This window comes from Klebsiella oxytoca NBRC 105695 (genome assembly GCF_001598695.1).
Taxonomy (GTDB): domain Bacteria; phylum Pseudomonadota; class Gammaproteobacteria; order Enterobacterales; family Enterobacteriaceae; genus Klebsiella; species Klebsiella oxytoca.
Genome location: NZ_BCZK01000015.1, coordinates 1 through 56,709, shown reverse-complemented (window position 1 = coordinate 56,709; position 56,709 = coordinate 1). Strand labels below are relative to the sequence as shown.

Annotated in this window: 57 protein-coding genes (1 of these 57 only partly in view); 15 read left to right on the top strand and 42 right to left on the bottom strand. The window is 55.5% G+C overall.

The genetic code is table 11. From position 1 onward, the window contains the following. On the top strand, positions 1–815 hold the 3' portion of the coding sequence (gene sitD, locus KO1_RS21955) for an iron/manganese ABC transporter permease subunit SitD (protein WP_024274613.1). 40 nt of this gene lie to the left of the window's left edge; the window shows 815 of its 855 coding nt (coding positions 41–855); the start codon falls outside the window, past its left edge; the stop codon is at positions 813–815. A gap of 177 nt (positions 816–992) precedes the next feature. Here the strand turns inward: sitD and KO1_RS21950 are convergent, their stop codons facing one another. After that, a complete protein-coding gene (locus KO1_RS21950; RefSeq protein WP_004104880.1) occupies positions 993–1,343 on the bottom strand; it encodes a nitrous oxide-stimulated promoter family protein in 351 nt (116 codons plus the stop codon). Positions 1,344–1,419: 76 nt separating this feature from the next. Continuing rightward, on the bottom strand, positions 1,420–1,704 hold the full coding sequence (locus KO1_RS21945; RefSeq protein ID WP_004104881.1) for an Rdx family protein: 285 nt from the start codon (positions 1,702–1,704) through the stop codon (positions 1,420–1,422). Positions 1,705–1,919: 215 nt separating this feature from the next. On the opposite strand from KO1_RS21945, the gene KO1_RS21940 reads away from it, so the two are divergent. From KO1_RS21940 to KO1_RS21920, 5 genes are all read left to right on the top strand, one after another. Further along, positions 1,920–4,289: a TonB-dependent receptor domain-containing protein gene (locus tag KO1_RS21940; RefSeq protein WP_017145501.1), complete on the top strand. Its 2,370-nt coding sequence runs from the start codon at positions 1,920–1,922 to the stop codon at positions 4,287–4,289. A gap of 71 nt (positions 4,290–4,360) precedes the next feature. Next, positions 4,361–5,401 (top strand): hemin-degrading factor, encoded by a 1,041-nt coding sequence (locus KO1_RS21935; RefSeq protein ID WP_024274615.1) that lies wholly within the window; start codon positions 4,361–4,363, stop codon positions 5,399–5,401. Then, positions 5,398–6,216: a heme/hemin ABC transporter substrate-binding protein gene (locus KO1_RS21930; RefSeq protein ID WP_004114781.1), complete on the top strand. Its 819-nt coding sequence runs from the start codon at positions 5,398–5,400 to the stop codon at positions 6,214–6,216. The genes KO1_RS21935 and KO1_RS21930 overlap by 4 nt, the downstream gene beginning before the upstream one ends. Beyond that, entirely contained in the window at positions 6,216–7,211 is a 996-nt protein-coding gene (locus KO1_RS21925; RefSeq protein ID WP_004104885.1) for a FecCD family ABC transporter permease, read from the top strand. The genes KO1_RS21930 and KO1_RS21925 overlap by 1 nt, the downstream gene beginning before the upstream one ends. Next, positions 7,204–7,983 carry a heme ABC transporter ATP-binding protein gene (locus KO1_RS21920; protein WP_023329979.1) on the top strand — a complete coding sequence of 260 codons (780 nt, stop codon included), beginning with the start codon at positions 7,204–7,206 and terminating at the stop codon, positions 7,981–7,983. The genes KO1_RS21925 and KO1_RS21920 overlap by 8 nt, the downstream gene beginning before the upstream one ends. Before the next feature lie 112 nt (positions 7,984–8,095). Here KO1_RS21920 and fucO read toward each other — a convergent pair whose 3' ends face one another. Together fucO and KO1_RS21905 are read right to left on the bottom strand one after the other, a co-directional pair. After that, complete coding sequence (fucO, locus tag KO1_RS21915) at positions 8,096–9,247, bottom strand: lactaldehyde reductase (protein WP_024274616.1); 1,152 nt, start codon at positions 9,245–9,247, stop codon at positions 8,096–8,098. A gap of 765 nt (positions 9,248–10,012) precedes the next feature. Continuing rightward, positions 10,013–10,333, bottom strand: a complete 321-nt coding sequence (locus KO1_RS21905; RefSeq protein WP_004104889.1) for a FaeA/PapI family transcriptional regulator — start codon at positions 10,331–10,333, stop codon at positions 10,013–10,015. Between the two features lie 171 nt (positions 10,334–10,504). Here KO1_RS21905 and KO1_RS21900 point away from each other — a divergent pair, with 171 nt between their 5' ends. Genes KO1_RS21900 through KO1_RS21890 form a run of 3 tightly spaced genes read left to right on the top strand, consistent with a single transcriptional unit; the run spans position 10,505 to position 12,957 of the window. Continuing rightward, positions 10,505–11,245, top strand: a complete 741-nt coding sequence (locus KO1_RS21900; RefSeq protein ID WP_004104891.1) for a winged helix-turn-helix domain-containing protein — start codon at positions 10,505–10,507, stop codon at positions 11,243–11,245. Next, positions 11,238–11,726 (top strand): FidL-like protein, encoded by a 489-nt coding sequence (locus KO1_RS21895; protein WP_024274617.1) that lies wholly within the window; start codon positions 11,238–11,240, stop codon positions 11,724–11,726. Before KO1_RS21900 ends, KO1_RS21895 begins: the two co-directional genes overlap by 8 nt. A 34-nt stretch (positions 11,727–11,760) precedes the next feature. Further along, the gene (locus tag KO1_RS21890) at positions 11,761–12,957 is read left to right on the top strand and encodes an HD domain-containing protein (RefSeq protein ID WP_024274618.1); all 1,197 of its coding nucleotides are present in this window, start codon (positions 11,761–11,763) and stop codon (positions 12,955–12,957) included. A 23-nt stretch (positions 12,958–12,980) separates the two neighbouring features. On the opposite strand, the gene KO1_RS21885 is transcribed toward KO1_RS21890, so the two are convergent. From KO1_RS21885 to KO1_RS21795, 19 genes are all read right to left on the bottom strand, one after another. Continuing rightward, on the bottom strand, positions 12,981–13,712 hold the full coding sequence (locus KO1_RS21885) for an SDR family NAD(P)-dependent oxidoreductase (protein ID WP_004114789.1): 732 nt from the start codon (positions 13,710–13,712) through the stop codon (positions 12,981–12,983). Position 13,713: 1 nt separating this feature from the next. After that, positions 13,714–13,965 (bottom strand): acyl carrier protein, encoded by a 252-nt coding sequence (locus KO1_RS21880; RefSeq protein ID WP_004104899.1) that lies wholly within the window; start codon positions 13,963–13,965, stop codon positions 13,714–13,716. 16 nt (positions 13,966–13,981) lie between these two features. Next, positions 13,982–14,776: a hotdog family protein gene (locus tag KO1_RS21875; RefSeq protein ID WP_024274619.1), complete on the bottom strand. Its 795-nt coding sequence runs from the start codon at positions 14,774–14,776 to the stop codon at positions 13,982–13,984. Then, positions 14,773–16,026, bottom strand: coding sequence for a beta-ketoacyl-[acyl-carrier-protein] synthase family protein (locus KO1_RS21870; RefSeq protein WP_024274620.1), 1,254 nt, complete (start codon positions 16,024–16,026; stop codon positions 14,773–14,775). The genes KO1_RS21875 and KO1_RS21870 overlap by 4 nt, the downstream gene beginning before the upstream one ends. Next, complete coding sequence (locus tag KO1_RS21865; RefSeq protein ID WP_064407107.1) at positions 16,013–17,410, bottom strand: TolC family protein; 1,398 nt, start codon at positions 17,408–17,410, stop codon at positions 16,013–16,015. Before KO1_RS21865 ends, KO1_RS21870 begins: the two co-directional genes overlap by 14 nt. Continuing rightward, positions 17,407–19,350, bottom strand: coding sequence for an ABC transporter permease (locus tag KO1_RS21860; protein WP_004104905.1), 1,944 nt, complete (start codon positions 19,348–19,350; stop codon positions 17,407–17,409). The genes KO1_RS21865 and KO1_RS21860 overlap by 4 nt, the downstream gene beginning before the upstream one ends. After that, positions 19,350–20,510: an efflux RND transporter periplasmic adaptor subunit gene (locus tag KO1_RS21855; RefSeq protein WP_017145493.1), complete on the bottom strand. Its 1,161-nt coding sequence runs from the start codon at positions 20,508–20,510 to the stop codon at positions 19,350–19,352. Before KO1_RS21855 ends, KO1_RS21860 begins: the two co-directional genes overlap by 1 nt. Beyond that, positions 20,507–22,618, bottom strand: coding sequence for a peptidase domain-containing ABC transporter (locus KO1_RS21850; RefSeq protein WP_024274621.1), 2,112 nt, complete (start codon positions 22,616–22,618; stop codon positions 20,507–20,509). Before KO1_RS21850 ends, KO1_RS21855 begins: the two co-directional genes overlap by 4 nt. A gap of 9 nt (positions 22,619–22,627) precedes the next feature. Next, a complete protein-coding gene (locus KO1_RS21845; RefSeq protein WP_004104910.1) occupies positions 22,628–23,578 on the bottom strand; it encodes a lysophospholipid acyltransferase family protein in 951 nt (316 codons plus the stop codon). 2 nt (positions 23,579–23,580) lie between these two features. Continuing rightward, positions 23,581–24,249: a DsbA family protein gene (locus KO1_RS21840; RefSeq protein WP_004104920.1), complete on the bottom strand. Its 669-nt coding sequence runs from the start codon at positions 24,247–24,249 to the stop codon at positions 23,581–23,583. 70 nt (positions 24,250–24,319) lie between these two features. Next, positions 24,320–24,529: a DUF4762 family protein gene (locus KO1_RS21835; protein WP_004104922.1), complete on the bottom strand. Its 210-nt coding sequence runs from the start codon at positions 24,527–24,529 to the stop codon at positions 24,320–24,322. A gap of 103 nt (positions 24,530–24,632) precedes the next feature. Next, on the bottom strand, positions 24,633–25,304 hold the full coding sequence (locus KO1_RS21830) for a helix-turn-helix domain-containing protein (protein ID WP_004104924.1): 672 nt from the start codon (positions 25,302–25,304) through the stop codon (positions 24,633–24,635). Between the two features lie 22 nt (positions 25,305–25,326). Continuing rightward, positions 25,327–25,875 (bottom strand): fimbrial protein, encoded by a 549-nt coding sequence (locus KO1_RS21825; RefSeq protein WP_023321514.1) that lies wholly within the window; start codon positions 25,873–25,875, stop codon positions 25,327–25,329. Positions 25,876–25,884: 9 nt separating this feature from the next. Beyond that, positions 25,885–26,937: a fimbrial protein gene (locus tag KO1_RS21820; protein ID WP_024274622.1), complete on the bottom strand. Its 1,053-nt coding sequence runs from the start codon at positions 26,935–26,937 to the stop codon at positions 25,885–25,887. Further along, complete coding sequence (locus tag KO1_RS21815; protein ID WP_004104936.1) at positions 26,937–27,566, bottom strand: fimbrial protein; 630 nt, start codon at positions 27,564–27,566, stop codon at positions 26,937–26,939. Before KO1_RS21815 ends, KO1_RS21820 begins: the two co-directional genes overlap by 1 nt. An 18-nt stretch (positions 27,567–27,584) precedes the next feature. Further along, entirely contained in the window at positions 27,585–28,328 is a 744-nt protein-coding gene (locus KO1_RS21810; protein ID WP_004104938.1) for a fimbrial biogenesis chaperone, read from the bottom strand. Positions 28,329–28,353: 25 nt separating this feature from the next. Further along, positions 28,354–30,822: a fimbria/pilus outer membrane usher protein gene (locus KO1_RS21805; protein ID WP_004104940.1), complete on the bottom strand. Its 2,469-nt coding sequence runs from the start codon at positions 30,820–30,822 to the stop codon at positions 28,354–28,356. 75 nt (positions 30,823–30,897) lie between these two features. Then, the gene (locus KO1_RS21800) at positions 30,898–31,452 is read right to left on the bottom strand and encodes a fimbrial protein (RefSeq protein WP_024274623.1); all 555 of its coding nucleotides are present in this window, start codon (positions 31,450–31,452) and stop codon (positions 30,898–30,900) included. Between the two features lie 79 nt (positions 31,453–31,531). Then, positions 31,532–32,074 (bottom strand): fimbrial protein, encoded by a 543-nt coding sequence (locus KO1_RS21795; RefSeq protein ID WP_004104944.1) that lies wholly within the window; start codon positions 32,072–32,074, stop codon positions 31,532–31,534. A gap of 620 nt (positions 32,075–32,694) precedes the next feature. Between KO1_RS21795 and mutS the strand changes: the two genes are divergently transcribed. Further along, positions 32,695–35,256: a DNA mismatch repair protein MutS gene (gene mutS, locus KO1_RS21790; protein ID WP_017145489.1), complete on the top strand. Its 2,562-nt coding sequence runs from the start codon at positions 32,695–32,697 to the stop codon at positions 35,254–35,256. Between the two features lie 118 nt (positions 35,257–35,374). On the opposite strand, the gene KO1_RS21785 is transcribed toward mutS, so the two are convergent. From KO1_RS21785 to KO1_RS21770, 4 genes are all read right to left on the bottom strand, one after another. Then, the gene (locus tag KO1_RS21785; protein WP_009651623.1) at positions 35,375–35,527 is read right to left on the bottom strand and encodes a Hok/Gef family protein; all 153 of its coding nucleotides are present in this window, start codon (positions 35,525–35,527) and stop codon (positions 35,375–35,377) included. A 339-nt stretch (positions 35,528–35,866) separates the two neighbouring features. Then, on the bottom strand, positions 35,867–36,103 hold the full coding sequence (locus KO1_RS21780) for a non-oxidative hydroxyarylic acid decarboxylases subunit D (protein WP_004104951.1): 237 nt from the start codon (positions 36,101–36,103) through the stop codon (positions 35,867–35,869). A gap of 10 nt (positions 36,104–36,113) precedes the next feature. Beyond that, positions 36,114–37,541: a non-oxidative hydroxyarylic acid decarboxylases subunit C gene (locus tag KO1_RS21775; protein ID WP_004114871.1), complete on the bottom strand. Its 1,428-nt coding sequence runs from the start codon at positions 37,539–37,541 to the stop codon at positions 36,114–36,116. Further along, positions 37,541–38,134, bottom strand: coding sequence for a non-oxidative hydroxyarylic acid decarboxylases subunit B (locus KO1_RS21770; RefSeq protein WP_004104955.1), 594 nt, complete (start codon positions 38,132–38,134; stop codon positions 37,541–37,543). The genes KO1_RS21775 and KO1_RS21770 overlap by 1 nt, the downstream gene beginning before the upstream one ends. A gap of 170 nt (positions 38,135–38,304) precedes the next feature. Here KO1_RS21770 and KO1_RS21765 point away from each other — a divergent pair, with 170 nt between their 5' ends. Next, entirely contained in the window at positions 38,305–38,718 is a 414-nt protein-coding gene (locus KO1_RS21765) for a MarR family winged helix-turn-helix transcriptional regulator (RefSeq protein ID WP_004104957.1), read from the top strand. Here the strand turns inward: KO1_RS21765 and KO1_RS21760 are convergent. Beyond that, positions 38,715–39,602 carry a LysR family transcriptional regulator gene (locus tag KO1_RS21760; RefSeq protein ID WP_024274624.1) on the bottom strand — a complete coding sequence of 296 codons (888 nt, stop codon included), beginning with the start codon at positions 39,600–39,602 and terminating at the stop codon, positions 38,715–38,717. The two genes, KO1_RS21765 and KO1_RS21760, sit on opposite strands and share 4 nt — an antisense overlap. 107 nt (positions 39,603–39,709) lie before the next feature. Between KO1_RS21760 and KO1_RS21755 the strand changes: the two genes are divergently transcribed. After that, complete coding sequence (locus tag KO1_RS21755; protein ID WP_017145487.1) at positions 39,710–40,924, top strand: MFS transporter; 1,215 nt, start codon at positions 39,710–39,712, stop codon at positions 40,922–40,924. Further along, positions 40,921–41,298, top strand: a complete 378-nt coding sequence (locus tag KO1_RS21750; RefSeq protein WP_004114875.1) for a DUF4440 domain-containing protein — start codon at positions 40,921–40,923, stop codon at positions 41,296–41,298. Before KO1_RS21755 ends, KO1_RS21750 begins: the two co-directional genes overlap by 4 nt. A gap of 67 nt (positions 41,299–41,365) precedes the next feature. Here KO1_RS21750 and rpoS read toward each other — a convergent pair whose 3' ends face one another. Both rpoS and nlpD read right to left on the bottom strand, forming a co-directional pair. After that, entirely contained in the window at positions 41,366–42,358 is a 993-nt protein-coding gene (rpoS, locus tag KO1_RS21745) for an RNA polymerase sigma factor RpoS (RefSeq protein ID WP_004104962.1), read from the bottom strand. Between the two features lie 156 nt (positions 42,359–42,514). Next, positions 42,515–43,579: a murein hydrolase activator NlpD gene (gene nlpD, locus KO1_RS21740; RefSeq protein ID WP_230133338.1), complete on the bottom strand. Its 1,065-nt coding sequence runs from the start codon at positions 43,577–43,579 to the stop codon at positions 42,515–42,517. Here nlpD and KO1_RS28815 point away from each other — a divergent pair. Continuing rightward, a complete protein-coding gene (locus tag KO1_RS28815; RefSeq protein WP_224226457.1) occupies positions 43,521–43,655 on the top strand; it encodes a peptidase in 135 nt (44 codons plus the stop codon). The two genes, nlpD and KO1_RS28815, sit on opposite strands and share 59 nt — an antisense overlap. A gap of 99 nt (positions 43,656–43,754) precedes the next feature. Here KO1_RS28815 and KO1_RS21735 read toward each other — a convergent pair whose 3' ends face one another. The 11 genes from KO1_RS21735 to cysG form a co-directional block, all read right to left on the bottom strand. After that, on the bottom strand, positions 43,755–44,381 hold the full coding sequence (locus KO1_RS21735; RefSeq protein WP_004104966.1) for a protein-L-isoaspartate(D-aspartate) O-methyltransferase: 627 nt from the start codon (positions 44,379–44,381) through the stop codon (positions 43,755–43,757). Continuing rightward, positions 44,375–45,136, bottom strand: a complete 762-nt coding sequence (gene surE / locus KO1_RS21730) for a 5'/3'-nucleotidase SurE (RefSeq protein ID WP_004114878.1) — start codon at positions 45,134–45,136, stop codon at positions 44,375–44,377. Before surE ends, KO1_RS21735 begins: the two co-directional genes overlap by 7 nt. Next, entirely contained in the window at positions 45,117–46,166 is a 1,050-nt protein-coding gene (gene truD, locus KO1_RS21725) for a tRNA pseudouridine(13) synthase TruD (protein ID WP_047720723.1), read from the bottom strand. The genes surE and truD overlap by 20 nt, the downstream gene beginning before the upstream one ends. Next, positions 46,163–46,642, bottom strand: coding sequence for a 2-C-methyl-D-erythritol 2,4-cyclodiphosphate synthase (ispF, locus tag KO1_RS21720; protein ID WP_004104972.1), 480 nt, complete (start codon positions 46,640–46,642; stop codon positions 46,163–46,165). The genes truD and ispF overlap by 4 nt, the downstream gene beginning before the upstream one ends. Beyond that, complete coding sequence (ispD, locus tag KO1_RS21715) at positions 46,642–47,352, bottom strand: 2-C-methyl-D-erythritol 4-phosphate cytidylyltransferase (RefSeq protein WP_032728994.1); 711 nt, start codon at positions 47,350–47,352, stop codon at positions 46,642–46,644. The genes ispF and ispD overlap by 1 nt, the downstream gene beginning before the upstream one ends. 19 nt (positions 47,353–47,371) lie before the next feature. Further along, positions 47,372–47,689, bottom strand: a complete 318-nt coding sequence (gene ftsB, locus KO1_RS21710; protein WP_004104977.1) for a cell division protein FtsB — start codon at positions 47,687–47,689, stop codon at positions 47,372–47,374. A 139-nt stretch (positions 47,690–47,828) separates the two neighbouring features. Further along, positions 47,829–48,155 (bottom strand): DUF3561 family protein, encoded by a 327-nt coding sequence (locus KO1_RS21705; RefSeq protein WP_004104978.1) that lies wholly within the window; start codon positions 48,153–48,155, stop codon positions 47,829–47,831. A gap of 53 nt (positions 48,156–48,208) precedes the next feature. Next, positions 48,209–48,814: an adenylyl-sulfate kinase gene (gene cysC / locus KO1_RS21700; RefSeq protein ID WP_004104979.1), complete on the bottom strand. Its 606-nt coding sequence runs from the start codon at positions 48,812–48,814 to the stop codon at positions 48,209–48,211. Continuing rightward, positions 48,814–50,241: a sulfate adenylyltransferase subunit CysN gene (gene cysN, locus KO1_RS21695; protein ID WP_047720722.1), complete on the bottom strand. Its 1,428-nt coding sequence runs from the start codon at positions 50,239–50,241 to the stop codon at positions 48,814–48,816. The genes cysC and cysN overlap by 1 nt, the downstream gene beginning before the upstream one ends. Before the next feature lie 9 nt (positions 50,242–50,250). After that, positions 50,251–51,159, bottom strand: a complete 909-nt coding sequence (gene cysD / locus KO1_RS21690) for a sulfate adenylyltransferase subunit CysD (RefSeq protein ID WP_004104981.1) — start codon at positions 51,157–51,159, stop codon at positions 50,251–50,253. A 9-nt stretch (positions 51,160–51,168) separates the two neighbouring features. Continuing rightward, positions 51,169–52,575, bottom strand: a complete 1,407-nt coding sequence (cysG, locus tag KO1_RS21685; protein ID WP_163525304.1) for a siroheme synthase CysG — start codon at positions 52,573–52,575, stop codon at positions 51,169–51,171. A 247-nt stretch (positions 52,576–52,822) separates the two neighbouring features. Here cysG and KO1_RS21680 point away from each other — a divergent pair, with 247 nt between their 5' ends. Then, positions 52,823–53,878, top strand: coding sequence for an aminopeptidase (locus KO1_RS21680; protein WP_032745843.1), 1,056 nt, complete (start codon positions 52,823–52,825; stop codon positions 53,876–53,878). Positions 53,879–54,064: 186 nt separating this feature from the next. On the opposite strand, the gene KO1_RS21675 is transcribed toward KO1_RS21680, so the two are convergent. Then, complete coding sequence (locus tag KO1_RS21675) at positions 54,065–56,659, bottom strand: T6SS phospholipase effector Tle1-like catalytic domain-containing protein (protein ID WP_004104986.1); 2,595 nt, start codon at positions 56,657–56,659, stop codon at positions 54,065–54,067. Positions 56,660–56,709 lie beyond the last annotated feature (50 nt).

Here is a 56,709-nt window from a genome sequence, read left to right as displayed (position 1 = left end):
TGGTCAACGCCATGCTGGTGTCGACGATCGTTGCCGTTCCCTGCGCGCTGCTGTCGGTCTTTTTGGTGCTCAAAGGCTGGGCGCTGATGGGCGATGCCATGAGCCACGCGATTTTTCCGGGGGTAGTGGTAGCGTATATCCTCGGTATCCCCTTCGCCATCGGCGCGTTTATCGCCGGGTTATTCTGCGCCATCGCCACCGGCTATCTCGACGATAACAGCCGCATTAAACGCGATACGATCATGGGCATCGTGTTTTCCGGGATGTTTGGCGCGGGCCTGGTGCTGTACGTGTCGATTCAGTCGGAGGTGCATCTCGATCATATTCTGTTTGGCGATATGCTGGGAATTTGCGCCGGCGATATTGCGCAAACGTCGCTGATCGCACTGGGAATAGCACTGATTATCGGGTTTAAGTGGCGTGATTTTCTGCTGCACGCCTTTGACCCGCAGCAAGCGAAGGCCAGCGGATTGCACTGCGGGCTGCTGCATTATGGGCTACTGTGCATGATTGCGCTGACCATCGTGGCGACGCTGAAAGCGGTGGGGATCATTTTGTCGATTTCGCTGCTGATAGCGCCGGGGGCGATCGCTCTGCTGCTGACGCGACGTTTTGTCAGCGCCCTGCTGCTGGCGGTGGCGATAGCGTTAAGCTGTTCGCTGGGCGGCGTGTGGCTGTCGTTTTATCTCGACAGCGCCCCGGCGCCGACCATTGTGGTGCTGTTTACCGTCCTGTTCGTTATCGCGTTTGTCTGGACGTCGGTTCGCGATAGTCAGACCACAGCCCGTTCCGGCGAGGCCCCGGATCGCGGCTGACGCCTTATCCGGCCTACCTCTCCCGTAGGACGTAGCCCGGACAGATGCGCAGCATCGCCTCCGGGGAAAATTCGCCATTTTTTAGGCCAGCGAGGCCCCGGATCGCGGCTGACGCCTTATCCGGGCTACAGACCGCACGAATTGTAGCCCGGCTAAGCGCAGCGCAAGCCGGGGAGTTTATTGCGGCTTTTTGGGTCGATACTTTTCCGGTAACTCCGGCACCGGGCGTTTATCATCGATCAGGTGGCGAATCGTCAGGATCGGATGCCGCCAGAGCATCCTCGGCCCCGCCCAGCGCATAATCTGCTTCATCTCTTCGCGTTTCGCGGGCTGATAGCAGTGCACCGGGCACTGCTTGCAGGCCGGCTTTTCTTCGCCAAATACGCACCTATCCAGCCGCTTGTCGGCATAGGCGTTGAGCGCCTGATAGTGTTCGGTATCGTCACGGGCCTCCGGGCAGCGGCGCTGGTAGAGCGCGATCATGCTGCTAATGGTCTTTTTTTCCCGCGCAATACGTTTGCCCGCCATCGCCTGTTCCTCCCGAAAAAGATGTATTCATAATACACATTCAGAGAGGGCGATGCAGCCCCATACTCCCTGAGGATTATGCCGGCTTGTCCAGGTGCCCCAGCGGTTTTTCCGGGAAGCATACATCGCGTACCCGGCGCTTGAGCTCCGCCGCATCGGGGAAACCTCCGTCCTGCTTGCGCTCCCAGATTTGCACATCATCAACGGCGACCACGAAGATCCCGCCGGTCCCCGGCACCAGCGTGACCGAAGCGATGTCGGTGCTAAAGCTGTGCAGCAGCTCCTGGGCCATCCAGCTGGCGCGCAGCATCCAGTTGCACTGCGAACAGTAGGTAATGGTAATCGCGGCTTTGTGGCTCATCGGCTTCTCGCTGTCAGTAAAAGGGCAAATTGTAAACAACTTGCAGATTAATTGAAGAATACATGATTATTTTGTTGCAAACGATAATACCTATCATTACCATTCGCAATCAACAAGCATGGAGAAAAAACGTCCAGTAACGGAATAACGGGACACACCTGCACTCTGGAAGTAACGCGTGAGCCAATACTAATAATGATTAAGGCGTGGCTACTATGTATAACTCCACTCAATCAACAGCATGGTTCAAGAAAAGCCTGCTGGTGACTTCTTTGCTTACAGCAATTTATCAGACTTCCGCCGGGGCGGCTGATACCACCGCGAAAACCACCAGCAGCGCATCGACTGATGACAGCTCGGAACGGATGACCGTTACCGCGCCGGCGCCGTTGCTGAAAGCGGGCAGCGAACATTCGATCAGCGCTCAGGAGCTGCAGGATAAAGGGGCCAACGACTTTGGCTCGATCATGCGCTACGAGCCGCTGATTAGCGCCACCGGCGCCAGCGGCGGTTCCGGCAACGGCAAAAGCGGCTTCGACCGCGGCGGCTATACCGGCTACAATATTCGCGGCATGGAGAGCAACCGCGTCGGGATCGACGTCGACGGCATTGCCCAGCCGAACGCCACCGGACGCAGCTACGCCAGCCGCGCGGGCCTCAATACCTTCGGTATGGGTCGCGACTATATTGACCCCTATATGTACGGCAGCATTGATATTCAGTCCGGGGCGACATCAACAGAAACCGCCAACAGCGCCATCGGCGGCAACGTCTCTTTCCGTCCGAAATCTGCGGATGACTATCTGCATCCGGGCAAAACCAGCGCCTTCGGCTACCGCAGCGGCTACGACTCATCCGATCGCAGCTGGCACAACGGCGTCACCGTTGCCGGCGGCGACGAGACCCTGCGCGGGATCTTCGTCTACAGCCGTCGCGACGGTCAGGAGACGGAAAATAACAGCGGGACCGTTGATTCCTATCCGGCAAACTGGCACTCGGACGCCTTTATGGCCTCCGGGATCTGGCAGCCCAATGACGAGCATAAGTTCACCAGCACCTTCGATTATTACCATAAAACGAACCACACCCATTACGACGCCTGGGACTCCAGCGGCAACAGCGTTATCGGCACGTCAAACCAGACCAGTCAGACCCGTCGCTGGGGCCTGAGCCTGAAAGATGACTGGACGCCGATGAATGATTATATCGACAGCGTATCGACTAAAGTCTACTACCAGCATACCGAGGCCCACGACTGGACCTATATGCCGGACAGCATCACCCGTGCGATGCAAACGGTGAGCTCCGACTATGACACCGACACCTGGGGTATTCAGAGCGCGCTGGCAAAATCAATTGGCCGCCACGATCTGAGCGCCGGTTTTAACGCCAGCACGACGAAAACCCAGCGGCCGTTAACCCAGTCGCCAACCCCAAGCGCTTATAGCCAGATTATGCAGCCGGACGCCGATAGCCGCGGCTATATCGTTGCGGGCTTCCTGCAGGACAAAATTAACTTCGATCTCGACGGCCATAACTTCGCGGTGATCCCGGGCATTCGTGTGATGCATCAGTCGACCAAACCGGAAAACGTCTCCGATTTGGCCAACAACAGCAGCGTACTGACCGGTTCCGACGTGTCAAATCTGTACGGTAAGAACGCTGATACTCAGGCGCTGCCGTCGCTGGTCTTGCAGTACGATATCACTCCGCGCCTGATGACTTATCTGCAGTATCAGCGCGGCGCGCAGTTCCCTAACGCCAGCCAGCTGTACGGTTCCTGGAACCTCGGCTCCAGCTACGCCGGACGCGCCCAGTATGCGCTGATCGGCAACACCGATTTGAAAACCGAAACCAGCGATAACGTTGAGTGGGGGATGAAAGGCGAAGTGACGGAAGGCATCACCATGCGCACCGCGCTGTTCTATAACACCTATAAGAACTTTATCGCCTATACCCGCTACACCCGCGCCAATAACCCGCTGCAGTTCGCCAGCGTTCCGTCGAACATCTACACCATTTACCAGGCGGAAAACCGCGATAAAGCCTATATCTACGGCGGCGAAATCAGCGCTAAATTCAACTTTGGCACCTGGTTTGAAGAGGTTAACGGCCTGAGCGCCACTCTCGCTTACGGCTATAGCGAGGGGCAATCGAAATCCAGCTACAGCGGCGACAAGTACGTTGACCTCGATAGCGTCGCGCCAATGAAGGCTATCGTCGGCGTGGCGTGGGACGATCCGGCAAAAGTGTACGGCACCGCGCTGACCGCCACCTTTGTTAAGGGCAAGCGCGCCACCGCCACCAACCGTGAAAGCTATACCAACACCGGTTCCGCCATTACCGATTCGACCAACGAATATATGCGCGTTCCGGGCTACGGCATGCTGGACTGGACCGCGTACTGGCAGGTCGCGAAGAACGTGCGCCTGAACGGCGGCGTTTACAACATTACCGATCGTAAATACTGGGATTATCTGAGCAGCCGCAATATCGAAACGGCGACGAATCAGGACGCCAACGACAGAGCGCTGGCGGTGATGCCTGGCCGTACCTGGCAGTTGGGCGTGAACGTCGATTTCTGACCGGCCAATAATAAGAAACCTGCTCCCCGGCCGCGCGCCGGGGAAACTCATCGTAGAGAAGGATGTGAATTATGCAAAACACCCAACCGCAACATGCCCCGCTGTGGCAACGCTACCTGACCACGAAAGCGCAATCTTCCGCGAAATACGCCCGCGATATCGCTGCCGAAATGGGGATTAGCGAAGCGGAGCTGACCGAAGCCCGCCTGGGCTACGACGCCGTACGTCTGCAGAACGACGCCCGCGCCATCCTGACGGCACTGGAAGCCGTGGGGGAAACCAAATGCATCTGTCGCAACGAATACGCGGTGCATGAACAGGTCGGCGAATTTACCCATCAGCATTTAAGCGGCCACGCCGGACTGGTGCTCAATCCGCGCGCCCTCGACCTGCGCCTGTTTCTGAGCCAGTGGGCCAGCGCTTTTCGCCTGAACGACAACGGCCGCCAGAGCATCCAGTTCTTTGATCCGCACGGCGACGCGCTGCTCAAGGTTTACACCACTGAAAATACCGACATGGCGGCCTGGGATGCGCTGATTGTCGCGCAGACGCAGCAATCGCCTGACCCGCTGGCGATTCGCCAGGCCGATCCGCTGAAATTTGCCGACTCCGCCGACGGCGAGGCGCTGGAAAACGAATGGCGCGCCATGACCGACGTCCACCAGTTCTTCGGCCTGCTGAGAAAATATAACCTGTCGCGCCAGCAGGCTTTCCGCCTGGTCAGCGACGACCTCGCCTGCCGCATTGACAACCAGACGCTGCCGGGCCTGCTGGAAACCATCCGCCAGGACGGCAACGAGATCATGATTTTTGTCGGCAACCGCGGCTGCGTGCAGATCTTCACCGGCGCGCTGGAAAAAGTCGCTCCGATGCGCGGCTGGCTGAATATCTTCAACACCGCTTTTACCCTGCATCTGCGCGAGGAGAGCGTGGATGAAATCTGGGTGACCCGCAAACCGACCTCTGACGGCCACGTCACCAGCGTCGAGCTGTTCGCCAAAGACGGCACGCAGATCGCACAGCTGTTCGGTCAACGCAGCGAAGGCCATCCGGAGCAGACGCAGTGGCGTGCGCAGGTCGATCGTTTGACTACCGAAGGACTCATCGCATGAAGCGCTGGCTGATATTGCTTGCGGCGCTCCCGCTGTTGGCCAGCGCCGCCGCCGAGCGCATTGTGTCACTCGGCGGCGACGTCACGGAGGTGGTTTACGCCCTCAACGCCCAGCGGCAGCTGGTGGCGAAAGACAGCACCAGCACCTGGCCTGCCGCCGCGCAGAGCCTGCCGGATGTGGGTTATATCCGCCAGCTGAATGCCGAGGGCATCCTCTCCCTGCGCCCGACGCTGGTGCTGGCCAGCGCCCAGGCGCAGCCCTCGCTGGTGCTGAAAAAGGTGGCAGAGAATAAGGTTAAGGTCGTCAACGTGCCGGGCGGCTACGACCTTCCGGCAATCGAAGCAAAAATTGACGTGATTGCCGACGCCCTCGGTAAGCAGAGCGAAGGAAAAGCTCTGCGCCACAAGCTTCTTCAGCAGATCGCGCAAATTCCTTCCCAGCCTGTAAACAAGCGGGTGCTGTTTATCCTCAGCCACGGCGGCATGAATACCATGGTGGCCGGGAAACAAACCGCAGCGGATGGGGCAATCAGGGCGGCCGGGTTAGAGAATGCCATGCAAAGCTTCGACCATTATCGCAGCATGTCGCAGGAGGGCGTTATCGCCAGTAAACCGGACCTGGTGGTGATCTCCGCCGATGGGCTGAAAGGCATGGGCGGCGAAGCCGGGCTCTGGAAACTGCCGGGACTGGCGCAGACGCCAGCGGGGCGCAATAAGCAGGTGCTGGTGATAGATGATATGGCCCTGCTCGGCTTTGGCCCGCGTACCCCGCAGGCGGTGCTCGCGTTACGGCAAAAAGCGGAGCATCTGCCCTGATGCGCACCCACCCTGCCCGTCATCTGTGGTTAATGACGCTGCTGCTGATTGTCCTGACGCTGCTCGCCACGACCCTGGGCGCAATGCGCCTGCCATTAGCCAGCCTGTTGCCCTCCGGCGATGAAATCCTGAGGAGTATCTGGCTGACCATTCGTTTGCCGCGAGTGCTGCTGGCGCTGCTGGTCGGCGCCGCGCTGGCGCTTTCCGGCTGCGTGATGCAGGGGCTGTTTCGCAACCCTCTCGCCGACCCCGGGCTGCTAGGCATTAGTAGCGGCGCGGCGCTGGCGGTCGCCTGCTGGCTGGTACTGCCCCTGTCGGTGCCGGCGCTCGTGGCGCTGTACGCCCCGATGCTGGCGGCGTTTATCGGCAGTATGGCGGTGATGGTGGTAATTTTTATTCTCAGCCGGGCGGGCGACGCCTCGCTTTCGCGCCTGCTGCTGGTCGGCATCGCCATTAATGCCCTGTGCGGCGCGCTGGTCGGGGTACTTTCGTGGATCAGCAATGATACCCAGCTGCGCCAGCTTTCCCTCTGGGGGATGGGCAGCCTCGGGCAAGCGGAATGGTCGACGCTGCTGGTGGCCGCCACGCTGATGATCCCGGCCTCGCTGGTGGTGTGGGCGATGGCTTCGCGGCTCAACCTGCTGCAGCTGGGCGATGAAGAGGCGCACTATCTCGGCGTCAACGTTCGCGCCCTGCAGCGGCTGCTGCTGCTGTGCAGCGCATTGCTGGTGGCGTCGGCGGTGGCCATCAGCGGCATTATCGGTTTTATCGGACTGGTGGTGCCGCATTTGATGCGGATGTGGCTGGGGCCGGACCACCGCGGCCTGGTCCCCGGTTCGCTACTGTGCGGCGCAATGTTGCTGCTGCTGGCCGACACGCTGGCGCGCACCGTTGCCGCTCCTGCGGAGATGCCGGTCGGGCTGTTGACCAGCGTACTCGGCGCGCCGTGGTTTCTGTGGCTGATTTTTCGTCGGGAGAAAGGGGCTCATGGATAACCGCTATAGCGCGCGTTCGCTTTCGCTGCGTCTGAGTAACCGGCAGATTATTCATGATGTTTCGCTCCAGCTTTACGGCGGCGAGATGACGGCATTGATTGGCCCCAACGGCGCCGGTAAATCGACCCTGCTGCGCCTGTTGACCGGTTATTTAACGCCCGACGAGGGCCAACGGGTGGTGGAAGGCCGACCGCTGGAGAGCTGGTCGGCAGAAACGCTTTCGCGCCGCCGGGCGGTGATGCTGCAACGCACCCAGTTGCACGCAGACTGGCCGATAGAAACGATTATCGCTATGGGGCGCTCGCCGTGGGGCGGCGCGATAAACCAGGAGATGATCTGCCAGGTAATGAAAGAGACCGGGTGCGATCATCTGGCCGGAAGACGCTACCCTACCCTCTCCGGCGGCGAGCAGCAGCGGGTGCAGCTGGCCCGCTGCCTGGCGCAGCTTTGGCGCGACGGCGCCCCCGAGGGCTGGCTGTTCCTTGATGAACCCACTTCGGCGCTGGATCTCTATTACCAGCAGCACCTGCTGCGCCTGCTCAAACGCCTGACCCGCAGCCGCCGCCTGCACGTCTGCGTGGTACTGCACGATCTGAACCTCGCAGCGCTATGGGCCGATCGGATTCTGCTGCTGCATCAGGGGAAACTGGTGGCTCAGGGCACGCCGCAGGAGGTGATCCAGCAGCCGATTATCAGCCGCTGGTACGGCGCGGAGGTCAGCACGGGCAAACATCCCGATGCGGCCGTTCCGCAGGTGTATCTGGCGCCGTGAGCTGAGGAAATGATTGTGCCGGGCGTAGGCTAACGCTCTGCCCGTCCTGTGAAAACGTTCCTTGATAAACAACGAAGCCGATACCTTTACCGGCTTCGTTGTGATTGGCAAATTAGAAGATCTGCCGATAGAGCGCTTTAATCTCTTCCAGATTGGTATCGCGCGGGTTGCCGCCGGTACACACGTCCGCCAGGGCCGCGGCGGCCAGAGCATCAATATCTTCTTCTTTCATTCCCACGTCGCGCAGGCGCGCCGGAATATTGACGTCGCGATTCAGCTGCGCCACCGCCTCAATTGCCGCGGCACGCGCTTCGGCAATCGGCAGGGTTGCCGCCGACTTGTTACCAAGCGCAACCGCGATGTCGCGATACTTCTCGCCGGTAAATTCGGCGTTATAAGCCATAATATGCGGCAGCAGCACCGCATTAGCCACGCCGTGCGGCGTGCCGTAAAAAGCGCCCAGCGGATGAGCCATACCATGAACCAGCCCCAGACCGACGTTGGAGAAACCCATCCCGGCAATATATTGCCCCAGCGCCATCCCTTCCGCGCCCTGCGCGTCGCCCTGTACGGAAGCGCGCAGCGAGCGGCCAATCACCTCGATGGCCTTCAGATGCAGCATGTCGGTTAATTCCCATGCGCCTTTAGTGATATAGCCTTCAATGGCGTGGGTCAGGGCATCAACGCCGGTGGCCGCCTTCAGGCTGGCAGGCATGCTGCTCATCATTTCGGCGTCGATGATCGCTACCACCGGGATATCATGCGGGTCGTAGCAAACAAACTTGCGGCGATTCTGTACGTCGGTTATTACGTAGTTGATGGTGACTTCCGCCGCGGTACCGGCGGTCGTTGGGATGGCAATCATCGGTACGGCGGCGTTTTTCGTATCCGCCCCGCCTTCGAGACTGCGAACGTCGGCAAATTCGGGGTTATTAATGATAATGCCTATTGCCTTACAGGTATCCTGCGGCGAGCCGCCGCCGATCGCGATCAGGTAGTCGGCGCCTGACTGTTTAAACGCCTCTACGCCCTGCTGCACAACCTCAATCGTGGGATTCGGGACCACTTTATCAAAGACGCTGTAGGGCAATCCGGCGCCGTCGAGGATAGCGAACACCCTGGTGGCTACATCAAAACGAATCAGATCCTTATCCGTGACCACCAGCGCTTTTTTGAAGCCGCGTTTTTTAACTTCATCTACGATACAACGAATCGAACCTGGGCCAAAATAAGAGGTTTCGTTTAAAATCATTCTGTAAGCCATTTGTGCTCCCTCAATTCGAGTGTTTGATAACCATAATATTTAGCCCTACAGTAACGTGACTGACGCAGCCATTTTATTATTTCATATCAAATAACACCCTAATTGCTCTGCACGTTGGCGCAGTTAATTCACATATCGGTCATATACAACAAAGTGAGTCCAGTATATTGGACATCAGCGACTCCCTGCGCTTAATCGAGTGATAAGCCTCGCTCCTCAATATAAGCAGCAACCAACCACTATTCTCAGATAAATATTATTGAACTGGATCACATTATTTTGTTTTCTATGATCAACATCCCTTCCCGGGAAAATAGATATTTTGTCAGCAAGCGCCAAAACAGGAATGAGGGCGCCACTCAACCGAAGTACATAAAGAAGAGCCAGGATCGGGATTTTCATTTTTCTACCTTTGCTACCGGCATCCTTAGCTCATTGCGCTCCGTCGTTATGCTCATCTGACAACCCGGCCGCCAATTTAACATATCAGAAACAAGCGTGTCATTTCATCAACAAAAAAAGCCCTCCTGCGATCATCGTCCCTCGCTCAAATGACCCTCTAAGAATTATCTATCATCGCTGATAAAAATTTATCACCCTCTGAATAGCGAAATGACTTGTTACGAGTAAGAAAAAGATATCAGCATTAAGAACTTTCTCTATTATTTGCGAGATATCGACTCTCAAAAAACCTTAAAAAAAACAAAAAACGCCTAAGATTTCTATATTTATTGCAAACATCACAACCTCTTGTTAGTATGACCTTTAGTCAATATGTTTATTATAAAAATACCACTTATGATGTTTGTTAACCTTTATTCTGATCACCTGACCATACTTCTCTAACGGCAGTAGTAAATGTCTGACCTTATATATTGACATTTCGCACCTGTCCGCTAACTCACGAGTAAGTAACCCCTCAGGCTCATGTTCTTTCAATACATAAAGAATATACTCCTGCTCTGGTACGTTCACCCCGGAGAATTTATTGATGCCCATTGTGGTCATCAATGTTCTTAAACTCTCAACTGCGGTTAGCGAACCATGATGTGAATCTGGCGTACTGGGTGAAATTGCAATCTTCATGAGTCAGCTCCTTCTGTCATTCAGTGCTTGGGAGTATGGGATGACCCCATAAAAACGGCAACATTAACTTTAAATTTCAACTTAAACAGTACATTTATCTGAAATTCACTTTTTTTTATGATAAAAAACCTGATATAAAGAGTGAATTTTTAATTCCGTGTGGAGATAAAAATGCGGTTCGATATAGAGGGATTTATTACATTTGATACTGAGGAGGCCTCTCTGGTCAATCTCTTGACCGGCGATTGTATTGAACTCTCCGCCACTTCGACTCGCCTTCTTACTAGTCTGTTGCAATACCGGGGGGATATTATTTCGCGGGTTGATATTTTCCAGACGGTGTTTGAAAAATATGGCGCGAGGCCATCTAATAGTAATCTTAATCAGTACATCTCAACGCTGCGTCGCAGCCTTGCGGATCTAGGTATTGAAAAGAATGTGATTATTACGGTACCGCGAATTGGCTTTAAAATTTCTGAGGATGTCATTATCACTACCGACAATGATTACTCTTCCTCTATCACACTGCCAACCCTTTCTCCACAGCTGCCTGAGCGTAACTTGCTGCAACAACATTGCAAAGCGGCGATGTTACTGATCGCGTTCGCAGCAGTCGCGATGCTGCTCTCTTATTTTTTTATCTATAAAAAACAAACAGCTAAGCTCATGTTCACCCAAGATAAATGCACTATTTATGGTTCCGAAGCTATCCCGGTGACAGAAATACTCAGGAATAAAAAGCTCTTTACCTCGGGGCTGGACTGTTCCACGCCAAAGAAAATCTACTTCTTTAACCGACAAATGAATCAGGAGCAGGGATTAGGTATTTACATGGATATCTTCATGCTTGAGTGCGACATTAAAGACCAGCAATGCCATAGTTATTACTATAAGGAAATAAAAAATGCGTAAATATGCCTTGATATTTTCCGCCTGTTCGTTCGCGCTGATACTATTTTCAACCCTGTACCTAAACTTCAGTTCTGAGGACTCATTTTCCTGTGAATCACGCTACGATTTGACGGAGAATATAAATGAGAACATTCTTCGCTCCCAAGGATTGCTATCCGCAGAACTTTTCAAAAACCATCTTTTAATCAATCTGGAGGGTTTACTCACCAGCAATGGCGATAAATATATCGTCTCACGCACTATCGCCATCACATTAAAAAGAAACATCGTTCCCAGCCATCTTTTTTATATAAAAGACTCGCAAGTCATTCGCCACCACGCTGATAATACGCCAGAAGATATTGCGCAAAAAAATCTCTTTGGAAGCCAAACTAATGATAAAATCATCTATATAAATCACGTCAATGATGATACTATTTTGTTAGGCACCCAAAAGTTTCCACAATATGGTTGTCGCCGTCAGAAAACCATCATTGATTGAGATTCATCTCATTAATTTTAATTAAAACGATATCATGACGATACATTTACTTCCGACATTAGCCAGCATCGCCAATATCATTGATATGATTAACCCCCGGCTGAACCTGCACCATGTCAGAACGGCGTTTATCGCATCACATCTGGCTAATTTAGTGGAGTTTTCTTCGGCCCAGCGGCGTAAAACTATTCTGGCGGCGTTAATTCACGATGTCGGTGGGTTAAATGAAAAATCACGTCTTGAGCCGCTAAATTACATCGATAACGAGCATAACAACCACGCGCTTATCGGCAGCGAATTGCTTAGCCGCATCCCGTTGTTTCGTCCTCTTAACAGGATTGTTCGCTACCATCACACCCACTGGCGCAACGGTCTTGGGCATTATATTGAAGGAGAACTGGTCCCCGAAGAGAGTCACCTGCTGTTCTTCGCCGACCGGCTGGATGTACTTTATTGCCAGCACCGTACCGGTCATATCGCATTTTTAAGCAAAAAGCTGGTCGACATCGTCGCCGCCGGGGCGAATATTCTCTATAAACAAGAGTACGTCCAGGCGTTCAGAACGCTTTCCGCCGATGAACATTTCTGGTCAGTCATGGCCTCCACCGACTATCGCGATTACATCAAAGCGATTCCTGGCGTACATAACGATACCATCTCTTTACATAACCTCCGCGATATTGCTGAACTGGTCTCTTTTATTGTCGATCAGTTCAGCCAGCAGACGCCGTGGCACTCCGCGGCCGTCGGCCATATTGCCGGCTATCTGGCGACCACCATGGAAATGAGCGCGACGCAAACGCTAAAAGTTGAGATTGGCGGATTGCTGCATAATATCTCCTGCCTGGATCATAGCCCGCCGCCAGCGCGATCCGCTTCGCCAGGCAGAGCAGAAGCCTCTCTCTATAGTATTGAAGGAATTGATGATATTACTGAATGGATAGCCATGCAAAATCGTAATGCGTCCTCTAAATGGCACGCTGAATCGCTACAAACGGAAGCCCTGCTCATTACGGTTAGTCGACTGCTGGTCCATGCCCTGAGCGGGCCGAAGGGAGAAGAAAAATCGCTGGCCCAGTTAATTAAAAATAACCCGGGAAATGAAATTCCCTCGTTTATGCTGTCGCCTATCGCGCAGCACGCTTCACAAATTATTCAGATCTATCGCGCAACTGCGGGAGAAATAAAAGAGCTGGTGAATCGCGTTGAGCAACTCACCAGCTCCGCGTAAAGAGCCACCCCGCCTGAACGTCCTCAGGCGCTTAATCCGCCGTCCAGAATCAGAGTTTGTCCGGTCATATATTCACTCCCCTCGCCGATTAAAAACGCCACGGCCTTCAGTACATCATCCGTTTCGCCCAATCTGCGCAGAGGTATCGACTGGCGCATCTCTTTCAATTTTTGCGCGGGTATCTCTTCCAGCATCTCCGTGCGGATCAGGCCCGGCGCCAGGCAGTTTACCCGAATGCCGAAGCGCCCGATCTCCAGCGCCAGCGAACGCGCAATGCCGCTCATCGCCGCTTTACTCGCCGCATACGCCGTCTGCCCGACGTTACCCTTGAAGGCGCTGACCGACGACATCATCACGATGGAGCCGCGCCGCTGCATCAACATCGCCGGCAGCAGAACCCGGTTCCAGTTCATCATTGAGATAACGTTGGTGTCCAGCACCTCGCGCCATAGCGCGGCGTTCTGGTGAATATGCAGGCCATCGCGAGCCATTCCGGCATTGTGAATAATTGCCTCCGGTGCGCCCCGCTCGGCCAGCAGCGCCTGAGCAAGTTCTTCAACCCGCGACTCGTCGTTGCCGTCGCAGGCGTATCCTTGCACCTGATACGATGAATTTTCACACTCCGCCAGAGTGGCGTTAATCGCCGCTTCATTGCGCCCGGTAAACACCACGTTCCCGTTTTGCGCCAGGCCGGCGACCAGCGCCCGGCCTATCCCCCGGCTGCCGCCGGTAATCAGCACCCATTTTTGCGCCATATCAGCTGCCTGACTCTTTGCTGATGTGCTGACACAGTTCACCCAGCGTGATCCCCGGATTTTGAATAAACCAGTCCGCTTCCAGGGTAATATTGAATTCACGTTTTGCCAGCACCATCAGCTCGACGTAGTCCAGACTATCTAACTTTAAGCGAACCAGCGGCGTATTCTCATCCACCTCATCCGGCTCCAGGTCCTTGGCGTCACAAATCATTTCACACACTTTTTGCAGAACTTCATCATAGGGAATCATAAATTATCCTTAATTATCAATTGGTAACTGGGCCAACTTTTAGCGTAATCACATTCGTTATGACCTGATCATCCAGCTGCGCCGCCGCTGCAATACGCACCAGCGCGCCCTGCTCAGCCTGGCCGACCACCAATGAAGGCAACAGCCAGAGCGACAGCGAGTCGGGTTGGACCGGCGTCCCTTTGCCTGCCAGATGAGCATCAAAAACCACTTCCTGATGGGTTTGCAGCACCGGGTAGCGGGAAAAAATTTGCTGCAGCGAGGTTTCCCCCGGTCCGAGCAGGGCGGCAATATTCTCCTGGCGCAGCAGCGCCTCATCGCAAATCAGCTGACGGAACAGCAGCGCATCAAGGAACTGCCACTGCGCCAGGTCGGGCCAGGCGCGGTTGAAATGGGATTGCAGCGCGAGCAGCGTCGTGGGCGCCAGTTTGCTGGGCTGCTTACCCTCCAGCGATTCCGGCTCAGCCGCCAGGCTCATCTGGCATGACAAACAGATTTCGCCATTCTGCGGATGGCTAACCGATGCGGCGGAGAGAATCCGCTGTTTCGCCGTCCCGGGCGTTAACAGCCAGTCGGTATCGCACCATAGCGGCCTGCGCAGGCGGACCTGGCATTTTACGTATCCCTCCGGGCGGCACAGCCGTGATTGGACATCGCGCTTCACGTCCAGCAGCGCGCGCATTCCGTGGACGCTCAGCTGCCCCGCCCCCATCGCGCGCGCTGCCGCGTAGTCGAAGTGAATGGGGTTTTCATCGCCGGAAAACGCCGCCCACTGCTGCGCATCGGCAAGGGTGTAGCGCAGCAGCGTCACGCGTGTTTCTCCAGTACCAGCGCGGCGTTCGCGCCGCCGAAACCAAAGCTCAGATTCAGCGCCCGACGGATCTCTCCCTGACGATGCCCTTCGGCGATATAGTCGAGATCGCACTGCGGATCGGGCTGCGTCAGATGCGCCGTCGCCGGCATGATCCCCGCCGCCATCGCCTGCAGGCAAACAATGGTCTCGAAGCTCCCCGCGGCGGCGATCAGATGTCCGGAGTAGGCTTTGGTACTGGAAACCGGGATCCGGTACGCCTCGTCGCCGAGCGCTTTTTTCAGCGACTGCGTTTCATTCATATCGTTGAGCGGCGTGGAGGTGCCGTGAGCGTTGATATAATCGAGATCGGCAGGCTGCAGGCCCGCGTCGCGCAGCGCCCAGCGGATAGTCTGTTCACGGGCCACGCAGTCTTCGGCCGGTGAGGTAAAATCCACCGCGTCGGAGAAATTGGCATAACCGGTGACCTCCGCGAGGATTGTCGCGCCCCGCGCCAGGGCGCTTTCGCGCTCTTCCAGGCACAGCACCGCGCCGCCTTCAGAAAGGACAAACCCGCTGCGCTGCAGGCTGAACGGGCAGCTGGCCCGCTCCGGCGATGACGATTCCCTGCTCAACGCGCCAAGCACATCGATATTCCAGATAGCGCAAACGCTGTTTAACGACTCCCCGGCCCCGGCGAGCATCATGCTGGCCCGGCCAAAGCGAATCGCATCATAGGCCTCGCCAATGGCGATAGTGCCGGTGGCGCAGGCGGCGACCGGAGTATTTTGATAACCGCGCAGATTCCACAGCTGACTACAGGCCGCGGTGGTCACATTCGGCATCGAAAAGAAGCAGCTGAAGGGCGAAGAGACGCCCGTTTTCTCAAACTCCGGTACCGCCAGATAGCTTTCATCCAGCCCTGCCCAGCCGGAGCCGATAATGGCGCCACACCTCAGCGGGTCATAAGCATCGGTGGGTGGTTCGCCAGCAAAGGCCATCGCCACCGCCTCCCGCGCGGCGGCCAGCGCCAGGCGAGCGTGACGCGGCAGACGCCGACGAATAGCGGCGGGAACCCCCTTGAGGCTGGGTTCATTCTCTACCTGACCGATAAAATGGGTGTGGATGCCGTTAGCGGAGAGATCCACATAGCGGTAACCGCGTCGATAATCCATGATCGCCTGCCAGCTTTCGGCAGCGCTATCGCCAAGGGGAGTCACCGCGCCATAGCCGGTTATCACCACGCGATAAGGGGGTTTACTGTGACTCATTCTGGGAAATCCTCTGTTGCGGGTTATTGCCTCCCTGCGCCAGCCAAAGCTGCAAAGTGGCATAAAGATAGTCGTACTGGTTCTGCGCCAGGCTGTTCTGTACGTCGAGCAGCGCGTCCTGTGCGTTCAGCAGGGTCTGGTAGTCCACCGCGCCCGCCCGATAGCGGCTTTCGGTGAGCGTCAGGCGCCGCTGGCCCAGCTGCAGCGATTGCAGCAGGCGCTCGCGCTGCTCGTCGGCGTTAAGCCGCTTCTCCATCGCATCGTCCACCTCCGACAGCGCGGTGTAGGCCGTACGGCGGAAGTTCACCGCCTCCTGCTGCACCTTTACGCTGGCCTGCTCCACGGTAAGCTGTACCGTGTTCCACTGGATAAAGGGCGCGCCGACGCTGCTTCCGACGGTACGCAGCGGGTCGTTAAACCACTGGTGAAAGATCTGGCTGCCGGCGCTCAGCGTCCCCTGCAGCGAGAGCGTGGGATAAAAGCTCAGCCGTGCCGCATCGGAACCCGCCAGCGCCGCGCGCAGCCGCGACTCCGCCGCCTGCAGATCGGGCCGGCTGGCGAGCGCGGCCAGCGGCGTGGCGCTGGCAATGGCGACACGCTGATGGACGTCAAGCGCCGGTGCTTCATCGCTATGCTGCGCGGGGGGCCTGTTGAGCAGCAGCGCCAGCGCGTTGCGGGAGATCGCCCGCTGCTGTTTCAGGCTTAGCAACTGATTCTGGCGACTGATGACCGTCTGCCGGGACTGCAGAACGTCAAGCAGCCCTACTTTCCCCGCCCGCTGCCAGGACTCAATCTGCGCCAGCGTCTGCCTGGCGATATCCAGGCTGGCGGCCTGATAAGCCATTTGCTGATTCAGCAGCGCGATATTCCAGTAGAGCTGCGCGGTAGTATCAATCGTCGACAGGATCGTCGCCCGATAGTCCTGTTCGCTGGCAATCGCCTCCCACTCGCTCTGTTCACGAACCCGCGCCAGCTTGCCCCACAGATCCAGCTCATAGCTCAGGGATAACGAGGCGCTATAGCTCTCCTGCGAACCTCCGCTATTGAGCGGCTTTGAGTTACTGCCGGCGCCGTTAAGCGTCGCGTCGGGAGAGATATTGGTTCGGGCCAGCCCGGCGGAAATGCGCGCTTGCCGAAGGGTTAAGGCGACAGCGGCCAGATCGTTATTGCTTTCCAGAACCTGCCCCATCACCCGCGACAGACGTTCATCGCCGAAACGGTCCCACCAGCGACCCGCTTTCTCCGACGCAAGCTCGGCGCTTTGCCCTTCCGTTCGCTGCCAGTTCTCCGGCACCGACAGCAGCGGCCGCTGATAATCGCTGCGGGTCAAATTTCCACAGCCCGTCAGCAATACAATTAACGATAATAAAGTCAGCGATCTCATTCGCGGGCCAGCGCCTCCGTCGGGTTTAGCCGCGCCGCACGACGCGCCGGGAAATAGCCGAACGTCAGGCCTATCAGGGCGGAAAAGCCGCAGGCCATCGCCACCGGCAGCCAGGTAAAGACCATGGAAAACTCCTGCGTCAACAGGGCAAACAGGTTACCGGCGGCCCATGAGCCCAGCACTCCCGTTAAGCCGCCGAGCGCGCAGATCATCACCGCCTCAATTAAAAACTGATGCATGATGTCAGTAGGGCGGGCGCCGACCGATAGCCGAATGCCAATCTCATGAGTGCGTTCGGTAACGGAAACCAGCATGATATTCATCACCCCCACGCCGCCGACCAGCAGCGAGATGGCGGCAATAGCGGTGATCAGTAGCGACATGGAGTCGGAGGTTTTTTGCAGCGCTTTGGCGAGCTGCTCATCGGTCTGGACAAAGAAATCTTTTTTGCCGTGCTCGCGGATAAGGTGCCTTTCCGCGCGCCGCGCTGCTTCCTGCGGCGACAGCGTTTCCTGGAAGCGCAGCGTCAGCGCCTCCAGCGGCTTATCGCCGGAAATCCGCTGCAATAACGAACTATAGGGGATCCACGCCGACATAAACCCGCTGACCACCTTTGGCCCGGGCTTGCTGGCAATGCCGATTACCCGCCACGGCGCGCCGGCAATCTGCACAATTTTACCCAGCGGATCTTCATTGCCGGGAAACAGCGTCTCCCTGCTGGTTTCATCCAGTACCAGCACCGGTTCGCGATCCTCGACATCGCGGCGGGTAAAACCGTTGCCCTGAATAAAACGAATCCCCTGCAGCGAAAAGTAGTCTGCGGAAACGCCGGAGAGAATTATCGAAGAATCAAAGCCCTGACGTACCGCGGTGGTCATGCTGGAAACAATCGGCGATACCCCCAGAACCCAGGGCTGCCTGCCGAGGCTGGCGATATCATCCAGCGACAGCGCCCGCTCCATATCCGGACGCTTGCTGCCCCAGCCGGTACCCGGGCGGATTTCAAGCGTGGTATTTCCGAGCTTACCAATCTCGTTCATGATGCTCTGCCGGGCGCCTTCCCCCACCGCCATGGAGGAGACCACGGACGAAATGCCGATGATTATCCCCAGCATCGACAGAAAGGCGCGCATCCGATGTCCCAGTAAGGAACGCCAGGCCATCCGCACCGACTCTCCGATACTGCGCGACAGCGAGGCCCGACCATTATCCTGTACTGCGGGAAGGCGCTGAATGCCGCGATTATCACGAACGCCGTGGGTACTGTCGGCAACCACCTGTCCGTCGCTGATCTCGACGATCCGCTGCGCCTGCCGCGCCACCTCGCGATCGTGAGTCACGATGATGACCGTGTGCCCGTCGGCGTTCAGCTGGTGCAGAACATCCATCAGCGCCCGACCGCTGACGCTATCCAACGCCCCGGTGGGCTCATCGGCGAGAATAATCTGCGCGCCGTTGATTAACGCCCGGCAGACGCTGACCCGCTGCTGCTGGCCGCCGGAAAGCTGAGCGGGTTTGTGCTGTAACCGCGCATCAATGCCCAGCTTTTCAGCCAGTAGCGCAATGCGCGCCTGGCGTTCAGCGGCGGGCATCGCGGTATAGAGCGCGGGGATGGCGATATTCTCTTCCGCCGTCAGATAAGGCATCAGGTGGTAGCGCTGAAAAATAAACCCCAGCCAGCGGCTGCGCAGCTCGGCCAGCGCCGCGCTATCCGCCCGGTGAGTGGGGATCCCGTTGATATAAACCTCGCCGCTGCTGGGCTTATCCAGGCAACCAATAATGTTCATCAACGTCGATTTACCCGAGCCGGAAGCGCCCATAATCGCCACCATTTCGCCGGGCATAATGGTCAGAGAGACGGATTTTAGTACCGGAATAATCTGCGTCCCGGCGGTAAAATGACGCGTGACATTGTTCAGCACGATCAGCGGCTCAGCCATCACACAGACCCCGCGTCCTGCGGGATCACCACCCGCTCATCGGGCCGTAATCCTTCCAGCACCTGCGCGTACTGACGATCGTTAATCCCGATACGGACGGTGCGCTCCTCGCTACCGTTCGCCGTTTGCACCATCACAATGTAACGCTCATCACCGAGCGAACGCCCCAGCGCGGCGACCGGCACGCGCAGCGCGTCTTTTACCTGCGCGATACGGATAAACACCTGGGCGGTCATTGAGGTTTTCAGCAAGCGCTGGTGGTTATCGACTTCGAAGGTACCGTTATAGTAAATGGCGCTGCTCTGCTGATTACCGGCAGAAGCTCCGCCGTTTTGTTCCTCCAGCGCCTCCTGCGGCGCGGGCTGGACGTAGCCCAGCTCCCCTTCATAGCGCGTCTGCGGATCGGCGATGACGTAAAACCACAGCGGCTGACCGGGATGGATTTTCTGAATATCGGCTTCGGAAATGCGCGTTTGCACCTGCATTTTATCGAGGTCGGCAAGCACCAGAATCGTCGGCGCGATTTGTGAGGAGACGATGGTTTGCCCCTCACGGGTGACGATGCCCAGCACTTCACCATCCACAGGAGCAAGGATGCGGGTGTAGCCGAGGTTGGCGTTGGCGGTCTGCACGCTCATTTCCGCCTGTACGATCTGCGCTTCGTTAACCGCAATCTGCTGGACCTGCGCGCTATACTGCGCCTGCGCCTGCTCAAGATCGCTCCTCACTCCCGAACCATCGCGCTGCATCGCCTGCTCGCGCGCCAGCGCTTTGCGGTACTGTACCAGCGTGGCCTCGGAAGCCAGCTTTTGCGCCCTGGCGCTGGCCAGCTGCGCGGTGGCGTTGCGTAAATCGGAAAGCTGCAGCGTCGGGTCAATTTCGGCTAACAGCTGCCCCTTACGTACCCGCTCGCCCTGGCGCACGTACAGCTTACGTAGCTGGCCGCTGACCTGCGCGCCGACGCTCACCTGGACGGCAGGTTTAATAGTCCCGCTCGCCAGCACTACTTTTTCGATATCCCCGCGATCGAGCGCAACGGTGTAGAGCGACTCGGCCTGGGCCGGAAGCGAGCGCTGATAAAAAACGGTGGCGATAATGGCCAGGATCGCGACCAGCGCAAGTAGCCACGCTTTACGGCGGCGTAAAAATTGTCGCCTCATTGGCCCGGCGCTCCCTGTGCGATATCGCGCAGCTCGCCTTCATCCAGACGATATACCCGCGTGAAGTGATGCAGAATGGGCGCACTGTGGGTTACCACGATCAGTGTTTTGCCCTGTTCACGACAGTGCTGGCACAGCGCGGCGATCACCGTTTCCGCGGTTTCGTCATCAAGATTGGCGGTCGGTTCATCGCAGAGCAAAATAGGCCGGGCGCTGTAGAGCGCCCGCGCCAGCATCAGCCGCTGACGCTGGCCTAAAGAGAGCGCCGAATGGCTCTCGCGGATCAGCGCCTCCATGCCTCCCGGCAGCGCCTGAACGACCGGCCCCAGCGCCATTTTATCGACCAGCGCCTCCACTCGCCCGCGATCGCTGTCGCTGTACCACGGGTCAAACAGGGTGATGTTTTGCAGCACCGAGGCGTTAAACAAAATATCTTCCTGGCTCTGCAGCCATACCTGCGAGGCCAGCTGGCGGGCGGTCGCCTCTTCACCGTCCAGCAGAATGCGCCCATGCTGTGCGGTAAAAAGCCCGGCCATCAGCCGTAGCAGGGTACTTTTTCCGGCGCCGGAATCGCCGACAATCGCCACCCGATCGCCGGGTTCCAGCCGGAGATCAACGGCATTCAGCACCGGGCTTTGCGGAGCGTAATGAAAGCTCACTGCCTCAAACGCCAGCTGTGGAACCGCCTCCCCACGCAGCGGAGATAACTGAGGAGTTGCAGGTTCCTCACGGGTAAACAGGCCCTGCGCGCGGGTATCAATCACGTGCAGCTGCGATTTACGGATCACGGCATAGAATATCCGCGTGACGTAAGAGGTAAAAATCTGCCGTAAAAAGCTATAGGCAAAAAAGTCGCCCAGCGAGATAAGCTTTGCGCTCACCAGCGGCAGCACCACCAGCATAAAGACCACCATCTCGAGGCTGCCGGTGAGCTGATACAGACCTTCTTTTACCTGCTGGTAAACTTTCTGCCGCTGAAGGCAGGTGAAAAGGTCGTGTGACAAACGGGCAAACTGCGCTTTGCGCTGCGTTTCCAGTCCGGCAGTTTTAATGGTTAACACCCCCTGAAGGGTTTCCATGAAAAAGTCATTCAGCGTCGCGCTTTTCAACTGCAGCTGCTGCGTATACCAGCGGTCGCGGAATATCGCCCAGACGCTGATCAGCCCCATCACGACAATGCCCGCAGCGGAAATGAGCGCCAGCACCGGTGAGATCCAGAACATAATGCCGATAGCGATAACGCAGATTATCCAGTCCGAGCGGAGTCCGTTATCCAGCTCGATTTTTTGCAGCATCCCTCCCTGCCAGGCAATAAAGCGGCTGAAAACATCCCCCGGCGCGCGTTTTTCAAAAAAACGCAGCGGATTATTCAGCAAGCGGGAAAAACCGATATCGCTCTTGAGGAGGACAAAGCGGCGGATAAAGCGCTCGCTAATCACCCTCACCCCCAGCGCTAACAGCGTGGATATGACAAAAGCGAGGATGAACCATAAATAAGGAAACTGCGTATTCTGAACGTCTGAGAAGGCCTGGTTTATCGCCCGACTGACCATCGTCGGCATTAAAAACAGCGTTAGCGATACCAGGAAGGTTAATAGCATCAGTTTATAGATACCCGGTACCGCCGCGGTCTCCTTCAGGCTCATCGCGCGCGGCATCTCCTGCTGCGCCCCGGCAATAACCGGATCCGGACTGGCGATCGCGCCGGGAGATTCTTCGAGGATCAGCGCATAGCCGCTAATCTCTTTTTTTAATGCCGAGAAAGGCAGCCACTGCTGGCCAATCGCCGGATTCATCACGCAAACGTAATCCCCTTTGCGCCAGGCCAGCAGGACATAGTGGCTGGCGCCATAGTGCAGAATGGACGGGAACGGCAGCGCATGGAGTTCATCGTGGTCAAACAACACCGGCGCGGTGGCAATGCCGACCTGTTGCAGGATAACGGATAGATCGCTCAACGATGTCCCATGATCGGATGCGGGGAAAATTTCCCGCAATGCCGGGAGAGAGCACGGAATATTCTGGGTCTGCGCCAGCATCGCAATACAGGAGAGGCCGCATTCATTGGTCTCTTCCTGAAAAACCATATCAGGGATAATCTTTTTCATGATGATGCATCAGTGATTAATAAAATAGAGCGAATGGCTGTGCCACAAAAGCCAGTCCTGCGGATAGTCACGCAGGGTGTTTTCAATCATCGTCGGTAGCTTTGCCGCGACCTCTTTTGGTCTCAGCGGAGAATAGATCTTTATTTTTATCCCCTGCTGATAATAGAGGTGATAAAAAACCACCTGCGCCGATACGATGCGAGAAAATCGCTGTACCCCGCTATGTAATTTCGCCGGGCGGCCAAAGAGTCGGCAGCTTATTTTCCCGGACTGCGCTTCATGGGTCTGCACGGTGTAATCGGCAGGAATGTCGGGGAAAATAATCATATTTTCCCGCCCTTCCGATACATTGGTCATTAACGCCATAAGCTCGCTGGCCAGCGACGTATTATCCTGGTGGATTGAGCAGTAAGAGAGCGCGACGCCGCCCATTTTTCGGCTGGCGACGGTGTAGCTTTCCGCGCTGGAGGAGACCACCACGCTGGCTTTTCCCGGCGTCACGCCGGCCCCGACCATCGCCGCTAAAATATCGGAAACGCAGTGCAGCGGCGCGAGGACGACCGGCGTCTTTTGCGCCACCAGAGGCGCGACAACGGCATCAAGCTCTCGCGTGCACGCCTGCATCTGGGCCAGCGTAGCCGGGTGCTGTCCCCAGGTCGCGCCCATTTCCAGCAACTGACGGCGCATGGCTATCCATGCGGCATCGATTCGCCCGTCGGCGCCCGTCAGGCAGCGGTAGTTTTGCGTCGCCACGGCGGTACGGCCGCGGTAGTGTCGGCCCAATAACCGTAGCCGACATAGCGCGCGAACCGCTATCAACAGCAGCGGCATGGGGGTGAAACGCATGATCCTGCGCACCGCCTTTTGGCCATAGCCGGTAAAAGGCCGGTAGCGCCAGCTCAGCTGCGCGAACCATTTTCTTACGCTGAAAACGCTCCAGACGATGAGAAAACGCGTCACGCTTACTCCTTGTCCTGCGTTAACAGCTGGCGCATATAGTCGGCAAATTCAGGGAACTGGCGATCCTTCGCAACCACGTATTTTTTATTAACAATAAACAACGGCGTCGCGTTAATGTCGTAGAGTTCGGTAATTTTCGCCATATATTCCAGGCGCTCGGCAACGGCCTGACTTTGGCGTATCTGATGGTATTTCTCGACATCAATATCATTTTTTTTCAGCCAGCCGTTAAGCGCGTCATCATCCGCTAAATTAATACCGCGGGTCAGCACGGCGTTAAAAGCCCGATCGCGCATCTGGCGCTCAAGGCCCATAACCTCCAGCGTGGCGAAAACCGGCGCATAAATGGCCAGGCCGTTTCTTTCGGCCGTAATATGGATAACGTCAAAGGCGCTATCCGCCGGTAACGTGGCGGCGAATTTTTCGATCTCTTCTTCGTTCGACGCGCAGTAGTGACAGCCGTAGGACATCACTTCAATGATGCTTTTCTCATTCTTGATTGGGCTACTGGCAACGGTGGCGCTGTCAATTTCCCGCAGAGCCGAAGGCTGACTGCTATCCAGCGAAAATGTATTAAAAACAAAAATGTGATAGCACAGCACGGTAATTAGCGACGAAATTAACGCCACCAGAAATGTATAGCCAACAGCGGTAATAGGTTTTATCTTCATTTGATACCAGGCTCGCGAATACGGCGGAGAAATACATGGAGGGTTCCCCCTCCATGTACCGCATCAGAAATTACTGACGGATGCTATTCGGTACAACACACATACCGTCAGGCGCATCTTTGGAGGTCACGGTTGAGTTACCGTGCTTATCCGTACAGGTAGTCACTTGTTTACAGGTAGAGATACCGCCAACAACCACCGTCTCGTAAGAGCTGGTGCAAGTTTCCTTGCAGGTCCCGCCAATGATTGTTGATGCTTCAATCATGCTTAATTTTTTCATTTGTTAGATCCTTAACTATTTATATTGAAATGTATTTTCTTACACTTACCTACTGGCTTAAATACCTGCCAGTAATTCTTGCGATGTCATCGCTGGTACGTTATTAAACGCAGGGGGTAGCCACGATGCATTTGAAAATATTAAACAGTTCCACGTTATTTTTTACGTTTAATTTTTTCATCAGCCCGCGTTTACAGCGGCTCAATCGACGAACATCAATTTTTTGCTCAGAGGAAATTTGTGACAGCGTTTTCCCTTTGAATATTTCTTCCATTAACCACCAGTCATCGCTGGAGATGCTGTTGTTAAAATCCCTGGCGAGCCATTTCTGTCGAGTATAATTAATTAAGGATCGACTGAAGAAAATTTTCTTCGCCACCATGGCATCAGCGCTTTCGATAAATTTAAAAAAATTATCCAGCGATTCATTCTTTAATAGCCAGCTCGCTTCCGGCAGCAAAGAATGCAACGCAAAAAACAGAGAGATATTATTTTCTCCCAATAAAATTACCAGCTGCTGATTTTCCCGGCAGTAATACTCTTTAATGGTGTAGAGCGCATTAAAACGCTCATCCGGCAAACTGTCGACATCGCAGAGGATCCAGCGCAGTTCATCTTTTTGCTTTGGCTGACGCAGGGTATTGATCAGTTGTGAGAATTGGTCAAGCCTGGAGAAAGCGCAGTCGTCTTCATGCGCGGCCAGATCGGCCACCACCGAACGCACGCCTTCCGCGAAAAAGATGTTTTTATCGTAGAGAAAGAAATGACGGCTCATAGTTAATCATCCTTGATCTAATCTACTGGTAATTTATGGTGTAATTCGCAGTTGCCTGGAAGGCCCCGGTTTGCAAAGTTTTGTTACTCAAGGCATCCGGTTCCCCTTCCACAAAAGCTTTAAAATTTAACTGCATGGAGGCACTGGAAATGGCAACCGCGGTCGTCGGCGTATTTAGTGAAATCGCCGTACCATCATTCTCTTCAAAACCAATGCCAATGCCGCTGGCAGAGTTAGGCGCTATCGGCGTTATCGCCAGGCGGTCGCTCATGTTGGCATTTTCCGTGCCGCTAAATGTTACGGTAACGGAATTAAACACATCAGTACTGCAATCCTTAAGCTCAATCACAAAAGCTTTAGGTTGGGATTTTCTCTCCGCATAGAGCGTACGGGTGGAAATTTCGCCAAAATCTACGGCGATATTTTTTGACGAGGGAACGATACTGCAACCATGGGCAACGACGGTTCCCTTGAAGTTTAAATCGCCGCCGATCAGCTCCCCGATAGCCTGTGCCGGGGTGGCCGCCGATAGCGAACCTATGAGTACCATTGATGCGATAAATTGACGCATGCTGTCCCCTTACTGAAACTCAGCGACCACGGTGGCCGATGCCTGGAAATCCCCTTCGAGAACGTTGGTTCCTGCATTCGCAATCGGCGCGGCCGTCAGATTCCAGGTTCCCTGGTTATTGGTAAAACCCGGGACGTCATAAAACCTATTCGCCGCAACTAAATTGCCGCCCGAATCCTTGAGGATAATGCCAAGATTTGAGCGATCGACGGCGCCAGTCGTGCCTAAATAATCGCTATTAAAGCTGGCGGTATTGGCCTGCTGGATCCCCAGGCGAATATTCAGATTACCGGTTGCAAAGCTTCCCCCTTCGCATTTCACCTGGATTGGCACAGACTGGCTGTAGTTGTTGCCATTAAGCAGGGAACCCGCGCTGGGGATAGTATTGAAATCAACGGTGATCGGTGAGCCCGAATTGACAACACATTTATCCGGGACGGTAATCACCCCGGAATTAATTGAGATAATCGACATTGGCGTAGTGCCCATCCCTGCGCTGTAATTCCCCAAACGCCCATAAAGCTTTGCGATTTCTGTACCCAGCAGGTTCACGCCGTTGACAATTGGTTTGGTAATCATAAACGTTACCCGCCCCTGGGCGCCGGACTCAAAGTTATTAAACTGAGTCGTTGGCGGAACGCATTTGTTCTGATACGCTCCGTTCGATTCATTATTAAAAGGAACGGCAAAGTAATCATTACGCAAACCACGGATAAAAATCTCAATTTTTACATCCATATAATCATTGAGCTTTAAGTACCCTGGTGAGCTTCCCTGCTGCAGTATTGATGCGGTAGCCGAGTAATAAATAGCCTGATCTTCCATCGGAATCGTACAGCTGGCTACCCCGGCATATTGTCCGCCCAGGGAAAAGACATAAGGAATGATTGCTCCGGGGCTATTAGTGGTAATATCCTGATTGGCCACGTCAATATTATACATTTTAGGCCCGCCGACCGGGGTAATTTCCCCTTCAACCGCCGCACCGACGTTCAGGGAAAATAAACCGCCGCAGAGTAAAATAGTGACGCAAGATTTCCGCCCGATAAGCATTGTCGCCATCACAGATACTCCATTTTTAAACGCAGCAGTCCGCTAAAATTACCCGCGGTCACGTTACGCGCGGTCGACTCCAGCACGGCAATAAACGTCAGGCTGCTGTCGCCGGTTTTCACAATAAACGGCGGCTGCGTTTGGTTAATATCCAGCGCCCGCTCTTTGATATCCAGCAGGCGAATACCGGCGCCAGAAATACTGCCGGTCAGGCGCAGCAGCTGGCGATTGTGCTCATCGGACTCGCCGATAAAGGTCAGCTGTACCGCCTGCTCGCCGGTGGTGTAGAGGTGCTTGCTATTGCCCGTCGTTCTTGATGCGATGCTGTCCCGCGCCTGCGATGCGCCCTTCAGACAATCCCTGAGCTCAACGCGAACCAGCACCGGCTGGCTGCGGTCGCCTGCCTGATGAAAACGACGGGCGCTAATTTCACCCATCTCAATTATCTGCAGACGGCTCTGCGGCGCCAGCACGCAAGGTGAGGCATAGACGGAGCCGTTGAATATGACGTTACCGCCATCTTCCCCCTGATGATCCCGGTTATAGTGCTGCGGCTGTAGCGGAATATCAGCCTCGGCCAACGCGGGCATACTGATACCGAATACAAACAGTGCTAAAAGCGATAAACGCGTTTTCATCATCAGGTTCCTCTTTAATTACCCTTGCTGCGATGGCGGCAGAGCTTTACAGGTATTTCCTTCACAGCGATATTTCAGCTCGGGATGGCCGCCATAGTCATTCACATACATCATGGCAAACTCTCGCACGCCGCCATCGGTGACGCTGAATTCCAGGCTGGACTTCGGCGCAACCATGATCCCCGGGAATTTGGTGATTTTTTCACCCTTCACGCGGGATAAGCCAATGATGGTGATGTAATAGGGCGTCGGATTTTGCGCGGTCATCTTATTTCCGCTCTTTTGGAAGACGACCTGGTCCTGCCATATCTCGCTTTTGCTTTTGGGAATAATGGCGGTCGGGCGGAAAAATAATTTAATCCGCGACTGCATGGCTAACTGCAGGACATTAGCTTTATCCGGCTTGGGCGGAATTTCGCGCACGCTTAAATAAAACAGGCTTTCGCGATCCTGCGGTAATTGGTTAATGCCATCCGTTTTGGTGACCCGCGCCACCCCTTTTTGTCCGCCGTTGATACGCTGTAAAGGCGGTAGCACCACCAGCGGAGAGGTAATCTTATTGCCCTTGCTGTCCTCGACCCAGGATTGCGCCAGAAACGGAATATCCGGACTGGTGTTGGTTAAATTGGCGCTCGCCGAGCTGTCTTTACCGGTGATAATCAGGCGAGTGCGGTCCAGCGAAACGCCTGCCTGAGCGGTACCGCTTACCGCCGCCAGCATCAGAGCGCCCATCCAGCAGAGTTTGTTGCTTGTTATGCTCATTTTTGACCTTTTATTACTTTCACTGTCATTTACACGGCAATAGCGCGGCTGTCGCACGACGCTCTATGGTGGGCGGGATAGCGATCTGACACTGCTTTTTCCCGCCCCAAACGACGCTTAGCAGCTCCTGAGGATTAACCCCTGCCAGCCATCCCTGCCCGCCCTCCATAATCATGGATACGCTTACGCCATCGTCGTTAATCACCTCAGCGCCGAACGGCGGATAGGTGCCATCAGCCAACCGAATAATGCCCATCATTTTTTCGCCCTTCGCCATGCCAAAGGTCTGATAGCCAATGGCGCCTTCGGTCAGCGTGGCGGTGCTGATAGCTTTTGCTGGTTCGATGGATTCCGACATCGCATCCACGTCGACTCGGGTGTCAAAGCTGTTGTAGCTCACGATGTCCGGAATAACGGCGATGCCGAAATTATTGGTTCTTGATTTACCGTCATTAAGCGGAACGTCGCCGATACCGTTGGTATTCACCATAACGCGGGCCGTATTGAGCGTCGCACCGCTGTTGTGGAGCGCCGCGCCGTGCCGGGTGGCGGTGAATCCGCCGCGCAGCGTGCTGCTCAGGGAGAGATAGTTATCCTGCTGATAGCTGGCGTTACTGTTGATTTCGGCATACTGCGAGCGGCGCTGATAATAGCCGTCGACGTTGGCATAACCGCTCTGGCTCGCTCCCGCACGCAGCCGCCACAGGTTGTTATAGTCGCTGCTATCGGTATACGAGAGCATCGGGCTGGTTTTACCGTTATTGGTCTGCACGTCCAGGCCGCTCCATTTACTATCGCCAACCGGAATAGAAAGTGAGAGAGCAATAGAGTCGTCCTTCCGACCTTCATAATCAGAACGATAGGCCGAAATATTGGTGGTGATCCCGCGAATATTACCGACGTTAAACGAGCGTCCTAACGAGATGCCGTAGCGATCCTGGCTGCTTCTGTTCCAGTAATTCTGGTGGGTATAGGTCAGAAAGACGGTTGTCGCCTTACCTGGCTCATCGGCCCAGAAAGTTTTATTACCGGTGATGGTATAAACTTCTTTTTCACGGCCAAGACTGTCGTACCCCTCATAACGCTCGTTGAGATACTGCGAGAAAGAACGGAAGTCCTCCTGCGAGAAGCGATATCCGGCGAAGGTAATTGAACTGTTATATTCGTCGAAGGTTTTCGCATAGCTCAGCTTAAACGAGGTTCCTTTCAGTCGCTTTTGGTTCGACTGCTGACTGTAAGATTCCGTGGCATCCAGCGAGAGCGCGCCGAAGACGCTGAGATCGCGACCGATACCGGCGGAAACCGCGGTATATTCGGCCCCTGCGCTCTGCAACCCGCCGTAGAGCGACCAGGCATTGGTGATCCCCCAGGAGAAATCACCGGAAGCGAAACCTGGCCCCTGAATTTTATGGCTATAGCGGGACGGCGCACCGATAGCGACGTTGTAGCGCACGTAGCCTGGACGCGTAAGATAAGGAATATTGGCAGTGTTAACCTGGAATGTGGAGATGGAGCCGTCCTGCTCTTCCACCTGAACATCCAGCGTACCGCGCACCGAGCTCCGTAAATCCTGAATATTAAACGGCCCGGCAGGCACCGTCGTTTCATAAATGATGCGTCCGCTCTGCTTCACCGTCACCTTAGCGTTGGTCTTTGCCAGACCGCGGATTTCCGGCGCGTAGCCCTGCAGGTTTGGCGGCAGTTGACGCTCATCGCTGGCGAGATTCAGCCCGGTAAAACGAACGGTGTCGAAAACCTGCGAATCAAGATAGATCTCCCCTGCCGTCAGTTTTGCCGCCATCATCGGCAGCGGACGATAGGCGTAGAACTGATTCATATCGAAATCAAATTGATGCGTCGCGCTGTAGTAGCTGGTCTGATATTCGCCGCGTACGCGCCAGCCGCCGAGGTTGAAGCCTGTCTGGCCATATCCGCTCAGGGTGCTGTAATCCTTGTGCATATCAAGCTGGCGGGTATATTGGCCGGTGAGGCTATAGTCGAGCAAAAATCCGCCGATCCCCTGGTCCCAGCGCTCAGGCGGCGTCCAGTTTGGATCGTTATATTTCATCCACGCTTGCGGAATGGTGATATCCAGCACCCCGGCGTAGTTACTGAGCGTGGCGCCCGGAAGGCTGAGAAGGTCATAACAATCGGCAAACGGCTGCGCGACCTTCTGCTGGGCTTCTTCTTTTAATGCCAATCTTGCAAGAATTTCGCCGTTAATGCAGGCCTGAGTATGCTTCTCGTCTTTGGAAGCCAGATAGCGAACCTTTTGCTGCCCTACAGCCTGACCATTTATTTTAATGTCTAATAAGTACTCGCCCGGTGGCACATAGTTGTCGGTGGCGAAACGCGTTAAATCGATATTGTCGCGGTCGGCGGCATCCAAGACGTCGGTGTTGAATTCCACATCAGTGGAGGCGCAAGCCACAGAAGCACAGCAGAAAAAAAGGATCTGAGAGAGGATTATTTTTATTTTTAGTTCTGCTGACATGACTATTCATCCCGAATCATTCAGTAAAATATCGTGCGCGACAAACAAGCTACAACAGCAATAGCTGGCTTATTTCTAGTTGTAATCCATAAAGAAACGAGTGACGGCGTAAAAATCTCCAGCCTTAATATGTTGCTGAACCGGAACCAACGAAGCGGTAAATTTCAGCGTATTATTCTCATCACTCAGAAGATACCCGGAAGAGGGTTCTCCAAAAGTTAAAATCTCCCCGTGGCGATCGCGAATCTGTATCCCAAAGCCTTTTCCCTCGCCATCCGGAATTAATACCGTCGGGTCTTGCGACGAAGCATTTCCGGTAAAGGTGATGGTGGCATAGGCACCGGGCGTTGATGGATTTTCGCTACCGAAAGAGGCGCAGCCGACTAAGCGCACCAGAAAAGGTCGGATCAGCTTACCTTCCTGGTCCATATTAATATCGCGAGCCGAGATATTACCGAAATCCACCCACAGTTCCCGCGAGTTGGGATCGATATCGCAGGCGGCAGCAACCAGCTCCCCCGAAAGCGCCAACTGTCCGGGCGTAAAATTAGTACTCAAAGCATGTCCGGAGAAGAGTAATACCGATACGAATAACGTCATCAGTCTCTTTTTCTCTGTATCCTTAACCATACTCAGAATTCCATATTATCTGGCACCCATTCCAATATCGCGGGGAGAAGCCTCCCCGCGAGCGATAATTCAAAATCGATTATTGATAATCGATAGTGAAGTTGATCGTTGACTGGAATGCACCCGCGGTAACGGTAGTGGTAGAACCGCTCGCAGCAGCTTCCGCTTTCAGGAAGGCCACGAAAGGAATGGTGTTGGTGCCATCAACCAGAGTGACCGGAGTCGTCTGCGCGCCCCAGGTCACAGTCTGGCTAGCGCTGTCTTTCAGGCCGATACCCGCGCCGGATGCGGTACCAGAAGTGAATGCAGCCAGAGTAGGATCGTTCGGGTTAACCGAAGTCGGGGTGTAGGAAACAACGGCGCTGCTAGCGATGGTGGTGTCGCAGTACTGCAGTTCGATGCTTTTAGCTTCAGTTGCCTGACCACCGCCCTGCAGCAGGGAAACTGGAACCTGACCAAAATCAACGGTTACCGGGCTGGACGACGGGGCCAAACCACAAGCAGTGTTCACCAGTTCACCCTGAAGCTCGATAACCCCGTTGGTTGTATCAGCAGCCAGAGCAGACATAGAGCCGAGAGCAGCAGTTAATGCCACAGCCATAGCAACTTTATTCAGTTTCATAGAAAATTCCTGCGTTATAAATTTTTATCCTAAAGAGTAAGGAGCTATAAAATTGCTGCGGTATATTCTCACAACAATCTGCAGCCCTCCGCATCACCGAAAAATCCGTTTCAATAATTAGACTATTAATTAATATTAATAATTTAATTAAATCCAGATCCCCTGGTCGGCAAAAATACTAACAAATCATTTTTGGGGTAAAAAGAAATACATTTAGCAGGGAATTAAAAAAAGATTTAACCTCGCGAACAATCCCGCGTCAGAAATTTAACTCGCAGAACACTGAGATATATCCTAAAAACAAATTACGCCAGGTAATTAATAAATTATAGGTGCCATGAATTCACCGTAAAATAATTTTAACATAGATCACAATTTTTTAACAAAGAAGTTATCAGCTCTTTCTGCGGGTCATACGTAGACACAACCGGAGAATCTTTCCGCACCACGCCGTTGCCGCTTCTTGTTTTCCTGGCCAGAAGACTCCGTTATCATGCGGCTCATGAGTCAATGAAAAGAAAAGCACAATTTCACGGGAACCAATGAGCCGCAGCGTGACGTCATGAAAACAATAAAATCCGCTAACTCATTAAAACTTAAGTAAATGGACATCAAAACTGATGAGTACACTAGAGAATCTTGACGCCCATACGCCCATGATGCAGCAGTATCTCAAGCTGAAAGCCCAGCATCCGGAGATCCTGCTGTTTTACCGGATGGGTGATTTTTACGAACTCTTCTATGACGATGCGAAACGCGCATCGCAGCTGCTTGATATCTCGCTGACCAAACGCGGCGCTTCCGCAGGCGAACCGATTCCGATGGCCGGGATCCCGCATCATGCGGTGGAGAACTATCTCGCCAAGCTGGTTAATCAGGGGGAGTCGGTGGCCATTTGCGAACAGATTGGCGATCCGGCGACCACTAAAGGGCCGGTTGAACGCAAAGTCGTTCGCATTGTGACCCCCGGAACTATCAGCGATGAAGCGCTGCTGCAGGAACGTCAGGATAATCTGCTGGCCGCCATCTGGCAGGATAGTAAAGGTTTTGGCTACGCCACCCTCGATATTAGCTCCGGACGTTTTCGCCTGAGCGAACCCGCTGACCGCGAGACGATGGCGGCGGAGCTCCAGCGCACCAATCCCGCCGAACTGCTGTACGCGGAAGACTTTGCCGAATCCTCGTTGATTGAGGGGCGCCGAGGCTTGCGCCGTCGTCCGCTGTGGGAATTCGAAATCGACACCGCGCGCCAGCAGCTCAATCTCCAGTTCGGTACGCGCGATCTGGTCGGATTCGGCGTTGAAAACGCCCCGCGCGGCCTGTGTGCCGCCGGCTGCCTGCTGCAATATGTCAAAGACACCCAGCGTACGTCATTGCCGCACATCCGTTCCATCACCATGGAACGCCAGCAGGACAGCATCATTATGGATGCCGCTACTCGCCGCAACCTGGAGATAACCCAGAACCTGGCCGGCGGCTTTGATAATACTCTGGCTTCGGTACTCGACTGCACCGTCACTCCGATGGGCAGCCGTATGCTTAAGCGCTGGCTGCATATGCCGGCGCGCGACACCGCAGTACTGGTAGAGCGCCAGCAGACCATTGGCGCGCTGCAGGAGCATTACACTGAACTGCAGCCGATACTCCGTCAGGTTGGCGACCTTGAACGTATACTGGCTCGCCTGGCGCTGCGCACAGCTCGTCCACGAGATTTAGCCCGTATGCGTCACGCATTCCAGCAGCTGCCTGCGCTGCGTGCGATGCTGGCAGACGTCGACTGCGCGCCGGTACAGCGGCTTCGCGAGAAAATGGGCGAGTTTAACGAACTACGCGACCTGCTTGAACGGGCGATTATCGATGCGCCGCCGGTGCTGGTTCGCGACGGCGGCGTTATCGCCCCCGGCTACAACGCGGAGCTGGATGAGTGGCGTGGTCTGGCCGATGGCGCGACCGATTACCTCGACAAGCTGGAAATTCGCGAGCGCGAGCGTCTGGGGCTGGATACGCTGAAGGTCGGCTACAACGCCGTTCACGGCTACTACATCCAGATTAGCCGCGGTCAGAGCCAGCATGCACCGATCCATTACGTCCGTCGCCAGACCCTTAAGAACGCCGAGCGCTATATTATTCCTGAGCTGAAGGAGTATGAAGATAAGGTTCTGACCTCCAAAGGGAAAGCGCTGGCGCTGGAAAAGCAGCTGTACGATGAGCTTTTCGATTTACTGCTACCGCATCTTGGCGACCTGCAGCAGAGCGCCAGCGCGCTGGCGGAGCTCGATGTGCTGGTGAACCTTGCCGAGCGCGCCGAGACCCTCAACTACTGCTGCCCGACCTTCAGCGATAAACCGGGCATTCGTATTAGCGAAGGCCGCCATCCGGTGGTTGAGCAGGTACTGAAAGAGCCTTTTATCGCTAACCCTCTGCACCTCGCTCCGCAGCGGAGAATGTTGATTATCACCGGCCCGAATATGGGCGGTAAAAGTACCTATATGCGTCAGACCGCGCTGATCGCCCTGCTGGCGTATATCGGCAGCTACGTTCCGGCGGATAAAGTCGAAATCGGCCCTATCGATCGTATTTTCACCCGTGTCGGTGCGGCGGATGACCTGGCCAGCGGCCGCTCAACCTTTATGGTAGAGATGACCGAAACCGCCAATATTCTGCATAACGCCACCGAGCATAGTCTGGTGCTGATGGATGAAATCGGTCGTGGCACCTCGACCTACGATGGCCTGTCGCTGGCGTGGGCCTGCGCGGAAAATCTGGCGAATAAGATCAAGGCCTTGACCCTGTTTGCCACCCACTACTTCGAGCTAACCCAGCTGCCGGAGAAAATGGAAGGCGTGGCCAACGTCCATCTTGATGCGCTGGAGCACGGCGATACCATTGCCTTTATGCACAGCGTGCAGGATGGTGCGGCGAGTAAGAGCTATGGCCTGGCGGTTGCCGCGCTGGCCGGTGTGCCGAAAGAGGTGATTAAACGCGCGCGGCAGAAGCTGCGCGAACTGGAGAGCATCGCGCCGAGCGCTGCCGCCACGCAGGTGGACGGTACCCAGATGTCGCTGCTTTCTGCTCCGGAAGAGACCTCGCCCGCGGTTGAAGCGCTGGAGAATCTTGACCCGGACTCGCTGACTCCGCGCCAGGCGCTGGAGTGGCTCTATCGTCTGAAAAGCCTGGTGTAGTTCCTTTTAAAGTGAAAAAACGGCAGCACTTTGCGGTGCTGCCGTTTTAACAAATGCAAACTGGGTGCGAGAGGATGCATCCTGACAACCAATACGCGGGGTTGCCCCCGCGCTGATGCTATTTCTTCGATTCGTAAGCGAGAACAGCTTTAAACTCCATACTACGCTCTTTAATACTGAGTTCGCACAGCGAGCTGCGCACCAAAAGCGTAAATCCCAGTACCGTAATACACAGTACGACGATTGCCACAAGGGCATATTTTGTCAGCATGTCTTGCCTCCCTGCAAAGAAGAGACTAACATCTGAATTGTTCAGGTTCATCCGTCAGCCTCAGTTGATAGAAATATCTCCTGGGGCTTTCGTCTATCTGAATCCTTGTCAATGCTCAAAGCCAGATAGCCTCAAGCACCCGCCGCTATTCTATATTTCCCCGGCCGCAAAACTTATCGGTAATTTATCAAACCCGTTGATTTTATTATAAACTGGAAGAAGGCTCGCAAACGTATCTGCTCTATCAACCATTTTGACATTTGAAAGATTAATTAATAAATATTTTGCATTGATTAACCAAACAAATAAAAAAGGCCCGACTGAGCGGGCCCGTTTATTTTATCGTTTATCTTCCGCCAGCAGCGGCGGAATACTCGGCACCATCGGCGATTCATCAATATCCTTCTGCGTCATGCGAAACGCTTCCGGATAATGTTCGCGGCTGGTGCGGCGTAGCGGTTCAGTATCGCGCCAGGTATAGAAACAGTGCTGGCACTGAAATACCGTCCAGACATCTTTTACCGGCGATTTTGCCAGCACTTCAATATGTTCATCGGCGCAACGTGGACAAATCATCTTTTCCTCCTTATTTACGGTTGGCCAGCATGGCGGTCAGTTTTTCAGCCCAGGCTTTGGTTTCAGGAAGATCCTGTACCGGCTGGCTGTAGTGGCCGCGGAGATCCGGCGCAACCGGCGTGGTGGCGTCGATAATTAATTTGTCGGTAATTCCCGCCGGGCTGGAGCCGGGATCAAGCTCAAGTACCGACATATTCGGCAACTGCACCAGGTCCCCCGCCGGGTTGACCTTTGAAGAGAGCGCCCACATCACCTGCGGCAGGTTGAACGGATCCACATCTTCATCAACCATAATCACCATCTTCACGTAGCCCAGGCCGTGCGGGGTGGTCATCGCGCGCAGGCCAACCGCGCGGGCAAAGCCGCCGTAGCGTTTTTTGGTGGAGATAATCGCCAGCAGGCCGTGGGTGTACATTGCGTTGACCGCCTGCACTTCGGGGAATTCGGCCTTCAGTTGCTGATACAGCGGCACGCAGGTGGCCGGGCCCATCAGGTAGTCAATTTCGGTCCACGGCATACCAAGATAGAGAGACTCGAAAATCGGCTTGCTACGGTATGAAACCTTATCGATACGCACCACCGTCATATTACGGCCGCCAGAATAGTGGCCGGTAAATTCACCGAACGGACCTTCGATTTCACGCTTGCGGCTCTCAATCACCCCTTCGAGGATGACCTCTGAGCCCCACGGCACGTCAAAGCCGGTCAGCGGCGCGGTGGCGATAGGGTACGGGCTTTCCCGCAGCGCGCCCGCCATCTCATATTCCGACTGATCGTATTTCAATGGCGTAGCGCCCATCAGAGTAATAATCGGATCGTTGCCCAGGGTAATGGCGATCGGCAGATCTTCACCGCGCTCTTCCGCTTTGTGCAGATGTAAGGCGATATCATGCATGGGCACCGGCTGGAGGCCGAGCTTACGTTTACCCTTCACCTCCATACGGTAAATGCCGACGTTTTGCTTGCCAAAATTATCCGGGTCGAGGGGATCGCGCGAAACCACGCAGGCTTTATCGAGATAAAAACCACCGTCGCCGTCGTTAAGACGGAACAAGGGCAGAATATCAAACAGATTAATGTCTTCACCGTCGACGCTATTTTCCGCCCACGCCGGATTTGCCCGCCGCTCCGGCGTTACCGGAAACTTATCCCAACGGCGAATAAACTCGTCGATCTGCTTTTTCACCGGCGTATTCGGCGGCAAGCCCAGCGAGATAGCGTGGTTCTGCCAGGAACCGATAGTATTCATTGCTACGCGAGCATCGGTAAATCCGCGAATATTATCGAACCAAAGCGCCGGCGCGCCATCGCCGATGCGTCCGGTGGCGTTCGCCGCGGCGGCCAGATCCGGTTCCGCGTTAACCTCTTCGCTAATTTTCAGCAGTTGCCCCTGGTCGTCCAGCGCCTGCAAAAAGCTGCGCAAATCATCAAAAGCCATTATTCATTCTCCTGTGAAACATTCTCTACCGCCCGTAACCCGCTCCAGCGGCGCGCTTTGTGATACTCCAGACCGAACTGATCCAGCACTCGCGTGACAACGTGGTCCGTGACGTCCTCAATGGTTTTAGGATGGTTGTAATAAGCGGGCATGGGCGGCACCATTGCCACCCCCATGCGTGACAGGGCCAGCATGTTTTCCAGATGGATGGTGCTTAACGGCATTTCGCGCGGTACCAGTACCAGCTTACGCCCCTCTTTCAGCACCACGTCCGCGGCCCGGCCAACCAGCCCCTCGGCATAACCGGCACGAATACCCGCCAGCGTTTTCATACTGCAGGGAATAACAATCATGCCGTCGGTGCGAAATGAACCTGATGAGATGACGGCGGCCTGATCCGCCGGGCTATGGGAGAAATCGGCCAGTGCGGCGACTTCACGGGCGCTGTAAGGCGTTTCCAGCTCAATGGTCGTTTTGGCCCACTTTGACATCACCAGATGCGTTTCCACTTCCGGCATCTCACGCAGCGCTTTAAGCAGCGCAACCCCCAACGGAGCGCCTGTCGCTCCGGTCATCCCAACAATTAGCTTCATCATCGCCTCACACTTTGTTCGTATACGAACGTTTTTATTAAAGCTACTCTTGTAGGGCTATCCATGCAAGTTCGTTCGTATACGGCCGCATTTTTAATCAAAAAAGGAAAAATGCTAAATCCCCGTGCGAACGGCTATCATAGAATCGACGGTTTGATTACGGAGTTGTCATGGAGTTAAGAAACGAGGCGTTCCACCTGTTGCGCCAGCTTTTTCAGCAGCACACCGCTCGCTGGCAGCACGAACTGCCGGACCTGACCAAACCGCAGTATGCGGTAATGCGTTCAATTGCCGAGCATCCCGGCATCGAACAGGTGACGTTAACGGAAGCGGCGGTCAGCACCAAAGCGACGCTGGCGGAAATGCTGAGCCGTATGGAAAGCCGGGGGTTGGTTCGTCGCGAACACGATCCGGCGGACAAACGCCGGCGGTTTGTCTATTTAACCGCCGAAGGCGAAGCGCTGCTGGCAAGCTCTATGCCGTTGGGTAACGCCGTTGATGAAGAGTTTTTAGGCCGTCTCAGTGATGAAGAGCGCCGCCAGTTTTCGCAACTCATCCATAAGCTGATGGCGCAAGAGCGCTAACCCAAACGCTCGCGGAGAAAATCAATAAACGCCCGAACCCTGGCGGGAACATGCTGCGCGTCCGGATAAACCGCATACACTCCCTGAGACGGGAAGCGGAATTCTGGCATAATCCGCACGAGGGCGTTATCCGCCAGCGCAGCGGCCGCCAGCCATTCGGGGAGCAGCGCGACGCCGCTCCCCGCCAACGCAAAAGCCATCAGCGCGCTGGCGCTATCCGCCGATATCCTTGGCGCCTTTTTAATTTCAAACGGGATACACCGTTCCTGCGGCCCGCTGAGCTGCCAGCGCAGCGGCGTCGTCAAACGTTCATGAATAATCCACGCGGAATGGGCCAGATCCTCTAGCGTCTTCACCGGATGCTGCGCCAGCCACGCCGGAGAGGCGACTGGTACGATAGCAAAGCGCGAGATCAGCGCCGCGCGGTAACGTGAATCCGCCAGCGTCCCGAGACGAATCGCCACATCAACACGATCTGAGATTAAATCTGCGTGGTGAGAAGAAGAAACGTGCCGCACGCGGAGCGCTGGATGCCGCAGGCTGAACGCCGCCAGCGCCGGAACAATCACCTGAGCACCATATTCTGCCGTGGTCGCAACCCGCAATTCGCCGCTCAATCCCACATGGCTGCCCCGGACGTCGTCCTGCAGATTTTCCGCTGCCTTCAGCAGCGCGAGGCCACGCTGATAAAACAGCGACCCGGCTTCAGTCAGCGTAAGCCGTCGGGTCGATCGCAACAGCAGCGTAACGCCCAGCTCGCTCTCCAGCTGCCTGACGTTAAAACTGACCACGGCCTTGGTTTGCCCGAGGGCCGCCGCCGCCGCGGTAAAACTGCCGCTCTCCACCACCGCCACAAACATGGTCATCCGCTGCAGGTTCAGCATCATATCGCTCATTGTCAAAAAATTTCAGACAGTATATATCCGAATGTCGCGTTTATTCGCCCTGATGCTGAGGTTTACAGTAGCGGCCTTCATGGGGAGAGTAATCAATGACGTATCGCAACAAGGTCGCAACCCTTTTTCTGCTGGGTTTCTTTCTCGACTTAATCAATATGTTTATCGCCAGCGTCGCTTTTCCGGCGATGAGCCGGACGCTGCACGCGTCGCCAGGCGAACTGGCGTGGGTCAGCAATGGCTATATTGCAGGACTCACCCTGGTGCTGCCGTTTAGCGCCAGGCTCAGCCAGCGGTTTGGCGCCCGACGGGTGTTTCTGCTTTCGCTCAGCCTGTTTAGCATCGGCGCGCTGGCAACAGGGATGGCCGACTCATTGCTAAATCTGGTTCTGTGGCGCGTCCTGCAGGGAATGGGCGGTGGACTGTTGATTCCAATAGGTCAGGCATTAACCTGGCAGCAGTTTAAGACTCACGAGCGGGCAAAGCTCTCTGCCGCGGTGATGCTGGTCGGGCTACTGGCGCCGGCGTGCTCCCCGGCGCTGGGAGGTCTTCTGGTGCAATCACTTAGCTGGCGCTGGGTCTTCCTTGCCAGCCTGCCGATAGCCCTTCTGACGTTAGCGCTGGCAGCGTTGTGGCTAAAAGAAGAGAGAAGCGTTGTGCGAGCGGGAGGTTTATTACCGCTCGCTTTACTGCGTGACCCGCTGCTGCGTTTTTCTATGCTGGTGTATCTCTGCGTGCCGGGGACGTTTATCGGAATTAACGTCGTCGGGATGTTTTATTTGCAAAGCGTAACGGGGTTGTCACCCTCCGCTATCGGCGCCCTGATGCTGCCCTGGTCACTGGCCTCTTTCGTGGCGATCGTCACGACCGGTCGCTATTTTAATCGTCTCGGCCCCCGCCCTCTGATTGCGGCCGGCTGCCTGCTTCAGGCCGCCGGGATCGTCGCGCTGGCCAGCGTTAATTCACCAACCGCCAGCAGCACGCTGATCGCGGCATTTGTCTTAATGGGCGCAGGCGGCAGTCTGTGCAGCAGTACGGCCCAAAGCAGCGCGTTTCTTAATGTGGCTAACTGCGATATGCCGGACGCCAGCGCGCTGTGGAACCTCAATCGTCAGCTGAGTTTCCTGATTGGCGCTGCGCTGCTGGCGGGGTTATTGAGCGCATTTTTGCTTTACTGGCCAGCACCGCAGGCCTGGCGTGGCGTGTTTATCGCCGCCGCTATTTTTACGCTGCTGCCGCTGCTGCGCTGCCTTAGATTTGATAACCGGGCGATAATCATGCGCCTGCACGGTAAAACGGAGAACAAATGAGTCGCTATATTGAAGAAGTCATTGCCGCCCATGTGGCCATTGAAGCCTGGCTGAATCAGGGAACTGGCAGCATCGAAGGGTTAATGCAGCGCTTCAGCGCGGAATTTACCATGATCCCGATTAACGGGACACGCATGGACCAGCAGGCGGTCAGCGCTTTTTTTCAAGGGGCTCGCGCCAGCCGCCCCGGCTTAAAAATCGTCATTGATAGCGCCGCGATGCTTGCCGAATGGCACGATGGGGCCGCGGTGATATATCGGGAAACGCACGTTTTACCCGGCAAAGCGGATACGGCGCGCTGGTCAACGGCGCTTTTCCGCCAGCAGGAGGGGGAGATAAGCTGGCTGCATCTCCACGAAACGGCCCGGATATAGAGAGCAGACGCTGAAAAAGAAAAAGGCCCAATCGAAAAACGATTGAGCCTTTTTAACGAAAGGTGTCTTACTCGCGGAACAGCGCTTCGATGTTCAGCCCCTGGCTTTGCAGAATCTCCCGCAGACGGCGGAGACCTTCAACCTGGATCTGACGCACGCGTTCGCGGGTCAGGCCAATTTCACGGCCAACATCCTCAAGCGTCGCGGCTTCATAGCCCAGCAGGCCAAAGCGACGAGCCAGCACTTCACGCTGCTTGGCGTTCAGTTCGAACAGCCATTTGACGATGCTTTGTTTCATATCATCGTCCTGCGTGGTGTCTTCCGGGCCGTTGTCTTTTTCATCGGCCAGGATGTCCAGCAGCGCTTTTTCCGAGTCGCCACCCAGCGGAGTATCCACTGAGGTAATGCGCTCGTTCAGACGCAGCATGCGGCTTACGTCATCAACTGGCTTATCCAGCTGTTCGGCTATCTCTTCGGCGCTCGGCTCGTGGTCCAGCTTGTGGGACAACTCGCGCGCGGTACGCAGATAGACGTTCAGCTCTTTGACGATGTGGATAGGTAAACGAATGGTACGGGTTTGGTTCATAATTGCCCGTTCAATCGTTTGGCGAATCCACCAGGTCGCGTAAGTTGAAAAACGGAACCCACGTTCCGGGTCAAACTTCTCAACTGCGCGAATCAGCCCCAGGTTACCTTCTTCAATCAGGTCCAGCAGAGCCAGACCACGATTGCCGTAACGGCGGGCAATCTTGACAACCAGACGCAGGTTACTTTCGATCATCCTGCGGCGTGATGCAACGTCACCACGCAGCGCGCGACGGGCAAAATAAACCTCTTCTTCGGCAGTCAGCAGTGGGGAATAACCAATCTCTCCGAGATAAAGCTGCGTCGCATCAAGCACCCGTTGGGTTGCTCCCTGCGAAAGAAGCTCTTCCTCAGCCAGATCGCTATCACTGGGTTCCTCTTCAACTAAGGCTTTCTCGTCAAAAACCTCGACTCCGTTCTCATCAAATTCCGCGTCTTCATTTAAATCATGAACTTTCAGCGTATTCTGACTCATAAAGATGGCTCCTACCCGTGATCCCTGAGCAAAGCACTTTGGCTAAATATCACTCGAAGGACGCCCGGACGATAACCTTTATGCCCCGTTAAAGAAGACATCGTTGCCGCCCTGGCGCCTTTCTTAGCAATACTGAGCTATCCGTACTTTGCCAAATTATCGCTGCGGTAAATACTGCAGCGGGTTGACGGATTTCCCCTTGTAACGAATTTCAAAATGCAATCGTGTCGAACTAGTACCTGTGCTACCCATGGTAGCGATCTTCTGCCCCGCCTTGATATCTTGTTGCTCTTTTACGAGCATCGTATCGTTATGGGCGTAGGCGCTCAGGTAATCATCGTTATGTTTGATGATAATAAGATTACCGTAACCGCGCAGTGCGTTACCGGCATAGACGACGCGCCCATCTGCGGTCGCGACAATAGCCTGTCCTTTACTGCCTGCAATATCAATACCTTTATTGCCACCTTCGGCCCCACTAAAGTTCTCGATAACCTTGCCATCAGTCGGCCAGCGCCATGAAGAGATCGGCGAACTGGTAGACGTACTGCTTGCAGTCGATTGGGTGGTGCTGACAGCTGGAGCCGTAACTGGCGCGACGGTTGTCGTCGTCGCGGGCTTGTTGTTCGGCAACATCTTATTAGCACTCTGTTCACCTGAAGATTCAGAATACGTAATAGTTGGTTGTGACGCAACTACCGCGGTGGATTTTTGTGCAGAATTTGCGCTCAACATTCCACCATTACTGGCCTTCACGCTCGCCTGGGCAACAGGATTATCACCGGTAATCGGCTGGCCGGATGCATTGCCAACCTGTAACGTCTGACCGACGTTCAAAGCGTACGGTGCCGGGATATTATTGCGCTGCGCCAGGTCGCGGAAATCGTTCCCGGTAACCCACGCAATGTAGAATAGCGTGTCGCCGCGTTTAACAGTATAGGTGCTGCCGCCGGTATAGCTACCTTTCGGAATATCCCCATACTTACGGTTGTAGACGATTTTGCCGTTTACCGTTTGCACAGGCTCCTGAGCCATCGGCTGGATCTGCACAGGCTGCGTCTGTACCGGCTGAGTTTGTACCGGACGAGCCTGCGGCGCGGTATTGGTCGGAGGCGTAATCAGCATCCCGGAATTGGTGCCCGAAGACGAAGCCCCGCCAGCCGTGCTGACCGGCGCAGGCGGATTGTTGGAACTGCTGCAGCCTGCCAGCCAGAGTGACACCAGTGACAAAGCCGCAATGCGGCTTAAGGTAAATTTTGGGCTTCCCGCGCTCATTTATCCCCCAGGAATATGTTAACTACCAATATCTTGCTCACCGGACGGTGCCCGGCCAGGACACGAAAAATGCGTCCACCCTATGCCTAAATGCAGGCAAAAAAACCTGGAATAATCCGGTTCAGGCCAGCTCCCCTTTAACGAGGGGAACAAAGCGCACGGCCTCGACGGTGTCAATGACAAACTCATTGCCGCGTCGACGGATGCGCTTTAAAAACTGGTGCTCTTCGCCTACCGGCAGCACCAGCACGCCGCCATCGTCTAATTGCGCCAGCAGTGCGGCCGGGATTTCCGGCGGCGCTGCGGTCACAATAATCGCGTCAAACGGCGCGCGTGCCTGCCAACCCTGCCATCCATCACCGTGACGGGTTGAAACATTATGTAAATCAAGTTGTTTCAGACGACGGCGCGCGTGCCACTGCAGGCTCTTAATACGCTCGACCGAGCAAACGTGGTGCACGAGGTGCGCCAGAATTGCCGTCTGATAACCAGAGCCGGTGCCGATTTCCAGCACCCTTGACTCCGGCGTAAGCGTCAGAAGCTCGGTCATCCTCGCCACCATATAGGGCTGCGAAATAGTTTGCCCCTGGCCAATCGGCAATGCCGTGTTTTCCCACGCCTTATGTTCAAAGGCTTCATCAACAAACTTTTCTCGCGGCACCTGCGCGATAGCGTCCAGCACGCGCTCGTCGACAATGCCCTGAGTGCGAAGCTGATTGAGAAGACTTTCAACACGTTTGCTTACCATTGTGTATCAACCCCAACGCGATCGAGCCAGCCGCTAACCACCTCATGCGCGCTGTGGGCGGTTAAATCGACATGGAGCGGCGTGACCGAGACATAGCCTTCATCCACCGCGGCAAAGTCGGTATCCGGACCGGCGTCGTACTTTTCCCCCGGAGGACCGATCCAGTACAGCGTATTGCCGCGCGGATCTTTCTGCGGAATGACCTGATCGGAAGGATGGCGGCTGCCGCAGCGGGTAACGCGAATACCTTTTATCTGATCAAGCGGAAGATCCGGCACGTTGATATTGAGAATGCGCCCGGTACGCAGCGGTTCGCGGCTTAATGCCCGGAGAATCGAGCTGGTGACCGCAGCGGCGGTCTCATAGTGTTGGTAGCCGTTTAGCGAAACGGCCAGCGCCGGAAAGCCCAGATGACGGCCTTCCATGGCGGCGGCAACGGTGCCGGAATAGATGACGTCGTCGCCAAGGTTGGGCCCGGCGTTAATGCCGGAGACCACAATATCCGGACGCGGCCGCATCAGGGCGTTGACGCCGAGGTAGACACAGTCCGTCGGCGTGCCCATTTGCACGGCGATATCGCCGTTGTCGAAAGTGAAAGTGCGTAGCGAAGACTCCAGCGTCAGGGAATTCGACGCCCCGCTGCGGTTACGATCGGGTGCAACTATCTGAACCTCAGCGAATTCCCGTAAGGCCTTCGCCAGGGTCTGAATGCCCGGCGCGTGGATCCCGTCATCGTTACTCAGCAATATTCGCATAGTCACCCGTTGTATTGATAAGCTCCCTTACTACGCTGGTGGCGAAGCTGCCTGCGGGCAGCCAGAAACGCAGTTCAACGGTAACGTCATCCCACCAGTTCCAGCTCATCTGCTGGGGATAAAGCAGCATCGCCCGGCGTGCGGCCTCTACTTTTTCACGCACCAGCAGCGTCTGTAGCTGCGTCTCTTCAACGACGGCCGCCTGTTCGGCGGCCAGCGCGTCCCGCTGGCTGCCCCAGTCGCCGCTACCTACAAGCGCAGCGGTAATCATCAGTTCGCGATTATTTACCCGCGCCTGGAGCTCCGTCAGTTCTTCAGAGGTCGCAACGAACCAGCTTCCGCGCCCCGCTAATTGTAGCGCATCGCCATCAACAACCTGATTAAATTCCGGTTTTTTTAATCTAATACCAACCTGTTGATTAAACAATGCGCTGCGGGCCGCCGACAAACAAAAACTGCGTTTATTGCGATCGCGCACCGGCGCGCCGCTCTCGGCCCAGCGCAGCGCCCCCAGCAGGTTACTGCCGCCGATACCGAAGCGCTGGGCGCCAAAATAGTTGGGTACGCCATGCTCAGCAATCGCCTGTAAACGCGTTTCGACATCGTCGCGATCGCTGATTTCGCGCAGCACCAGCGTAAACTGGTTCCCCTTCAGCGCCCCGAGGCGCAGCTTGCGCTTATGGCGCGCGTACTCCAGTACCTGACAGCCTTCAAGCTGGAATTTGCTCAGGTCGGGCATCTCTTTGCCCGGCACTCGGGCGCACAGCCACTGTTCAGTCACCGCATGTTTGTCTTTCTGCCCGGCAAAGCTCACTTCGCGCGCATGAATTTTAAGGAATTTGGCCAACGCGTCAGCGACAAAACGGGTATTGCAGCCGTTTTTCAGAATACGCACCAGCACATGTTCGCCTTCGCCATCGGGCGCAAAGCCGAGATCCTCAACCACCACAAAGTCTTCCGGATTGGCTTTTAGCAGCCCCTGGCTCAGCGGTTTTCCATGCAGATAAGTGAGTTCGTCAAAAGCGATCATTTCTCAGCCTTACGCAGCAGCGCCACCGCTTCACAGGCGATGCCTTCGCCACGGCCGGTAAAGCCCAGCTTTTCAGTGGTGGTGGCTTTGACGTTAACATCGTCCATATGGCAGCCGAGGTCTTCAGCAATAAAGATGCGCATCTGGGGAATATGCGGCAGCATTTTCGGCGCCTGGGCGATGATGGTGACGTCAACGTTGCCAAGGGTAAAGCCTTTTGCCTGGATGCGCCGCCACGCTTCGCGCAGCAGTTCGCGGCTATCGGCCCCCTTAAAGGCCGGGTCGGTATCCGGGAACAGCTTGCCGATGTCGCCCAGCGCCGCCGCGCCCAACAGCGCATCGGTCAGCGCGTGCAGCGCGACGTCGCCGTCGGAATGCGCCAGCAGCCCTTTTTCATAAGGTACGCGCACGCCGCCGATGATGATGGGGCCTTCACCGCCAAAAGCGTGTACGTCAAAACCGTGTCCAATTCGCATTAAGCCTTCTCCTGGTGTCGGGAACGGGTAAGGTAAAATTCGGCCAGCGCCAGGTCTTCCGGGCGCGTCACTTTAATATTATCAGCTCGTCCGGCGACCAGCTCAGGATGAAAGCCGCAGTACTCCAGCGCCGAGGCTTCATCGGTGATGGTCGCCCCTTCATTAAGCGCCCGCGTCAGGCAATCAACAAGCAGTTCGCGAGGGAAAAATTGTGGCGTCAGCGCATGCCATAAATCGTTGCGTTCGACGGTATGGGCAATAGCCGCCCTGCCCGGCTCCGCGCGTTTCATGGTATCGCGAACCGGGGCGGCCAGAATGCCGCCCGTTCGGCTGGTCTCACAGAGTTGAAGCAGGCGGCTGAGATCGTCCTGGTGCAGGCAGGGGCGCGCAGCATCGTGTACCAGCACCCAATCGGCCTCGCTAAGAGCCTTCAGGCCCGCAAGGACGGAGTCCGCACGTTCTGTACCGCCATCAACAACGGTGATCTGAGGATGATTCGCCAACGGCAGCTGGCTAAAGCGCTCGTCTCCCGGGCTGACGGCAATCACCACCCGCTGTATACGCGCGTTTGCCAACAGCGCGGCGACCGCGTGTTCGAGAATCGTTTTGTTACCGATAGAGAGATATTGTTTCGGGCATTCCGTTTGCATGCGGCGGCCAAAACCGGCTGCCGGCACCACGGCGCAAACGCCCGGAAAAGTGGCTGCCATGTTGTAATCCTGGGCCTGTTTATCGATTATTCTGCTGTTGCCCCGCGGCCTGGTTGCGTTTCGACGCATCCGGCACCAGACGATAAAACGTTTCGCCCGGGCGGGTCATACTGAGTTCATTGCGCGCGCGCTCTTCGATAGCTTCCTGGCCGCCGTTGAGATCGTCAATTTCGGCGAACAGCTGATCGTTGCGTGCTTTTAATTTAGCGTTAGTTGCCTGCTGCGCGGAGACATCGTCATTAACCCGGCTATAGTCATGCAGACCATTTTTGCCGAACCACAGCGAGTACTGTAGCCAGACCAGCAAAGCCAATAACAGCAGCGTTAGTTTACCCATCCTGCCCCCTGAAAAACGGCATCATCATCCCATAACTCGCCCGAGTTCTCTACTCTGGCGCGCGGACGACGCCGCGTAACGCGGGGACTGTACCACATTTTTACCGTTGATACCCAGGCCAGATTCATTCGTGAAAAGACTACCCCAGTAGCCAGAGGAACAGCAGACCGAACATCAGCCCGACGGTCAGAATCGTCGCGCAGACGCTGTACTGAAGTTTGCCGTCCAGCAGCGAATGCAGCGCAATGCCAACCACAACGGCAACCGGCATCAGCGCCAGGAAGAACGGCCAGGTGTAGAGGAGAAAAAATAGCGTGTTACTGCCATAGATCAGGAAGGGAATACCCAGCGCCAGCAGCCATGAAATAAAGCCCACGGCCGCCCCCGACAGAGACCACGTGGTCTCGTCGCTGGCGGCCGGCGGCGGTTCTGAACGAATAATACTGAGGTTCTGGGTATTGCGCATATCGAATCCTGTTGACCTGGCGACCGGCATCATTCGCTGATACCGCCGCCGTTTCAGGATCTGATAATATCGCTCTGTCGTAGCAGGTCTAATAGTTGGTGCACCAAATTTGTTACCAATTGTTCACCGTCGAGGTGAATTTCTGCCCTCTCCGGGGATTCATACACTGAATCGATCCCGGTAAAGTTGCGCAATTCCCCGGCCCGCGCCTTCTTGTACAGGCCCTTCGGATCCCGCGCTTCGCAGATCGCTAACGGCGTATCGACAAATACTTCGATAAAGCGCCCTTCCCCTATACGTTCGCGCACCATTTGTCGCTCTGCGCGATGCGGAGATATAAACGCCGTCAATACAACCAGCCCGGCATCGACCATCAGCTTCGCCACTTCCCCCACGCGGCGAATGTTTTCTTTGCGGTCGTCGTCGCTGAAGCCAAGATCGCTGCACAGGCCGTGACGCACATTATCGCCATCCAGTAACCAGGTGCTCACGCCGAGCCGATGCAGCTCCTCTTCCAGCGCGCCGGCAATGGTTGATTTTCCCGAACCGGAAAGTCCCGTAAACCAGACCACTGCGCCTTTATGCCCATGCAGCGCTTCTCGATCTTTACGTGTTACCTTATGGTCATGCCAGACGACGTTTTCGTCATGTCGGGCCATTACTTGCCTCCCAGCAGGTCGCGAGCGTCCCAGTGCGGGAAGTGCTTGCGAATAAGCTGGTTCAGCTCAAGCTCAAACGCGCTGCACTGTGAAGCGCTCGCCTGAACCCGTTCATGGGGTTCATGAACCATACCTGCGCCAACGGTGACGTTGGTCAAACGGTCGATAAAGATCAGGCCCCCGGTAACCGGGTTATCCTGGTATTTATCCAGCACCAGCGGCTCGTCAAAAGTGAGATCGATCAGCCCGATGCCGTTCAGGGGCAGCGTTTCCACTTCGCGCTGGGTCAGGTTGTTGATATCCACCTGGTAGCGAACGCTATCAACGCGGGCGCGAGTTTTCTTACCGGCGATTTTAATGTCGTAGCTTTGGCCCGGGGTCAGCGCCTGCTCCGCCATCCATACAACATCAATGCTGGCGCTTTGTACTGCGGGCAGAGAAACTGCCGCATCGACCAGCAGATCGCCACGGCTGATATCAATTTCATCCTTCAGCACGAGGGTGATCGCTTCCCCGGCCGCCGCTTCTGGCAGATCGCCGTCGAAGGTGACGATGCGCGCAACGGTGGATTCCACTCCGGACGGGAGCACCTTAAGACGCTGCCCTACCCTCACGCTACCGGAGGCCACCGTCCCGGAAAATCCGCGGAAGTCGAGGTTCGGGCGGTTAACGTACTGTACCGGGAAGCGCAGCGGCTGGCTTTCCACCACGCGCTGAATCTCAACGGTTTCCAGCACTTCCAGCAGCGTCGGACCGCTGTACCACGGCATTTTCTCACTCTGGCTGGCGACGTTGTCCCCTTCCAGGGCAGAAAGCGGAACAAAGCGAATGTCGAGATCGCCAGGCAGCTGCTCCGCAAAGGTCAGATACGCTTCGCGGATGGTGTTGAAAGTCTCTTCGCTAAACTCGACGAGATCCATTTTGTTCACCGCCACCACCAGGTGTTTGATCCCCAGCAGTGTCGAAATAAAGCTGTGACGACGGGTTTGATCGAGCACGCCTTTGCGGGCGTCGATCAGCAGGATCGCCAGTTCGCAGGTTGATGCACCGGTCGCCATATTACGGGTGTACTGCTCGTGCCCCGGCGTATCGGCGATAATAAACTTGCGCTTCTCGGTAGAGAAATAGCGATAGGCGACGTCGATGGTGATGCCCTGCTCGCGCTCGGCCTGCAGGCCATCCACCAGCAGCGCCAGATCCAATTTTTCGCCCTGCGTACCGTGACGTTTGCTGTCATTATGCAGAGATGAGAGCTGATCTTCGTAAATCTGTCGGGTATCGTGCAGCAATCGACCAATCAGCGTGCTTTTACCGTCATCAACGCTGCCGCAGGTCAGAAAGCGCAGCAGGCTTTTGTGCTGCTGGGCGTGCAGATAGGCTTCTACGCCGCCTTCATCAGCAATTTGTTGTGCAATCGTAGTGTTCATGGCGGCTCCTTAGAAATAACCCTGACGTTTCTTCAGCTCCATGGAGCCTGCCTGGTCGCGGTCAATCACGCGCCCCTGTCGTTCGCTGGTGGTCGACACCAGCATCTCTTCGATGATCTCCGGCAGCGTTTGCGCATTGGACTCCACCGCGCCGGTCAGCGGCCAGCAGCCAAGGGTACGGAAGCGCACCATCTGTTTTTTGATCATCTCGCCGGGCTGCAGATTAATGCGATCGTCATCGATCATCATCAGCATCCCGTCGCGCTCCAGCACCGGACGCTCTGCCGCCAGGTACAGCGGAACAATTTCAATATTTTCCAGATAGATGTACTGCCAGATATCCAGCTCGGTCCAGTTGGAGAGCGGGAACACGCGGATGCTTTCACCTTTGTTAATCTGGCCGTTATAGTTGTGCCACAGTTCCGGGCGCTGGTTTTTTGGGTCCCAGCGATGGAAGCGGTCGCGGAAGGAGTAAATACGCTCCTTGGCGCGAGATTTCTCTTCATCGCGACGCGCGCCGCCGAACGCGGCATCGAAGCCGTATTTGTTCAGCGCCTGCTTAAGGCCTTCGGTTTTCATGATATCGGTATGTTTGGCGCTGCCGTGAACGAACGGGTTAATCCCCATCGCCACCCCTTCCGGATTTTTATGCACCAGCAGTTCGCAGCCGTAGGCTTTAGCGGTACGGTCGCGGAACTCATACATTTCGCGGAATTTCCAGCCGGTATCAACGTGCAGCAGCGGGAACGGCAGAGTTCCTGGATAAAACGCTTTACGCGCCAGATGCAGCATTACGCTGGAGTCTTTACCGATGGAGTACATCATCACCGGGTTAGAGAATTCGGCGGCCACCTCACGAATAATATGGATGCTTTCCGCCTCCAGTTGCCGCAGGTGAGTAAGTCGTTTTTGGTCCATAACCGTTCCTTAAGCCAGATTTACTACAGAAGCCTTAAAGGCGTCTGAGGATGAGGTGTGTTGAAACCAGGCAAGCTGATGATGTAATCGCACCACTTCGCCCACTACCAGCAGCGCGGGCATCGGGGCATCTTTCGCCAGGTTTTCGAGTTGTTGTAATGTGCCGGTCCGGGTTTGCTGATCAGCGCGAGTACCCCGCGAGATCACCGCCACCGGGGTGTCGCCCGCGCGACCGTTAGCGATCAGCTGAGCGCTGATTTCCGCCGCTTTCAGGCTGCCCATATAAATCGCCAGGGTCTGGCCGCTTTGCGCCAGCCGAGTCCAGTTGAGCGGGGAGTTTTCCGCACCGAAGTGCCCGGTAATAAAAGTTGCGCTTTGCGCGTAATCGCGGTGGGTCAGCGGGATCCCGGCATAAGCCGTGGCGCCAGCCGCTGCCGTCACGCCCGGGACAACCTGAAACGGAATACCGGCTTCAGCCGCAGCCTGCAGCTCTTCGCCGCCGCGCCCGAAAATAAACGGGTCGCCGCCTTTCAGGCGAATCACCGTATTGCCCGCTTTCGCCGCCTCTACCAGCATGCGGTTAATGTCCTGCTGCGGTACGGAGACGCCGACGGCGCTTTTGCCCACGCAGATTGTCTCCGCGTCGCGACGCACCAGCTCGCGGACTTCCGGCGTGACCAGATTGTCGTAAAACACCACATCCGCCTGCTGGATAGCCTGCAGGCCGCGCAGGGTCAGCAGTCCGGCATCGCCAGGCCCCGCGCCGACGAGGATAATTTCACCGAGCCGCTTTTCCGGCTGTCGGAGCTCATCTTCCAGCGCCTTTTCCGCTTCGGCTTTATTGCCCGCCAGCATCAGGCTGGCAAAGCGGCCGGTAAACACGCGTTCCCAAAAACGACGGCGTTCGGCAGTGGTTTTCAGATGGGTTTTAATATGATGACGCCAGTAGCTCGCCGTTTCGGCCAGCCGCCCCAGGTTGGTGGGCAGCAGCGCTTCGATTTTTTCGCGCAAAATTCGCGACAGCACCGGCGCTTTGCCGCTGGAAGAGATAGCCACCAGCAGCGGAGAACGATCGACGATTGACGGGAAAACAAACGAGCACAGCGCCTGATTATCAACCACGTTGACCAGCCGGTAGCGCGCGTTGGCCGCGGCATAAACGCGCAGGTTCAGCGCGTCATCTTCGGTAGCGGCAATCACCAGGAATACGTTATCAAGCTGCTGCTCTTCAAATTCGGTGGCCCGCCACTGAATTTCCTGACGCTCAACCTTGCCGGCAAGTTCCGGAATTAGCGCGTCGGCGACAATCTGTACCTTCGCTTCAGCACGCAGCAGAAAGGTGATCTTGCGCGCGGCAATCTCGCCGCCGCCGATCACCAGTACGGGTCTCTCTTTCACTTCGGCAAATATCGGCAAGTATTCCACTGCGCAACAACTCTCTTACAATCAGCAATAGAGCGACTATAGGGTGCGGTTTAGAGCAAATGAAATTACGAAATGGAATGAGTTGTGACTCAAAAGAATAACGGCCTGGAAAAGCTAATATCAAAAAGTGCTTAACACGCGGTTTTTCCACCATTTAAGAGCGATTGAAATTGTTTAACCCCGATCACAGTTTCATACTACGCGGGTGAAATTGTTTTAAGTGCTAAAGGACCCCCCTATGTTTTCCGCATTGTGCCGTCGCCTGCTTCCCCTGGCGTTGAGCGCAGGTTTTGTCTTCACCGCCGCCCCGGCAATAAGCGCTCTGGGCGACACCACCAATGCTCAGGCTCGTCACATCGCTACCTTTTTTCCCGGAAGAATGACCGGTTCGCCCGCCGAGATGCTGTCGGCTGATTATTTGCGTCAGCAGTTCACGCAAATGGGCTACGAGAGCGATATTCGCAGTTTTAATACCCGATACATTTACACCAACAACGATAATCGCAAAAACTGGCAAAACGTCACCGGCAGCACGGTTATCGCCGCGCATGAGGGGAAAGATCGCCAGCAAATCATCATCATGGCCCATCTAGATACCTACGCGCCGCAGACCGATGCCGACATAGAAAATAACCTCGGCGGCCTGACGCTGCAGGGCATCGATGATAACGCCCTCGGTCTGGGGGTCATGCTGGAACTTGCTGAGCAGTTAAAGAATATCCCTACGCGTTATGGTATTCGCTTCGTCGCCACCAGCGGTGAAGAAGAGGGTCGTCTGGGTGCGCAGAATATGCTTAAGCGTATGAGCGACGCGGAGAAGAAAAATACCCTATTGGTCATTAACCTCGATAATCTGGTGGTGGGCGATAAGCTCTATTTTAATAGCGGCCGCAGCACGCCATCCTCGGTGCGCAAGCTCACCCGCGACCGGGCGCTGGCTATCGCTCGTAGTAAAGGTATTAGCGCCGCCAGCAATCCTGGCCTGAATCCTGACTATCCAAAAGGGACCGGCTGCTGTAATGATGCCAGCGTATTTGACGAAGCCGGGATCCCGGTATTAACCGTCGAAGCCACCAACTGGTCTCTGGGACGCAAAGATGGCTACCAGCAGCGCGCCAAATCTCGTTCGTTCCCGGACGGTACCAGCTGGCACAACGTTCAGCTGGATAACCAGCAGTATATTGATAAAGCCCTGCCGGGCCGTATTGCTCAGCGCAGCCGCGATGTGATGAGGGTTATGCTGCCGCTGGTGAAAGAGCTGGCGAAGGCGGAGAAGAGACCCGCCTCAAAATAGACTAACGATAAAATGCGGCAACAAGGACTGTCGCCATGATGCTTTAATACCGTTGTTCCTGCTACTGGCTGTCAGCATGCGCTCCATCGCCGACAGCCAGGTCTATATCTGGGGAGCTGAAAAAACGCTGCCCCGAACCTGTTCAGATAACAAATACGCCACCACTGACCTCTCACCTCTGTCAAATTACACCTGAGGTGAATGGAGTATTTCGGAGTCCCATAAGGCGTTGAGCGCATTTGCGATGCGCTCGCGCCTGGCCGTTTCCGTTGCCTGCTGGCGCTGTTTAACCAGGGGTTTAAGCTGCGCGATAAACTCATGCGTGGGCGCTGGCAGACTGCTTTCGTCAACGGGAATTTCTTGCCCGGTATCACGGTTAAAGACCTTTACACCGTAGGTTGGCACATGAGCAAAAATGGCCTTATCCTGCAGCGCCTCGCTAATACCTGACATCGTTTGCCCATCAAAGCGCAGCTGGACGGCCTTGCTCCACTTATCGCCAAAATAGATCATTCTGGATAAAAAGTAGCTGCCAAAAGGCTCTCTGACGCCGCTTTCCGAGTGCATAAACCAGGCCCGGGAATCATGGATATAGTTATCATACAGAGTGATCAGCCCGCTGATTTTATCGTTCTGCTCTCGTTTCAACAGGCACGGCTCAATATGCTGACGGAATCTGTACTCGCCCGCCTGCTTAAATCGCAGATATTCATAGGCTTCATTCTGATGGGTATAAAAGTAGGCCGCCTGGGCGAGCAGTGGATCCAGTATCTGTAGATTTGCCGCCGTCGTGCTTATCTCCCATGAAAAGCCGGTTTCGGCACTTGCGGCAATAGTGCAGGTGGCCGAATCGATCGCCCCCTGCGCTTTCTGCTTCATCGCCGGTTTAAACAGCGCCTGGGGGCGAGCTTTACGCATGTAGTCCGCCGCAAACTCGGTGGCGGCTTCCCAAAGCTGACCGCGGGCGTTGTTGGCATCGAACAACGGTTGCCCAACAAGCTCCGGGCCAGGGAACCAATTTTCATCGCCCCTGTGTCTGGACGCCTCTTTATTACGCGCCTGCGCTATCGCCTCAGCTTTGCATTGCAAAAGCGACCACTCACGGGCAAGGGCGCGCTGCGCCTGTTGGCTGAACCCTGCCGCATACGGCTGGGCGGTAATCTCCGGGTGCTGGGCCGCATGCTGGAAGAAGGGCTGCGACGTGAGATTTATTGGCGATGTCCTGGGTGAAGCAAAACGTGCGATACGCCAGCCGGTCATCCAGATCATTTCCGCTTCCAGCATCTCTTCCAGACAGACTGACTCAAAACGAAACGGCGCGTAGATAGCATCGTCAGACAGCGGATCCTCCTGCTGATTGTCAAGGGAGAGGGTCGATCGCCAGTTGTTAAAGGTGTCTACCAGTCCGGGATAAAAATCAAATTCCCCAACTGAAGCAAAACTCATTTCCCGAAAGATATACATTTGCCTGAAATCCGGGTGCAACAGGGCAAAAACATCAGGATGAAACGACAGCGGCGCCCCGGCATCCATCGCGGCAGCATACATATCATGCAGAGTAATTTGCGATAACAGATCGCCCGCACCGCCCCGGCCCTTGCCCTGATCCCCACAGGGGTATCCCCCGCCAACGTCGGAGTGCATACCGGGGTAGACCACTTCCTGAGTCTGGGATAAATAGCTGCCAGCGGCGGTACGGATGGAGTCCAGCGAAAATGCCTGACGCTGCTCGTGAGCAGCCACCAGATGATAGCAGCGCTTGATTAACCCTGACTGCGTCAGCGGCTGCGTCTGCTCCGCCCAGCCGTTGTGACCGGTAAAGCCCGGAACCACATTGGCAATTCCCACTGCCGGCACGGTATCAAAGAGGCCTAAAAATTCCACCGAAACCTTCACGCCGAGCAGCGTTCCTGCCGGGAAACCGAGTAGTCCTTCGGCCAGCGCTTCATCCAGCCAGCTGACAAAAGCGCGGGCTTCTGCCGCGCCGCGGGAAAAACCGTACACAAACAGCTTTATCGCTGCCGTCTTGCACTGCGCGCGCACGAATTTTTCCTGCACCAGCCTTAAGAGTTGTTCAAACATACGCAGCCGCATCCGCATCTGACCAGGCATTGTCTTCCGCGAGTCCAGATAGGCCTGGTTTACTTTTTCACGGTTGTAAGACATCGCCGCGCTGCCAGCGAATAACCCCAGTTCCACAGCCGCCGAAGTGCTGGAGCTGTTCATCGCCTGAACCGCCCTTTTCATTATGCCGTTGCCGAGGAAATTTTTTGTCACGGTATGGTTCAGGGCATTACAAAGCTGCACCATCCCCCAGTTGATACGGTCCTCGCCGCCGACAGCAAACTGCAGTCCCGACGAATAATAGTCATAGGTACCAATCTGCGGAAAAGGCGTACCAACGCCGGGAATATAGAAGGCGTAAAATCCACGCTCATTTGCCATGAGATCATCAGGCGCGCAGGCACGGTATAGTTTTGCCACGTTCGACGGGTGCGGCGGCATGCAGGCGGTATCTTTTAGCGCATTATTATTGGTACCGTCAAAAAACAGGCTGATATGCAGGCTCTTACAGCAGGGGCTGCTTTTTTGCCGGCGGGACTCCTGGCGAAATAATGCCTCCTCCCTGTCGATTTTGATTATATTGGCGTTGACCTGCCGCTGGCTTAAAAGCAACCGGCCCTCTTTCGGAAAAGCGGGAGGAACCCAGCACGGATCGCCCGTAGTGGTAAGCTGATGATTGCCAAAATGTTTCTTAAAAGATTCGGTTATTGGGGACATTGGGCAGGCTCCGACTGACGGTAGGGATCTTTTATCGGGTGATCAGGATG

Coding starts and splice junctions, on each gene's coding strand:
- KO1_RS21870 (WP_024274620.1), bottom strand. CDS start 16,026: ATGAGTCACAGTAAACCCCCTTATCGCGTGGTGATAACCGGCTATGGC.
- KO1_RS21860 (WP_004104905.1), bottom strand. CDS start 19,350: ATGGCTGAGCCGCTGATCGTGCTGAACAATGTCACGCGTCATTTTACC.
- KO1_RS21930 (WP_004114781.1), top strand. CDS start 5,398: ATGAAGCGCTGGCTGATATTGCTTGCGGCGCTCCCGCTGTTGGCCAGC.
- KO1_RS21835 (WP_004104922.1), bottom strand. CDS start 24,529: ATGAAAAAATTAAGCATGATTGAAGCATCAACAATCATTGGCGGGACC.
- KO1_RS21850 (WP_024274621.1), bottom strand. CDS start 22,618: ATGAAAAAGATTATCCCTGATATGGTTTTTCAGGAAGAGACCAATGAA.
- KO1_RS21935 (WP_024274615.1), top strand. CDS start 4,361: ATGCAAAACACCCAACCGCAACATGCCCCGCTGTGGCAACGCTACCTG.
- KO1_RS21855 (WP_017145493.1), bottom strand. CDS start 20,510: ATGAGGCGACAATTTTTACGCCGCCGTAAAGCGTGGCTACTTGCGCTG.
- KO1_RS21890 (WP_024274618.1), top strand. CDS start 11,761: ATGACGATACATTTACTTCCGACATTAGCCAGCATCGCCAATATCATT.
- KO1_RS21900 (WP_004104891.1), top strand. CDS start 10,505: ATGCGGTTCGATATAGAGGGATTTATTACATTTGATACTGAGGAGGCC.
- KO1_RS21885 (WP_004114789.1), bottom strand. CDS start 13,712: ATGGCGCAAAAATGGGTGCTGATTACCGGCGGCAGCCGGGGGATAGGC.
- cysD (WP_004104981.1), bottom strand. CDS start 51,159: ATGGACCAAAAACGACTTACTCACCTGCGGCAACTGGAGGCGGAAAGC.
- KO1_RS21920 (WP_023329979.1), top strand. CDS start 7,204: ATGGATAACCGCTATAGCGCGCGTTCGCTTTCGCTGCGTCTGAGTAAC.
- KO1_RS21800 (WP_024274623.1), bottom strand. CDS start 31,452: ATGGTTAAGGATACAGAGAAAAAGAGACTGATGACGTTATTCGTATCG.
- KO1_RS21675 (WP_004104986.1), bottom strand. CDS start 56,659: ATGTCCCCAATAACCGAATCTTTTAAGAAACATTTTGGCAATCATCAG.
- KO1_RS21810 (WP_004104938.1), bottom strand. CDS start 28,328: ATGAGCATAACAAGCAACAAACTCTGCTGGATGGGCGCTCTGATGCTG.
- ispF (WP_004104972.1), bottom strand. CDS start 46,642: ATGCGAATTGGACACGGTTTTGACGTACACGCTTTTGGCGGTGAAGGC.
- KO1_RS21820 (WP_024274622.1), bottom strand. CDS start 26,937: ATGGCGACAATGCTTATCGGGCGGAAATCTTGCGTCACTATTTTACTC.
- KO1_RS21760 (WP_024274624.1), bottom strand. CDS start 39,602: ATGCTGAACCTGCAGCGGATGACCATGTTTGTGGCGGTGGTGGAGAGC.
- KO1_RS21705 (WP_004104978.1), bottom strand. CDS start 48,155: ATGCGCAATACCCAGAACCTCAGTATTATTCGTTCAGAACCGCCGCCG.
- KO1_RS21945 (WP_004104881.1), bottom strand. CDS start 1,704: ATGAGCCACAAAGCCGCGATTACCATTACCTACTGTTCGCAGTGCAAC.
- truD (WP_047720723.1), bottom strand. CDS start 46,166: ATGATCGCTTTTGACGAACTCACTTATCTGCATGGAAAACCGCTGAGC.
- KO1_RS21950 (WP_004104880.1), bottom strand. CDS start 1,343: ATGGCGGGCAAACGTATTGCGCGGGAAAAAAAGACCATTAGCAGCATG.
- rpoS (WP_004104962.1), bottom strand. CDS start 42,358: ATGAGTCAGAATACGCTGAAAGTTCATGATTTAAATGAAGACGCGGAA.
- KO1_RS21735 (WP_004104966.1), bottom strand. CDS start 44,381: ATGGTAAGCAAACGTGTTGAAAGTCTTCTCAATCAGCTTCGCACTCAG.
- KO1_RS21925 (WP_004104885.1), top strand. CDS start 6,216: ATGCGCACCCACCCTGCCCGTCATCTGTGGTTAATGACGCTGCTGCTG.
- KO1_RS21880 (WP_004104899.1), bottom strand. CDS start 13,965: ATGATTCCCTATGATGAAGTTCTGCAAAAAGTGTGTGAAATGATTTGT.
- ispD (WP_032728994.1), bottom strand. CDS start 47,352: ATGGCAGCCACTTTTCCGGGCGTTTGCGCCGTGGTGCCGGCAGCCGGT.
- mutS (WP_017145489.1), top strand. CDS start 32,695: ATGAGTACACTAGAGAATCTTGACGCCCATACGCCCATGATGCAGCAG.
- cysC (WP_004104979.1), bottom strand. CDS start 48,814: ATGGCCCGACATGACGAAAACGTCGTCTGGCATGACCATAAGGTAACA.
- KO1_RS21895 (WP_024274617.1), top strand. CDS start 11,238: ATGCGTAAATATGCCTTGATATTTTCCGCCTGTTCGTTCGCGCTGATA.
- KO1_RS21795 (WP_004104944.1), bottom strand. CDS start 32,074: ATGAAACTGAATAAAGTTGCTATGGCTGTGGCATTAACTGCTGCTCTC.
- KO1_RS21765 (WP_004104957.1), top strand. CDS start 38,305: ATGGAGTTAAGAAACGAGGCGTTCCACCTGTTGCGCCAGCTTTTTCAG.
- KO1_RS21840 (WP_004104920.1), bottom strand. CDS start 24,249: ATGAAGATAAAACCTATTACCGCTGTTGGCTATACATTTCTGGTGGCG.
- KO1_RS21805 (WP_004104940.1), bottom strand. CDS start 30,822: ATGTCAGCAGAACTAAAAATAAAAATAATCCTCTCTCAGATCCTTTTT.
- KO1_RS21815 (WP_004104936.1), bottom strand. CDS start 27,566: ATGAAAACGCGTTTATCGCTTTTAGCACTGTTTGTATTCGGTATCAGT.
- KO1_RS21785 (WP_009651623.1), bottom strand. CDS start 35,527: ATGCTGACAAAATATGCCCTTGTGGCAATCGTCGTACTGTGTATTACG.
- KO1_RS21755 (WP_017145487.1), top strand. CDS start 39,710: ATGACGTATCGCAACAAGGTCGCAACCCTTTTTCTGCTGGGTTTCTTT.
- KO1_RS21825 (WP_023321514.1), bottom strand. CDS start 25,875: ATGCGTCAATTTATCGCATCAATGGTACTCATAGGTTCGCTATCGGCG.
- KO1_RS21775 (WP_004114871.1), bottom strand. CDS start 37,541: ATGGCTTTTGATGATTTGCGCAGCTTTTTGCAGGCGCTGGACGACCAG.
- KO1_RS21780 (WP_004104951.1), bottom strand. CDS start 36,103: ATGATTTGTCCACGTTGCGCCGATGAACATATTGAAGTGCTGGCAAAA.
- KO1_RS21830 (WP_004104924.1), bottom strand. CDS start 25,304: ATGAGCCGTCATTTCTTTCTCTACGATAAAAACATCTTTTTCGCGGAA.
- KO1_RS21865 (WP_064407107.1), bottom strand. CDS start 17,410: ATGAGATCGCTGACTTTATTATCGTTAATTGTATTGCTGACGGGCTGT.
- surE (WP_004114878.1), bottom strand. CDS start 45,136: ATGCGAATATTGCTGAGTAACGATGACGGGATCCACGCGCCGGGCATT.
- fucO (WP_024274616.1), bottom strand. CDS start 9,247: ATGGCTTACAGAATGATTTTAAACGAAACCTCTTATTTTGGCCCAGGT.
- KO1_RS21680 (WP_032745843.1), top strand. CDS start 52,823: ATGTTTTCCGCATTGTGCCGTCGCCTGCTTCCCCTGGCGTTGAGCGCA.
- cysN (WP_047720722.1), bottom strand. CDS start 50,241: ATGAACACTACGATTGCACAACAAATTGCTGATGAAGGCGGCGTAGAA.
- ftsB (WP_004104977.1), bottom strand. CDS start 47,689: ATGGGTAAACTAACGCTGCTGTTATTGGCTTTGCTGGTCTGGCTACAG.
- KO1_RS21940 (WP_017145501.1), top strand. CDS start 1,920: ATGTATAACTCCACTCAATCAACAGCATGGTTCAAGAAAAGCCTGCTG.
- KO1_RS21905 (WP_004104889.1), bottom strand. CDS start 10,333: ATGAAGATTGCAATTTCACCCAGTACGCCAGATTCACATCATGGTTCG.
- KO1_RS21770 (WP_004104955.1), bottom strand. CDS start 38,134: ATGAAGCTAATTGTTGGGATGACCGGAGCGACAGGCGCTCCGTTGGGG.
- KO1_RS21750 (WP_004114875.1), top strand. CDS start 40,921: ATGAGTCGCTATATTGAAGAAGTCATTGCCGCCCATGTGGCCATTGAA.